The sequence below is a fragment of the Streptomyces sp. NPDC088387 genome (assembly GCF_044753385.1).
Taxonomy (GTDB): Bacteria; Actinomycetota; Actinomycetes; order Streptomycetales; family Streptomycetaceae; genus Streptomyces.
Map to the genome: position 1 here is coordinate 57,187 of NZ_JBIVNC010000015.1, position 57,464 is coordinate 114,650.

Genomic DNA, 57,464 nt, shown 5'->3' on the forward strand with positions numbered 1-57,464 from the left:
GCCGGCTGTCCGCGGACGTCGAGGGACTCACCATCGTCGACGAGCGCCACGGCGACGGATATCTGCTCGCCTCGGGCCAGGGCGACAACATCTTCGTCGCCTACGACCGCGAGCGGGACGAGGACAACGAGTACGAGGCCTCGTTCCGGATCACCGCCGCCTCCGCCACGCTCGACGGCTCGGAGGTCTGCGACGGCGCCGCCGTCCTCAACGCGCCCCTGGGCAAGCGCTACCCGAAGGGCCTCCTCGTCGTCCAGGACGGACAGGAGACCCCCGGCGACGGCGACCGCGAGGCCACGGGCTTCAAGTTCGTGGACCTGCGTGACGTCATGGACGTACTGGACGACTGAGCGCACACCGGTGTGCCGGCGTCCGCACGGGACGCCGGCACAGCGCGGTTCCAGCCCTACGCGTCCGGGGTGAGGACGACCTTGCCGACGACCGTGCCGGACTCCGCGTGCCGCATCGCCGCGGCGGCCTCGTGCAGCGGGAACGTGCGGTCGATCCGTGCCTCGATCCTGCCGGAGCGCAGCAGGTCGAAGATCTGCGCGAGGTCCTCACGCAGTTCCGCGCGGTAGCGGGCGGGGCGCAGCGACTTGCCGGCCCACAGGTTGAAGAAGTGGGCGCCGCGCCGGTTCGGCAGCACGTTCCACGCGGCGAGCTTTCCGACCAGCTTGAGGACGGTGAGCGTGCCGTTGCCCGCGTCGTCGCGGGTGGAGGCGCTGCCGTACGACACGAGCGTGCCGCCGGGGGCGAGCATCCGCCAGGAGTCGTTGATGCCCTCGCCGCCGACGTGGTCGAAGACGGCGGCCACACCGCCGGGCGCGAGTGCGCGGACCCGGGCGGGGACGTCACCGCGGTAGTCGACGGGCTCGGCGCCCATCGCGGCCACGGCCTGCTGGTTGCGGGCCGAGGCGGTGCCGATGACCGAGACGCCGTGGATACGGGCGAACTGCACGAGGACGCTGCCCACACCGCCGTTGGCGCCGTGCACCACGATCGTGTCGCCCGCCTTGACGTGCGCCGTGCGGAACAGCATCCGCCAGGCGGTGGCACCGTTGGTCACCATCGTCTCGGCGTCGGCGGCCGAGACGCCGTCGGGCACCGGCACCAGGTCGCGGCTGTCGAGCAGGACCCGGTCGGCCCAGCCGCCGGTCTTGGTGAGCGCGGCGACCCGCATCCCCACGGCGACCTCCGGCTGGCCCGGCACACGCGGTCCCAGCTCCTCGACGACGCCGACCAGGTCGTAGCCGGGGACGAAGGGGAAGGCCGGCATGTCGTAGTACTTGCCGCGGCGCATCTGCTGCTCGGCGAAGGTGACCCCGCTGGCCTCCATCCGGACCACGGCCTGGCCGGGGCCGGGCTGCGGCAGCTCACGGACCCGCACCTCCAGCGACTCCGGCTCTCCGACGGCGGGAAGGACGATCTCGGTGGCCTGCATGACTACTCCTGAGGGGACGAGTGTGGCGAGGAGTGGTTGACCACTCACTCCGAAGGGCTGAAGCAGGGCGACCGTCGGTCCCGAGGGAGAGGGGAACCGGACGGGTCGCCCGGAGGTCGGTCGGTGGTGCGGGTCGTGCGGGTCGTGTGGGTCGTGCGGGTCGTGCGTGTCAGTAGTGCGTGATGCCCGCGGACAAGGTGCGGATCCAGGGGGCGTCGATGCCGTCGGCGTCGAGGGAGACGATGAGGTGGCAGAGCATTCCGGTGGCGAAGAACTGCTGGACCTGTTGCTCGCTGCCGCCGGACGCGCCCCGCACGTACTCCACGACGCGTGCGTAACCGGCCCGGACGGTCTCGCGGACGGCGGGCTCGGAGACCGCGGCGGCCTGGGCGTGCAGCTGGACCATCAGCAGGTCGTTGTCGCTGATCAGGCGGGCGTAGGTGTCGCCCATCGAGTCGAGGACGACCTCCGGGGTACTGCTCGTCGCCTTGGCGACGCCTTCCTCCAGCGCGGAGCGCACCCGGACGAAGCAGTGCTCGACGACCGCCGTGAACAGCGCCTCCTTGTTCGGGAAGAGGCGGTAGACGTACGCCTGCGAGATACCGGCCGCCTTCGCCACCTCCGTGGTCGTGGTGCCGAAGTAGCCGCGGGCCGCGAACGCGCCGATGGCGGTGCGCAGCACGGTCTCCCGGCGTTCCTCGGCGGTGGAGAGCCTCCGCTGTTCTGTCTTCATGTGAGTACTCAACCACTCACATGTGTGAGTTGTCAACCACACTCTTCACCGGGATGTGGCCCGGGCTCGGCGTTCCGCCTTCACCGGCCGCCCGCGCCGCGCCGCGAACCCGCACGGGAACCCCGTACCGCCCACGCCCGAGCCGTGAGGCGGACGGATCCACTCGTGTCCCTCGGCAGCGAGGCGTCCAGCGCCGTGCGCACCCGGTCGCGGGCCGCCGGACTCAGCGACGCCAGATAGCCGGGTGCGGGCCCCTGTCCCGCGAGGAACGGCTCCCACAGGTCGGCGAAGCCCGTGAAGACGGTCGGGACCTCGACGGGCATGGTGGCCACGTCGACCAGCCCCGCCCCGGCCCACAGCTCACGCAGCCGTTCGGGTCCCCACGCCGCGAACCTGCGCCGCTCGTCCAGCCCCGCCGCCGACGGATCCACCGCCACCGCCGCGTCCCAGAACCGCCCCAGGAAAGCCATGCCCCCCGCGTAGTCCCACACATACGCGGCGACCGTGCCGCCGGGGCGTACGACCCGCGCCATCTCGGCCACACCGGCGGCCGGTTGTGCCAGGAAGTTCAGGGTCAGCGCGCTGACGGACACGTCACAGGCGCCGTCCCGCACGGGAAGCGCGCCCGCGTCCGCCACCACGAAGTGCGCCCCGCCGCCGACCGTCGCCCGCGCCGTCGACACAAACCCCTCGGAACGGTCGACGCCCACCAGCGACCCCGGCGCGCACCTGTCCGCCACCACACCCGCGAGCACACCCGTGCCGCACCCCACATCCACCCAGCGCAGCCCCTCCGGGAGGCCGAGCCAAGTGGCCAACTCCCTTGCCGCCAACCGGCTCCAGCGCCCCATGAACCGCTCGTACGGGCCGGCGGTGGCCCACACGTCGTGTCGCGTCTCGTCCCCGGTCATGGCACCACGATCCCCGACAGGGCGGCGCCCCGGCGACCCGACCGGCCGCCGGACGAGTGGCGCGGCTTTGCCGGAACGGCAACAACCTTCGCCCACGATGTGCCGCCGCCGGATGATCGAGGAGACGGACCGCGCGGCCGACCGCACCGGTTCCGTCGTCACGTACGCCGCCCTGGGAGGACCCATGACGCAGACACCCGCCCCCGGCCCCAGGCACCGCCTGGTGCCCTCACCCGCAGGCCGCACACATCTGGTGGAACAGGGGAGCGGCCCGCTGGTGCTGCTTGTGCACGGCTTCCCGGAGAGCTGGTACGCCTGGCGCCACCAACTGCCCGCACTGGCCGCCGCCGGCTACCGCGCGGCGGCGCTCGACGTCCGCGGCTACGGCCGCTCCTCCCGTCCGGACGCGGTCGACGCGTACCGGCTGCGGGATCTCGTCGACGACAGCGTCGCCGTCGTCGAGGCCCTCGGCGAGCGCTCCGCCGTGATCGTCGGGCACGACTGGGGCGCGAACATCGCCGCCACCTCCGCGCTCCTGCGGCCGGACGTCTTCCGCGCGGTCGGACTGCTCAGCGTGCCGTACACCCCGCCCGGCGGCCCCCGGCCGAGCGAGATCTTCGCAGGCATGGGCGGCGGGGAGGAGTTCTACGTCTCCTACTTCCAGACCCCGGGCCGGGCCGAGGCGGAGATCGAACCCGACGTGCGCGGCTGGCTCGCCGGTTTCTACGCCGCCCTGTCCGCCGGCACCATGCCCGCGCCCGGCGCCCCCGACCCGCACTTCGTCACGCCGGGCGGGACCCTGCGCGACCGGTTCCCGGACGGACGGCTGCCGGACTGGCTCGGCGAGCGGGAACTCGACGTGTTCGCCGGGGAGTTCGAGCGGACCGGGCTGACCGGCGCGCTCAACCGGTACCGCAACATGGACCGCGACTGGGAGGACCTGGCCGACCACGCCGGTGCCCCGGTCATCCAGCCGTCGCTGTTCGTCGGCGGTGGCCTGGACGCCTCGCTCGCCTGGCTGTCCGACGCGGTGAAGGCGTTCCCCGTCACCCTGCCCGGCCTCTCCGGGTCGCACATCCTGGAGGACGCCGGTCACTTCGTGCAGCAGGAACGGCCGGACGAGGTCAGCCGGCTGCTCGTGGACTGGCTCGACTCACTGGACCAGGCCGGTCCGACCTAGGCGGAGTCGCGTACGACCAGGTGCGGCTCGAAGACGACCGACGTCGGCTCGGTGCGCAGCCCGTGGATGTGCTCGTCGAGCAGGCGGGCCATCTCCGTCGCCATCTCCTCGACCGGCTGGCGGACCGTGGTCAGCCGGGGCCGGCAGGTCACGGCGACGCTGGAGTCGTCGAAGCCGACGACCGCGACGTCCTCGGGCACCCGGCGCCCGCGGTCCCGCACGATCTGGCAGGCGCCCTGCGCCATGAGGTCGTTGGCGGCGAACACCCCGTCCGTGCCGGGGTGGCGGGCCAGCAGGTCCGACATGGCGGCGAGACCGCTGGCCAGGGTGAACCCGCCCTCGGCGACCGGCACGTGCGAGTGCCCGTGGCGGGCGAGCGTGTCACGGAACCCGGCGAGTCGTTCCCGGCTCGCCGGCACGTCCAGGGGGCCGCAGATCGTGGCGGGCCGGCGGCAGCCGCGGGCGAGGAGATGCTCGGCGGCGAGGCGTCCGCCGTCCCGGTGCGCCAGGTCGACGTGGCTGAGCGGGACCGGGCGGGAGGGGCGGGCGAAGAGGACGGCGGGCAGACGGGCCTCGGCGAGCAGGGCGGGCAGCGGGTCGTCGGAGTGGGTGGAGACCACCAGGGCGCCGTCCGCGCGACCTTGGCGCAGATACGTCAGCACCTCCTCCCGCGCCTCCGCGGACTCGGCGAACATCAGCACGGGGTGCATCGAACGGGGGCGCAGAAAGCCCACGATCCCGCCGACGACCCGCCCGAAGAAGGGGTCCGCGAACACCCGGGTGGCGAAGGCGTTCTGGGCTGCGTCCGTGACGTCCCCGGCGCCGGACACCACCAGGGCGACCGTCTCGGCCCGCCGGGTCACCAGGGAGCGGGCGGCCCTGTTGGGCGCGTAACCGGTCCGCTCGATGGCGCGCCGGACCACTTCCTGTATCTCCGGATCGACGTTGCGCACGCCGTTGACGACCCGGGACACGGTCGCCCGGGAGACGCCGGCCTCACGGGCGACGTCCTCCAGTGTCGGGGCCTGTCTGCTCATGCGGGCACCCTAACGGACCTGCGGGATCCGGCAGTAGAGCGCTCTCCCGGAGCGGGGCCGTACGCTCCGGGAGAGGCCCGTCCGTCAGGCGTAGACGCCGAACTCGTACAGCGAGTACCCCCAACCGGTGCCCCGTACCGTGCCGTTGACGCGGACGTAGCGGCCCGTGCCGGTGATGTCCAGGCTGTCGATCCCTCCGTTGCCGTCGGTCACCGTGCGTACGGTCTGCCAGTTCTGGCCGTCGTCCGAGGTCTGGACGGTGTACGCCCTGGCGTACGAGGCCTCCCAGGACAACTGGACGTGCCGGAACGTGGTGCGGGTGCCGAGATCGACCTGGAGCCACTGGGGGTCGCTCCAGTCGCTGGCCCACCGGGTGGCCTGGTCGCCGTCCACCGCGTTGGCGGCCGGGCACGGGCAGTCGCCGTAACTCGCCTGGTAGGACGAGGCGGTGACGGGTCTGCCGCGTGCCACGTTGGTGCCGGACGGCACCGGCGGGACGACCCGGATGGAGCGGGTCTCCACACCGACGTTGCCCCGGCCGTCCGTCGCCTTGACGTAGATCTTCCAGACGCCCGGCCGGTCGGGCGCGGTGACTCTGAGACGGCCACCGCCCAGGTCGGTGGCGGGCAGCGGGGCCAGGTACTTGCTCTGGTCGACGTAGTTGCTGTTGGCGAGGACCTCGTACGAGAGCCGGTCGCCGTCGGGGTCGGTGGCCCGCACGGACACCACGAGCTCGCGTCCGGCCTGCACCTGCCCGGCGCCGCCCTCCACGGTCAGGTCGGAGACGACGGGCGGGGTGTTGTCGCGGCCGGTGTCACCGCCGTAGGCCCGCTTCACCGCGTAGTACGACAGCCGCTTCTCGCCCGCGGGCAGCAGGTTGAACCAGATGCCGCCGAAGTCGTACTCGGTGCCGTAGTGGAACATCGTGGCCCCGAGTGCGACCCCCGTGTGCCCGGTGACGCAGTTCCAGGCGCGGGTGTAGCCGTCGGCCTTGGCCTGGTCGGAGGGTTCCAGCGGCACACCGTTGGCGTCGTCGGGGACCTCCCACTCGCCCGCCGGACCGGCCTCGGTGACGATGTAGGGCTTGGTGTAACCCCCTTGCTGCCAGGCGGACCTGATGTCGCAGACCGCGTTGTAGGCGTTTACGGCGTACAGGTCGAGGTCCGGCGCGTTCCTCTTGTAGTAGGGCCAGGCGCCGACCCAGGCGTCGGTCGACGTGACCGGGTGGTTGGGGTCGACGGCGTGGATCCTCCGGGTGATGTCGTTGACGAAGGTGGTGTAGGCGTTGCGCTGGCGCTCCAGCTCGTCGCCGCTGTAGCAGTTCTGGAGCCCGAGGACCGACTCGTTGCCGACGTCCCACATGAGTACACCGGGATGGTCCTTGTAGGTCTGGACCCACCTGGGGAACTCGTCGAGCATCTGGTTCTTGTAGGCGGTGTCGGTCAGGTAGTCGACGCAGCCGCCGCTGCCGGGCCCGCCGCCCGGCTGGAGCCACAAGCCCGCGACGACCTTGATGCCGTGGGCGGCCGCCGAGTCGAACAGCGGCCTGCTGCCGGCGTCGGTGCCCCAGGTGCGGATCGTGTTGACGCCCATGGACCTGAGGTCCGGCATGTACCGCCCGGCGTCCGCGGCACTCGGGCCCCAGGTCAGCCCTTTGACCTGGTACGGCTGCCCGTCGACCGTCAGCTGCCAGGCGCCCTGGCCGCCGGTGACCCGGACGACGCTGCCCGCGGCGTGCGCCCGGGCGGCGGGCAGGGCGGCGAGGAGGCCGGCCGCCAGGACTCCGGCGAGCAGCGGTGCGGCGATACGCCGGGTGCGGACGTGAGCGCCCGTGCGGGGTGTCACTGGTGAGCCCCTCACGGGAGTCGGTACTGCTCGTTGAGGGCGGCGCCCGCCTCCGGGTGGGTCTCGTCGTAGCCGCGCGCGTTGCACTGAAGCCCGCCGACGACACAGTGGTCGACCAGCGCCCTGAGCGTGCGGTCGTCCCAGGCGTTGAAGAAGTCGTAGTGGAAGCTGTGGCCCGTTCCGCTGGACAGGCGGACCTGCGACATGTCCCCGTTGACGGGGAACGCCATCTTGAACTCGATCATCGGCAGTGCCACGGGGTGACTGGCCGGGCACATGTTGTCGTTGGTGCCGGGCTCGACCACCGGGTAGGACATGTGGCTCTTGTGGTCGGGGGTGTCGAGGCTCCTGCCGTCCCAGCAACTGGGCGCCTGGAAGCGGATGTTGAGCTGGACGTCCGGGCGGCTCGGACAGGACGCCGGGATCTCGGTGTTGAAGAAGCTGTCACCGCACTCCCAGCCCTCGACGAAGCCGGGGTGGCGCCGGAACTCCTCGGCGCTCTGCGTGGGGCTGCCGACCACGAAGCGCAGGCCCTTGGGGAAGGGCCGGACACTCGTGTAGTCGGTGACGCCGGCCTTGTAGTAGATGACCTGCGGGCCGACGGGCAGGACCTGCCGGTCGCCGTTGTAGAGCGTGGGCATCCAGTAGCCGGAGAGGTCGCCGGGGGCCTTGCACCTGGTGGTACCGGCCGACAGCGAGGCGGTGGTGCTGTTCGCGTCGGTCGAGGTGTTGCCCATGAACGTGTGGTCGTGGGACTTGCCCGGCTGCTGCGGGTAGACGATGGGATCGTCCGGCCTGGTGTGGGTGACCGAGCAGTTGGCCTGGAACTCGTGGAAGTAGCGGTGCGGCGGGTTCTGCGCGGACGGCGTCACGCCGGTGACCGGCGGGTTGGCGGGGATGTAGCCGTCGCCGTCCGGGTCCTCCGGCGAGTCGGCCACGGACGCGGCCATCGCGTGGCCCGAGTGGGTCGCCGCGAAGGACTTCGCGGCGGCGCTGTGCGGTGCGGGTGGCCCGGCGCTGATCGCGATGCCGCCGAGGCCGAACGAGGTCAGCAGGAGCGCGCCGCTGATCAGCGTTGCTGACAGGCCTTTCGATCTCCGTGACATGGAGACCTCCTCCTGAAGGGGGCTGCGGGAGACGGTGGGAGAGCGCTCTCCCGATGGGGAGTGTTGAGGCGATGTCATGTAGGTGTCAAGGGAACTCGCAGAAGTTAAATCAAGGCGTGAACTAAGCCCCACGTCAGGGGCGTCGGGTGGTTGGCGGGGTGCGAGGGCTCGGCGTGGGTCCGCCCGTGGGGTGGGCACAGCGGCTCGGCGTGGGCCCGCCCGCGGTGGAACGTGACGGCTCGGGCGCAGGCCCGCCCAGGGTGGAGCGTGGCGCTCGGGCGTGGGCCCGCCCAGCGGGTCTCTGGGGGAAAACCCCCAGGCAGGACGGAGGGAAGCCGCGTTCCGGGTGGTGCCGGGCCTCCGTAGCGTCGGGGACATGAGGTCAACCACCTGGAGCAGGCCATGATCGAAGCCCGCGGACTGACCAAACGCTACGGGCCCACCGTCGCCGTCGAAGGCCTCGGATTCGAGGTCCGGCCCGGCGCCGTCACCGGGTTCCTCGGCCCCAACGGCTCCGGGAAGTCCACCACCATGCGCATGATCATGGGCCTCGACCGCCCGGACGCCGGCACCGCCCGCATCGACGGCCGGCCCTACGCCGAACTCGACTGGCCGCTGCGGCACGTCGGCGCACTCCTGGAGGCCCGCACCCACCACCCCGGCCGCACCGCCGGGAACCACCTGGCCGCCCTCGCCGCCGCGAACGACATCCCGCGCTCGCGTGTACGGTCCGTGCTGGACACCGTTGGTCTCACCGACGTGGCGCACAAGCGGGCCGGTGGCTTCTCGCTCGGTATGTCCCAACGGCTCGGCATCGCCGCCGCGTTGCTCGGCGACCCGGCCGTCCTCCTCTTCGACGAGCCCGTCAACGGCCTCGACCCCGAGGGTGTGCGCTGGATTCGCACGCTGATGAAGTCCCTCGCCGCCGAGGGCCGCACGGTTCTGCTGTCGAGCCACCTCATCGGCGAAATGGCCCTCACCGCCGACCACTTGATCGTCATCGGCAGGGGCCGGCTGCTCGCCGACACCAGCGTCGCCGAACTGACCGCGGACGGACGGTCGTTGGAGGAGGCGTTCTTCGACCTCACCGGCGACAGTGCGCAGTACCGGGGGACGGCTCCCGATCGACGTACGGGGCCCGACGGACGTACGGCCTCCGAGGGACGTACCGCCGCTGAGGGACGTACCGCTTCTGAGGGGCGTACGGCCTCTGATGGACGTATGGCCCCCGAGGGGCTCGCCACACCCGACCGCACCCGGCCCCGGAGGAATCCATGACCACCGCGCCCACCCTTCCCCGCCTCCCAGCCGGTCGTCACGGTCTTCCGAACGCGGCGCGTATGGAGTGGATCAAGCTGCGCAGCCTGCGTTCGACGTGGTGGGCGATGGCCGCCGCCGTTGTCGCCATGCCGGCCATCGGGATCCTCACCATGGCCAACACCAGGCCGCCCAGCGCGGAGAAGGCGGCCACCTTCGACCCGCTGAACAACGTCCTCGCGGGTGTCGCCCTCGGCCAGCTCCTGATCGGTGTCCTCGGCGTCCTCGTCGTCACCGGCGAGTACTCCTCCGGCGCCATCCGCTCCACCCTCGCCGCCGTCCCGAACCGCCGGACGCTCCTGGCGGCCAAGGCCGGGGTCTTCGGCCTGCTCACCCTGGCCGTTGGTGAACTCGTCGCCTTCGCCACCTTCTTCGCCGGCCGGCTCGCCCTCGACCCGGCGGTGCCCAGTCCCTCCCTCACCGGCCCCGGCGTGCTGCGCGGGGTGCTCCTGGCGGGCGCCTACCTCGCCATGGTCGGACTGCTCGGCGTCGCGGTCGGCGCCGTGCTGCGGCACACGGCGGCGGCCATCGGCACCCTGGTCGGCGCGCTCTACGTCCTGCCCGCCGTGCTCTCCGGACTGACCGGTACCGCCGTCGCCAAGTTCTTCCCCACGATGATCGCGGCCAACTCGCTGGCCGTCTCCAAGCCGGTGGAGGGCTGTCTGTCCCCGTGGACGGGTTTCGCCGTGCTCTGTCTGTACGTGCTCGCCGCCCTCGGGGCGGGTGGATGGCTGCTGGTGCGGCGTGACGCGTAAGGACCCCTTCCGCAGGGCGCCGCGGGGTGCGCCCTGCGTCCCGCGGTGCGCCCCGGCTTTCGGGCCGGCCGCGAGCCGGGACACTGGAACCATGCGGGACACACCGGCGACACCGATGACGCCGACGGTGGCGGCCACCGGGGCTGGGCGGCACCACGCACGTACGACCGTCCGGGAGGTCGTACGGGCGGTGCTGCGGGCGCCGTTCACCGTCCGCGCCTGGGCCGAGGCCGCCTACTGCCTGGCGGCCTTCCCGGTCGCGCTGGTGGGCCTGGTCCTGGTGGTGGTGCTCCTGGCCCTCGGTGGCGGGCTGACGGTCTCGCTCGTGGGTGCCGCGCTCGGTCTGCTGCTGGTCGTCGCCGCGATCCGGCTGGCCCGCGGGTTTGCCTCGGCGCACCGCCGGCTGGCCGCCGGGCTGCTGGGGGAGCGGGTGCGGGCGCCGGAGCCGGTGCGGCCGACGGGTGGGGCGTTCGCGCGGCTCGACGCCCGGCTGCGGGACGCGGCCGGCTGGCGCGCTGTCGTATACGTGCTGGTCAAGCTGCCCGTGGCCGCCTTCGGTCTGTACGCCGTCGCCTGGTGGCTGACCGCGCTGGTCAATCTCTCCGCACCACTGCGCTGGGCCGTCTTCCACCAGCGCCCGGGGGCCGGCGAGTCCGGCGCGCCCACGCTCAGTCCGATCCCGGTCGGTGGCGGCGCCCCGCACAGCACCTCCCTGGCGGACACGTTCGTGGCGGCGGCGATCGGGGCCGCCACCCTGCTGGTCGCACCGTGGTTCACCCGCGGGGTCGTCGCCGTGGACCGCTGGCTGATGCGCGCCCTGCTCGGACCCGGGGAACTCGCCGAGCGCGTACGGGACCTGGAGGAGACCCGTGCCCTCGCCGTCGACGACTCGGCCGCCCGGCTGCGCCGCCTGGAACGCGACCTGCACGACGGCGCACAGGTGCGGCTCGTCGCCCTCGCCATGAGCCTCGACATGGCGAAGGAACGCCTCGGCCCCGACGGAACACCGGTCGACGACCCGGCCGGACTGCGCCGGCTGGTCGACTCCGCGCACCGCAACGCCACCGAGGCGCTGTCCGAACTGCGCGACCTGGCCCGGGGCATCCATCCCCCCGTACTCGACGACGGTCTGCCCACGGCCCTGGCCACGTTGGCGGCCCGCAGTTCCGTGCCCGTCGAGACGGCCGTGGACGTGCCCGAGCGGCCCACGCCGGCCATCGAGTCCCTCGCCTACTTCTGCGCCGCCGAACTCCTCACCAACGTCATCAAGCACAGCGGCGCCCGCCGGGTCGTGCTGTGCGTGACGCAGGAGGACGGGGCGCTGCGGCTGCGCATCACCGACGACGGCCACGGCGGTGCGCGGCCCGGGCCGGGCAGTGGTCTCACCGGTCTGCTGCAACGGGTGCGCACGGTCGACGGCACCCTGGACATCAGCAGCCCCGAGGGCGGTCCGACGGCGGTGACCGTGTCCCTGCCGCCCAGCGCCTGAGAACCCACCCGGGCACAGCGGCCCGGCCCGACCTCTCCGAGGACCGTGAGAGCATGCCACCCATGCGGGTCGTGATCGCCGAGGACGCCGCCGTGCTGCGGGAGCTGCTCGCCCGGATGCTGGCCGAACGCGGGCACGAGGTGTGCGCCGCCGTGGGAGACGCCGAGGCGTTGCGGGCGGCCGTCGCCGAGCACCGGCCGGACGTCACCGTGGTCGACATCCGGATGCCGCCGACCCACACCGACGAGGGCCTGCGGGCCGCGATCGACATCCGTGAGCGCCATCCCGGGACCGGCGTCCTGCTGTTCTCGCAGTACATCGAGACCAAGTACGCCACCCGGCTGCTCGCGGCCGGCTCGGCGGGCGTCGGCTATCTGCTGAAGGACCGGGTCGCCAACGTCGCCGAGTTCACCGACTCCCTCGCCCGCGTCGCGGCCGGCGGCACCGCGCTCGACCCGGAGGTGGTGACCCAGCTCGCCGGTGCGAGCCGCCATCGCGAGGACCTCGCCGCGCTGACGGCACGCGAACGGGACGTACTGGCGCTGATGGCGGAGGGCCGCTCGAACGCGGCCATCGCGCAGACCCTGGTCGTCTCCGCAGGCACGGTCGAGAAGCACGTGGCGTCGATCTTCGCCAAGCTGGGACTGCCGCCGTCGGAGGACGCCAACCGGCGCGTGCTCGCGGTACTGCGCCACCTCGGCGCCTGAGCGGCGACGGCCCTCGGCCCGCGAGGGCCCTCACCGCGCGACCCGGTCCGCCCGTGCCGCGATCGCCTCCAGCATGAGGTCCAGCGCGAAGCGGAAGTTGGCCTCCTCCTCCACCGACGCCAGGTGCGGGGCCGCCGCCGCGAGGTGCGGATGGGTGTCGGCCGGGACGGCCGCGTAGACGCCCGACCAGGCGGACTCGTCCTTGGTGCGGGTCTGGACGTCGAGCGAGGCGTACGTGGCGTCCATGCAGGACCAGGCCAGCATGAAGTCCACGAGGGCCCGGTAGTGCAGGACCGCCTGCTCGGGCGGGAAACCCGCCTCGGCGAGGGCACCGAGGAACATGTCGATCGCCCGCATCTCGGCCGGCCGGCGGGTGATGCGCACGGTGGTGAGCACCGCGACCTGCGGATGCGCCAGATACACCTGGTGCGCCCGCACACACAGGCCCCGCAGCGTCTCACGCCAGTCGTCCGACGGGTCGTAGCCGTCCAGGCTCTCCTCCAGGAGCTTGTCGGCGACGGCCAGCAGCAGCTCGTCCTTGTTGCGGAAGTGCCGGTACAGGGCCGTCGGGTCCGCGCCCAGGTGCGCGCCGATCCGGCGGAAGGTGAGCGCCTCGGCGCCCTCGGTGTCCAGCAGTTCCAGACAGGCCTCGACGATGCGCTCGGGGCTGAGGGAGGCCCGGGGCCGCCCCGAGACCGTTCTGCCGCCCCCGGCCGCGCCGGCCCGTCCGTTCGCCCGTGCCGCCACCGTTTCGCTCCCCTCGTCGGACGCGTCCATTGTGCCGTGCCGCGTCGATGCGGCGCCCACCTGCGGGGAGCCCTCTGTAAATGACGTTGTCAACGCTGTTGACTCCGTGGTCGGGGAACTGCCACGCTGCCGCCACCGCCCGCGCCGGCCGTTTGTGTCCGCACTTCCGCGAGCAGAGGAGAAGCCCGTGCCCGGTCAGTCCCCAGGACCAGCCCAGCCGCCGCCCGTCGTACCCCGCACCGCATCCCGCACCGCACCGCCCGGCTCCCCGCCGGAGCCGCGCGCGATGCCCAAGGTGCTCGGGGTGCGGGACGGCGTGGTGCTCTCGCTGTCCAACATCAGCCCGACCTTCAGCATCGGCATCGGCCTGGGCGTCATCGGCGCGGCCGTCGGCGTGGGGATCCCCGCCGCGTTCCTGGTCGCCCTGCTGCCGATCCTGGGCATCGCCCTGGCCTACGCCAGGCTGAACCGGCGCGAGCCGAACTGCGGCACCGCCTACGTGTGGGTCGGCAGGGCGGTCGGACCGCTGCCCGGCTGTCTGATCGGCTGGGGCGCGGTGGTCACCCAGGTGCTGTTCCTGTCGTACGCCGTCCCGCTGGCCGGCCAGTACACGCTGCTGTCACTGGACTCCCTCGGTGTGCACCGGCTTGCGGGGCTGAACCCCGGCGACCCGCCGGTCGCGGCCACACTGGCCGTAGGTCTTCTCGTCCTGGCGGGTCTCACCGCGATGGCGATCGTCGGTGTCGAGGTGGCCGCCCGCTTCCAACTCATCCTGCTCGTCGCCGAGTTCGCCGTGCTGCTGGCGGTGTGCGGCTGGGCCGTCGTGGCGGGGGACGCGGCCGCGTTCGACCCGGACTGGTTCTCACCGGCCGTGTTCTCCTCGCCGTCGGTGATGGCGACCGGAGTACTGCTCGCGGTGTTCATGTACTGGGGCTGGGAGGCCGCCTTCTCGGTGACCGAGGAGAACACCGACGCCCGTACGTCGGCCCGCGCCGGCCTGTGGTCCCTCGCCGCGGTGGCGGCGCTCTTCCTGTTCGCCTCCACGGCCTTCCAACGCGCCCTGACACCGGAGGAGTTGGCGGCCAACGGCGAACGCGGACTGCCCTACCTCGGTGAACTCGCAGCGGGCGGCTTCGGCCGCGGCGTCACCACCGTCGTACTGCTCTGCTCGATCGTCGCCTGTGTGCAGTCCGTACTGATCGGCACCGCCCGCCAGACACTAGCCATGAGCCGCGACGGTGTGCTCGGCCCCGGCTGGGCGGCCCTGCACCCGCGCCGCCGCACCCCGCACCTGTCGACCCTGCGGATCGCCGCATGCGCCGCCGTCCTCGCGGTGCTCTCCGCCGGACTCGGCAGCCTCCAGGACATCGTCGTCGGCGCCGTCACCTCGGTCGGCATCCTGATCTCGCAGTACTACGCGTTCGCCGCGCTGGCCTGCGCCCTCACCTTCGCCCCGGAGGCGCGCGACAGTGTGCGCGCGCTGCTGGTGACCGTCGTGGGCCCGCTGCTCAGCGGTCTCGCGCTGCTCGGCCTCGGCTGCTACATGGTCTACACGCTGTGGACCTCGACCGACGAGTTCGCCTTCGCCGCGGACAACGGCCGCTTCCTGACCCTCGTGCCGCTCGTCATCCTGGCCACCGGGGTGCCGGCCGCGTACTGGGCGAAGTACCGGCGCCGAGCGGCCTACTTCGTACGGGACCGACCCGCACCGCACACCCTTTCCACGGCCGGACCCCGACCACCGGCAGCCCCCACCTCAGGAGGAAGCACCCCATGACCCAGGCAGACCTCGTCCTCACCTCCGGCCACGTGATCACGGCCGACCCGTCCCACCCGCGCGCCACCACCGTGGCCGTGACGGGGGACCGGATCGTCGCGGTCGGCGGCGACGAGGTCCGCGCACTCGCCGGGCCCCGGACACGCGTCGTGGACCTGGGCGGACGGGCCCTGCTGCCGGGCTTCCAGGACGCCCATGTGCACGCCGTGTTCGGCGGCCTCGAACTGGGCGCCTGCGATCTGACCGGGACGACCGACCTGGGCGAGTACCGCCGCCGGATCACCGCGTACGCCGCCGCGTTCGACGGCGGGTGGATCACCGGTGGCGGCTGGTCGATGGAGAGCTTCCCCGGCGGTGTGCCCACCCGGCAGCTGCTCGACGAACTGGTCCCCGACCGCCCGGCCCTGCTGCTGAACCGCGACCACCACGGCGCCTGGGTCAACACCCGCGCCCTGCACCTGGCCGGCGTGACCGCACGGACCCCCGACCCGGCCGACGGACGGATCGAGCGCGAACCCGACGGCACCCCGTCGGGCATGCTCCAGGAGGGCGCGATCGCAATCGTCGGCCGGCTCACCCCCGAACCCACGGCCGACGACCTGCTCACCGCACTGCTGCGCGCCCAACGGCTGCTGCACTCGTACGGCATCACCGCCTGGCAGGACGCACTGCTGGGGGAGTACGGCGGCCACCCCGACGTCTCCGGCGCCTACCGCACCGCCGCCGAACGCGGCCTGCTCACCGCCCGTGTCGACGGCGCCCTGTGGTGGGACCGCGAGGCGGGCGCCGAGCAGATCCCCGACCTGGTCCAGCGCCGCAAGAGCCTGGCCCACGGCCGCTTCCGCGCCGACACCGTCAAGATCATGCAGGACGGAATCGCCGAGAACCACACCGCCGCGATGACCGCCCCGTACAAGGACGCGTGCGGCTGCGCCACCACCAACTCCGGTGTCAGCTTCGTCGATCCGCGCGAACTGGCGGCATACGTCACCGAGCTCGACTCCCTCGGCTTCCAGGTCCACTTCCACGCCCTCGGCGACCGGGCGGTGCGTGAGGCACTGGACGCCCTGGCCGCCGCCCGCACCGCCAACGGCCCCCGCGGCAACCGGCACCACCTCGCCCATCTCCAGGTCGTCCACCCCGACGACGTACCGCGCTTCGCCGCGCTCGACGCGGTCGCCAACCTGCAACCCCTGTGGGCGGCCCACGAGCCGCAACTGGACGAACTCACCACGCCGTTCCTCGGCGACGGACTCGCCGCCCGCCAGTACCCGTTCGGGGACCTGCACCGCGCCGGCGCCCGGCTCGCCGCGGGCAGCGACTGGCCGGTCAGCTCCGCCGATCCGCTCCAGGGCATCCACGTGGCGGTCAACCGAGTCCTGCCCGGCGCCGGCGCACCGCCCTTCCTGCCGGACCAGCGCCTCGACCTGACGACCGCGCTCACCGCGTACACGGCGGGCTCCGCCCATGTGAACGGCCTCGACGACACCGGCGTGCTGCGCCCCGGCGCGCTGGCCGACCTGACCGTCCTCGACCGGATTCCCTACGACGTGGACCCGGCGGAACTCGGCGGGCTGCGGGTGGAGGCCACGTATGTGGGCGGGGAGATCGTCCACGGAGAGCTGGACTCGTGACAAATCCGGAAAAACCAACCCTCCGTCCGCTCAGAAACGGTCGCCGGTTAGCATATGAGCGCCTCCTAGCTCGAAAGATATGCCTGTGACTGTCAATGACGACTCGTTCACCAACTGGAAGAACCGTGAGGAGATCGCGGAGTCGATGATCCCGATCATCGGGAAGCTGCACCGCGAGCAGGACGTGACCGTCCTGCTGCACAGCCGCTCCCTGGTGAACAAGTCGGTGGTCAGCATCCTCAAGACCCACCGGTTCGCCCGCCAGATAGCCGGCGCGGAACTCTCGGTCACCGAGACCCTCCCGTTCCTCCAGGCGCTCACGACGCTCGACCTCGGTCCGTCCCAGATCGACCTTGGAATGCTCGCCGCGACCCACCGGGCCGACGACCGGGGCCTGTCGGTCGCCGAGTTCACCGCCGAGGCGGTCGCCGGTGCCACCGGCGCCAACAAGATCGAGAGCCGTGAGCCGCGCGATGTCGTGCTCTACGGCTTCGGCCGGATCGGCCGGCTCGTCGCCCGGCTGCTCATCGAGAAGACCGGCTCCGGCAACGGTCTGCGGCTGCGGGCCATCGTGGTGCGCGACAGCGGCGGCCAGGACATCGTCAAGCGGGCCTCGCTGCTGCGCCGCGACTCCATCCACGGACAGTTCAACGGCACGATCACCGTCGACGAGGCGAACAGCACGATCGTCGCCAACGGCAACGAGATCAAGGTCATCTACGCCGACGACCCGTCCGCCGTGGACTACACGGAGTACGGCATCAGGGACGCCATCCTCATCGACAACACCGGCAAGTGGCGCGACCGGGAGGGCCTCTCGCAGCACCTGCGCCCGGGGATCGACAAGGTCGTCCTCACCGCCCCCGGCAAGGGCGACGTCCCGAACATCGTGCACGGCGTCAACCACGACATGATCAAGCCGGACGAGCGGATCCTGTCCTGCGCGTCCTGCACCACCAACGCGATCGTGCCGCCGCTGAAGGCGATGGACGACGAGTACGGGGTGCTGCGCGGGCACGTGGAGACCGTCCACTCGTTCACCAACGACCAGAACCTGCTGGACAATTACCACAAGTCGGAGCGGCGTGGCCGCTCGGCGCCGCTCAACATGGTCATCACCGAGACGGGCGCGGCCTCGGCCGTCGCCAAGGCGCTGCCCGACCTCAAGGCGAGGATCACCGGCAGCTCGATCCGTGTTCCGGTCCCGGACGTGTCGATCGCCATCCTCAATCTCCAGCTGGCCACCGAGACCAGCCGCGAGGACGTCCTCGACCACCTGCGCGAGGTCTCGCTGACCTCGCCGCTCAAGCGCCAGATCGACTTCATCAGCGCCCCCGACGCGGTCTCCAGCGACTTCATCGGCTCACGGCACGCCTCGGTCGTGGACGCGGGCGCCCTCAAGGTCGAGGGCGACAACGCGATCCTCTACCTCTGGTACGACAACGAGTTCGGCTACTCCTGCCAGGTCGTCCGCGTCGTCCAGCACGTCTCGGGCGTCGAGTACCCGACCTATCCCGCGCCGGTGGCCGGCTGACGGCACCACCGAAGGGCCTCCCCCTGCCGACCGGCGGGGGAGGCCCTTTTCTGTGCCCCTGCGGGCCGACTCCTCTGTTCCGTGATCCGGCCCGGTAGTACTGTGTGCCGCGATCAGCTCGCTAAAGCGTCAACTCATATACCACGTACATCTGTTGCTCCAGATTTCCCTTTTTCCGCGGCGGTGTGAAACAGGTGAGGTGCTGATGGGTCAGTGGCGGAAATGAGGGCTTCGACCCCTGCACGCGATGTCGACGCCGTCATCCGATCCGACTCCGGACTGCTCTCGGCGGACCTCGAACAGCTCCTGCGGGTCGCCGCCGGCACGGTCGTCGACCCCGGGGTCCCGGGCTTCGATCCGGCGAACCCCGTGCTGGAGGACGCGCTGCGGCTGGCGCTCCAGGCTCCCAACGCCGACGCGTTCGCGATCGACCACGCCCGGTTCCTCGAACCTCGGCCCGGCAGCGCGGGGACCGCCGACGCCGCGGGGCCCGCCCGGTCCGGTCCGCCGGCCGACGGCGTGCGGCCCTCCACGGTGTACTGGGCGTACCGCAACTACCGCGGCTTCGACCCGAGCGACGAGACGGGCGCGGACTTCGCCACCGTCCGCCGGGTGGCCGCGTCGGCACGCCTGCTGATGAAGGCCGCCGTCATCATCGACGACGTCCAGGACGGCAGCGACATACGGTTCGGCAGGCCCGCACTGCACATCACCCACGGCGTTCCACTCGCCCTCAACACCGCCTGCTGGATGATGACGACCGCGTTCCAGCACGTAGAACACTCCGAAGCCGCCCACTACATGATCGGCGCGGCCCGCAACGGATTCACCGGCCAGGCACTCGACATGTCGACGCGACTGCCGGAGATCAAGCGGAACCTGGCGAAGGCGTCCGGCGAGTCGCGCATCGACTTCTGGAAGTCGGTGGCCGCGCTCAAGACCTCGACACTGCTCCAACTACCGGTGAACGCGGCGGCCTTGGCACTCGACGTGCCGGATAAGGAACGTGCCCTGCTCGACGAGAGCATGCATGTCATGGGAGTGGCCGGCCAACTCCTCAACGACCTGGTCGACTTCCTTCCCCGCTACGGCGGCGCGAACAGCTTCTCCGACTTCAAGGGGCTGAAGAACCGGGTCCTCCTGGAGCTGCTGGCCACACACCCCTCCGAGATCTCTCCCGCCGAGATGACGCCGGAGGAACTCAGAACCTTCGCGCTGAACCATCCACGGCTTCCGTCGGTGATGCTCCGGCTGGCCGACGACGCCGTCCGACTCAAGCAGACGGCGAAGGACCAGGTTTTCACGCTGTGCCGTACTCCGGAGAGCGCGACGTATTTCGACACGGCCATCGAACGGGTCGGCCACCACATCAACATGGTCGCCGAGCGGCTGCACTCCGCCCCGTCGTTCGACGCGCTCCTCAGGCCCCCGGCGAAGGCTGAGTGAGTCCGCCTGGAGGGAGCAGGACGTCGGGCTGCTCCACCGTCACGTCTCAGCACGTCATCGGCGCACGGGGGGAGCCTGCACCGACCGACCGGTGCGTCCCCGGCGCGCGTCCTCGCGTCCCGCGCGGCATTCTGAGGGGACCGGTACGAGCCTCCACATCCGGAGCCGGAGGGACTCGTGGACTTCGACACCGTGGCGGACGAGCTGTACGGGCTGCGGCCGGAGGAGTTCACCGCGGCCCGGGACGCGCACGCGGCGGCGGCCCGCAAGGCCGGTGACCGCGACCTGGCGCAGCGGATCGCCGGGCTGCGCCGGCCGAGCCGGTCGGCCTGGGCCGGCAATCTCCTGGTCCGCCGGTCGCCCGAGGAGGTCGAGGCGCTGCTCCGGCTGGGGGAGAGCCTGCGCCGGGCCTACCAGGACCTGGACCGCGAGCGGCTGCGCGAACTGACCGGTGGCCGGCGGGCCCTGGTCGGCGCCCTGTCCCGGCAGGCCGGACAGTTCGCCGCCGAGCAGGGCCACCCGATCAGTGAGACGGCCCGGCAGGAGGTCGAAGCCACCCTGCGGGCCGTCCTCGCCGACGCACGGGCCGCCGAGGAATGGTCGGTCGGTCGGCTCACCAAGCCCCTCGACGCGGCCGTCGGCTTCCCGGCCGTCGACGAGGGGGCCGTACGACGTACGGCGTCGGCGCCCCCTCAGGAACCTGCTCCGGCGCGCCCGGCCTCGGCGTCCGCTCCAGCACGTCCGGCATCGGCATCCGCTTCGGCCCGTACGGCCTCGGCGTCTGCTCCCGCGCGGTCCGGGCCGACTCCGCGCAAGGGCGGCTCGTCCGGGGACGGGGACGGGGACAGGGACAGGGACGGGCGTGGTGGCCGGCTGCTGCGGGCTGCCGAGGAGAAGCGGCGCGACCGACAGGCGCGGGCTCGGCAGGACGCCGAGGACGCCGGGCGCGAGCTGCGCGATGCCGAGACGGCGGCGAAGACGGCAGGTCAGGAGGCCGCCGATGCCAAGGAGCATGCCGAGGGGCTGCAACGGCGGATCAAGGCGCTGGCGGCCGAGCTGCTGAGTACCGAAGAGGCGCACCGTACGGCCCGTGCGGCCGAGCGCCGGGCCCGTGAGCGGGTGCGCGAGGCCGACCGGCAGGTCCGGGAGGCCGGACGGCGGGCACGGACGGCGACGGCGAGAGTCGAGGCGTTGAAGAAGCGGGACGGGTAACTCCTGAACCAGGAACACATTGGCTTTTGCCTAAAGCTATTAGGCATGTGCATAATGTTCATCGGTTTCCGGGAGGAGAAGCAGTGGCACGCGCAGGGCTCACCGTCGAGCGGCTGACACAGGCCGGGGCGGAGCTGGCCGACGAGGTGGGCTTCGACCAGGTGACGCTGTCGGCGCTGGCCAGACAGTTCGACGTCAAGGTCGCCAGCCTGTACTCGCACCTGAAGAACTCCCAGGACCTCAGAACGAAGATCGCCCTCTTCGCCCTGGAGGAGCTGGCCGACCGCGCTTCGGCGGCCCTCGCGGGCCGGGCCGGCAAGGACGCGCTCGCCGCCTTCGCCGACGTCTACCGCGACTACGCCCGCGCACACCCCGGCCGCTACGACGCGACCCGGCTGCGGCTCAGCCCCGAGGCGGCGGCCGTCAGCGCGGGCGGCCGGCACTCGCAGATGACCCGGGCGATCCTGCGCGGCTACGACCTCACCGGACCGGACCAGACACACGCCGTCCGGCTGCTGGGCAGCGTCTTCCACGGCTACGTCAGTCTGGAACTGGCGGGCGGCTTCAGCCACAGCGCCCCCGACTCACAGGTGAGCTGGGAACGGATCATCGACGCCCTCGACAGCCTCCTGCGGAACTGGCCCGAGTCCTAGCGGCAGCGCCGAAGCGCACTGTTGGCAGCCTGCCGTACCCCAACACCCCGTCCCGAGCGAGGCACCCACCCCATGGACGCACACCCCACCTGGACCACCACCCCCATCACCGCCGACATCCTGCGCGGCGCGCTCGAACTCGAGGAGACCGTGCACGGTGTGCTGCCGCACCGGCTGCCCGCCTCGGCCCGGGCGCAGAGCCCGGACGGACAGGTCGCCATGGCCGAGGCCCAACCCTCCGGCGTACGCCTGGTCTTCCGTACCGCGGCCACCGCCGTGGAACTGGACACACTGCCGACCAAGCGCGTCTACGTCGGCGCCCCGCCCCGCCCGGACGGCTTCTACGACCTCCTCGTCGACGGCCGGCTGACCGCGCAGGAGCACGCGACCGGAGGCAACGTCCTCACCATCGACATGACCAGCGGCTCGGCCCGGATCGAGCCCGGTCCGCCCGGCACCGTACGGTTCGGCGAACTGCCGGACGGTGAGAAGGACGTCGAGATCTGGCTGCCGCACCAGGAGCTCACCGAGCTGATCGCGCTGCGCACCAACGCCCCCGTGGCACCCGTGCCGGACCGTGGGCGCAAGGTGTGGCTGCATCACGGCAGTTCGATCAGCCACGGTTCCGACGCGGCGAGCCCCACCACGACCTGGCCCGCCCTCGCGGCCTCGCTGGGCGGTGTGGAACTCGTCAACCTCGGCTTCGGCGGCAGCGCCCTGCTCGACCCGTTCACCGCCCGCGTCATGCGGGACACCCCCGCCGACCTGATCAGCGTCAAGATCGGTATCAATCTGGTCAACGCCGATGCGATGCGGATACGGGCCTTCACCCCGGCCGTGCACGGTTTCCTGGACACCATCCGCGAGGGTCACCCCACGGCGCCCCTCCTGGTGATGTCGCCCATCCTGTGCCCCATGCACGAGACGACTCCCGGTCCCAGTGCTCCCGACTTCACCTCCGTCAGTGAGGGAAGGATGCGCTTTGTGGCGGCGGGGGACCCGGCCGAGGTGGTGATGGGAAAGCTGACCCTGAGTGTGATCCGGGACGAGCTGGCCCGGATCGTGGAACAGCGCTCGGCCGCCGATCCCCATCTGCACTACTTCGACGGCCGGGATCTCTACGGCGAGTCCGACACCGCCGGGTTCCCGCTGCCCGACGCGCTCCACCCGGACGCTCCCACCCACCGGCGGATGGGCGAACGCTTCGCCGCGCTGGCGTTCGCCGCGGACGGACCCTTCGCACAGGGCCCCTCCTCGAACGGATCGCATGCGTGAACGCATCGTGTAGGTACGCATCGCGTTCGTGATGTTGAGCAAACCTTTGCCCGTGGCTGGTTATCAACGCCGCAGACCCGGATTCCCGGGCCCGTCGGCTGTTCCGCACGCAAAACGCGGCTGAAATCGCCGGGGTGGACGCGCCGGCGATGTTACGTCCGTGTTGACCCGCCCGGCGGTGAGGAGCACGCTCGAAATATAGATGCCTGATACAACTGGTTCCTTGGGCTCACTCGGGCGTGTCTTTGAAGGCGCAGGTCAGTGCTGTGGTGCCGAGGAACCGCGAGCGGGAGGTTGCACATGTGCGGCATCACGGGCTGGGTCTCCTTCGACCGGGATCTGCGGACCGAGCGCGCGACATTGGATGCGATGACGGAGACCATGGCCTGCCGTGGCCCGGACGACCGCGGTGTCTGGTCCGAGGGTCCCGCCGCCCTCGGACACCGGCGGCTCGCCATCATCGACCTGCCCGGCGGCCGGCAGCCCATGACCGCCGAGACCCCCGACGGCACGGTTGCTCTTGTGTACTCGGGGGAGACGTACAACTTCACCGAACTCCGCCGCGAACTCGGCGACCGGGGGCACCGGTTCACCACCGACTCCGACACCGAGGTCGTGCTGCGCGGCTACCTCGAATGGGGTGACGCCCTGCCCGAGCGGCTCAACGGCATGTACGCGTTCGCCGTCTGGGACGGCCGACGCGACCGGCTGGTGATGGTCCGCGACCGGATGGGCATCAAGCCCTTCTACTACTACCAGACCGCCGACGGCGTCCTGTTCGGCTCCGAACCCAAGGCGATCCTCGCCAACCCGCTGGCCCGCGCCCGCGTTCAACTCGACGGACTGCGCGAGCTGTTCACCATGATCAAGACGCCGGGGCACGCCGTGTGGGACGGCATGCGCGAGGTCGAGCCCGGCACCGTCGTCACCGTCGACCGCACGGGCCTGCGCCGCCGCGCCTACTGGGAGCTGGAGACACGGCCGCACACCGACGACCGGGCCGCCACCATCGGCACCGTACGCGACCTGCTCGACGACATCGTCCGCCGCCAGCTCGTCGCCGACGTGCCCCGCTGCACCCTGCTCTCCGGTGGCCTCGACTCCTCCGCCATGACCGCGCTGGCCTCACGCCAACTCGGCGAACACGGCGAGAAGGTCCGCAGTTTCGCCGTCGACTTCGTCGGCCAGACCGACAACTTCGTCGCCGACGAACTCCGCTCCACCCCCGACATCCCCTATGTGCACGACGTCGCCCGCACCGCGCACACCCAGCACCAGGACATCGTGCTCGACGCCCAGGCGCTCGCCGACCCGGACGTCCGCGCGAAGGTGATCCGGGCCCGCGACCTGCCCGCCGGCTTCGGCGACATGGACGCCTCCCTCTACCTCCTCTTCCGTGCGATCCGGGACCACTCCACGGTCGCCCTGTCCGGGGAGTCCGCGGACGAGGTCTTCGGCGGCTACCTCCAGTTCTTCGACGCGGACGCGCGCAGCGCCGACACGTTCCCCTGGCTGGTCCGCTTCGACCGGCACTTCGGCCGCGACACCGACGTACTGCGCCCCGACCTCGCCACGGCCCTGAACCTGCGCGCCTACATCGCCGACGGCTACCACTCCGCCGTGTCCGCGATCCAACGGCTCGACGGCGAGAGCGACTTCGAGTACCGCATGCGGCAGATCTGCCATCTGCACCTGACCCGCTTCGTGCGTATCCTGCTCGACCGCAAGGACCGCGCGAGCATGGCCGTCGGCCTGGAGGTCCGCGTCCCGTTCTGCGACCACCGGCTCGTCGAGTACGTCTACAACGCGCCCTGGTCCCTCAAGTCCTTCGACGGGCGCGAGAAGAGCCTGCTGCGGGAGGCCACCGCGGACCTCCTCCCCAAGTCCGTCTACGACCGCGTCAAGAGCCCCTATCCCTCCACCCAGGACCCCAAGTACGCGGCCGCGCTGCAACTCCACGCCAAGGACCTGCTCAGCCGCCCCTCCCACCAGGTCTTCGACCTCGTCGACCGCGACCGGGTGCGCCGACTCGCCCATCGCGACGAGCCGATCAGCACGCAGGCGGAGCGACGCGGGCTGGAACGGACGCTCGATCTGGCGCTGTGGCTGGAGATGTACGAGCCGGAACTGGTGCTGGGCTGACGGCGACGACGGGGCGGTGTGCGGCGTTCTTCCGTCGTCGCCGCTGCCCCGTCAGCGAATCCGGAGACCGTCGAGGGCCTGGAGGGCTTCGGCCGCGGCGTTGCGGACGTAGTAGACCTCGTCCGAGCTCAGGGCGGCGAGCCGCTCACGCAGTCCGTCCTCGTCCGGCGGGAGCGTGCCCGTCACCTCCAGCCAGTGGGCGAGCCCCTTCGTGGCGGAATTGCGGATGCGTGAGTCCGGGTGGTCCATGGACCGGACGAAGCGGGCGAGATCGTGCGGGGTGTCGTCGTCGGTCACGTTGTGCGGGTCGAGGAGCCTCAACGCGACGAGCAGGACAAACACGTCGGGGTGCTCGTCCACCACCTGGCGTACGCCGGGCAGTGCCTCCACCAGGCTCCACAGCGCGGCGTGCGTCGACCAGCCGACGTCCTTGTCCGTCGCGAGGTTGGCCACCAGCGCCTGGGCCACAGCCCCGCGCTCCCAGGGCTGGAGTCCACTCTTCACCAGGGCCTCCAGACCCTGCACGGCGCCTTTGCGCACCTCGGCCTCGGTGTGGTCCAGGAGGGGGAGCAGCAGCCCCACGGCGTCCCGGCTCAGCGTTTCGCCGTAGGCCTTTGCCGCGGTCGAGCGCATGTGGTCGGACGCGGTGGGGTCGGTGACGATGGGGCGCAGGAGCGCTGCCGCTGCCGCGCCGCCCATGGACCCGAGCGCGTGGGCGGCCGCGGGCCCGGCATGGTCGTCGCTCAGCCAGTGCTCCGCCCGGCTCTTCAGTCGTTCGTCCCCCGTGGAACCAAGTGCCCACAGCAGTTGTGCCGCCACTTCCGGATGCTGCTCCGTCTCCAGAGCCGCGAACAGGGCGTCCCACGTCTCGGCGCGGTCCAGGCGCCTCAACCGGTGCGCCACGGCGATGCGCGTCTCGGGCAGCGGATTGCTCCGCAGGTCGACGAGGAGTGACGGCAACAGCTGGTCGGCGTCGTGGTCCGGCAGCATGGTCACTACCTGGGCTCGGACGGCGTCCGCGCCGAACTCGGCCGCGCGGACCGCCTCCGCCTTGATGTCGGGGTTGTCCGGGACCTCGTCGATGAGGGTCCGGGCCAGGCCCACGATCTGGTACACGGGGTCGCCGAGCAGTCGGACGAGCGCCGCCGCGTCACCGGGCGAACCCAGCGTCCGCAAGCCTTCCAGGGCATTGATCCGTATGTGGTGGTCCGGGTCGCCGAGCAGCCGCCCGTACGCGTCCGCGACCTCGTCGCCCCGTAGTTCGAGCCGGAGCGACGCCACGGAAGCCTGTCTGCGCACCCGCGGATCGTCGTCGTTCATCAGCGCGAGCAGCGCCTGCTCCCCGGCCTCGGAGACAGGGATCCACAGCCTCCCCAGGCCCTTCGCCGCGCCCTCCCGCACCTCGGGCGCGGGGTCGGCCGCCGCCCGCACGAGTGCCTCGGAGTGTTCGGCGGAGCCGAGTGTGCCCAGCCCCTTGGCCGCGGCCGCCCGGCGCCCGGTGTCGCCCGTGTCCAGCTCCTTCAGGAAGAAGGCAACCTGGTCTTCTGTCGTCATGTGCACCCCGGGAAGTAAGACCACCGAAGCGGCGGGAGGTTGTACCTGGGGACGCCTATAATATTCGTCTGTACGTTCGAATCGAGGGAGTGGTGCCATGTCGACGAACACCAACACGATCGAGACCTACCTGGACGGCTTCCGCCGCAGCGACCACACGCAGATCCTGTCCTGCCTGACCGACGACATCGAATGGACCGTCTTCGGGTTCTTCCGGCTGAAGGGCAAGGAGGCCTACGACGCGGCGATCGAGGGACCGGGGTTCGTCGGCCCGCCGCGCCTCGAAGTCGTCCGGATGGTCGAGCAGGGCGATGTCGTCATGGCGGAACTGACCGGGTCGGCGACCCGGGAGAGCGGTGAGGAGATGCGCATGTCGATGGCCGAGGTGTTCGTCATGCGCGACGGAAAGATCGCCGAACGGCGTGCGTGGGTCACCGAGTTGAAGGAGAACGACCACCGCTGACGGCCGTGGAGACCGCCGTGAAGGAGGACGGATGACCCCCGCAGGCCGTGATCAACTGCAACACCCGCGCTTCGCCCGCCAGTATCTGCGGATCGCCGCCGAGACCGACCGGCGTGGCGGCGCGGACCACCGTGAACGGCTGCTCGCCGGACTGAGCGGGCAGGTCCTGGAGGTCGGCGCCGGGCAGGGCCGCAACTTCGGGCACTATCCGGACGCCGTCGGCGAGGTGGTCGCCGTCGAACCCGACGACACCCTGCGCGCCGCCGCCGAACACACCGCCGCGACGGCCCCGGTACCCGTCACGGTCCTGCCGGGTGAGGCGGCCGAACTGCCCGTCGAGGACGGCGAGTTCGACGCCGCCGTGGTCTCGCTCGTGCTCTGCTCCGTCACCGACGTGCCCGCCGCACTCGCGGAGATCGCCCGCGTCCTGCGCCCCGGCGGCGAACTCCGCTTCTACGAGCACGTGCGCTCACCGCGACCCTGGCTGGGCCTGCTGGAGGACGCGATCACCCCGCTGTGGCGGCGGGCCGCCGGCGGGTGCCGGCCCAACCGCGACACCGAAGCCGCCCTGCGCGCCGCCGGTTACACCGTCACCCGGATCGAGCGGTTCGAATTCGCACCCTCGTCACTCGCGCCGAGAGTGCGGCACATCGTGGGGACCGCCGTACGACCCTGACGGCCGGCGGTGGTGCCGTCCGGCCGTCAGCGCCTTCAGCCGTCTGCCGGGCGGGCCCGCCGTGCCGACGACCGCACCGTTACGCCTTGCCGCCCGTGCAGGCCGCCCCGGGCTCCGGGGTCTGGCTGCCCTGGACGTACTTCTCGAAGAACTCGTCGACCCTCGGGTCGGACGCCTTCGTCACCTTCAGCTGATGACCCCAGGCGGACAGCGTGATCGGCGAGGACGCGTCGTTGTACGGGCTCATCAGCGAGTACGGCGTCTGCTCCACCTTCGCCGCGAGCGTCTCCACGTCCGCGTCGGCGGCCTTCTCGTTGTACGCGACCCAGACCGCCCCGTGCTCCAGGGAGTGCACCGCGTTCTCGTTCTGGATCGGCTCCGTGTAGACGTCGCCGTTGCAGTTCTGCCAGACGGCGGCGTGGTCACCGCCGACGGGCGGCGCCATCGGGTAGTCGACCTTGTTCTCGACGTGGTTCTGGCTCAGGTCCTTCCACGTCTTCTCGCCGGAGACCGGAGCGGCCTGCTGCTGCTCCTCCTCGTTGGCCGCGTCGAGCAGGTACCAGCCGCCGCCGGCGATGGCGACCAGGATCGCGGCCGACGCGGCGATGGTGATGATCCGGCCACGGCGTTCGCGCGCCTTCTCGGCGCGGCGCTGCTCCTCTATTCGGGCGCGCCGCGACTCGGCCTTGGCCTTGCCGCCCTGCTTGCCCTTGCCCGGCCCGGAACCCTTGGAACTGGTGGTGGCCATGATGAAGTCCTTTGTGTGCGGCGGAAATTGACGGATGCCGGTGAATCGGTGGGGAAAGGCATCCGGTCTAGGTCCGCAGCACCTGAAGGACATGCAGATCGGGGGCGCGGGGCGGCGCCGTGTACCGGGACACGTCGGTCAGTGCCGGGGCCGGCCGGGCGTCCACCCGGGCGGGCAGCCCCAGCGGATGGGGGTGCGGGGCGGGAGCCGTCGCCGGAGTGTCCACGGCCAGTTTCGCGCCGCACTGCTGGTGTCCGGGGGAGAGACAGGCGCGCTCGCTCCTGTGCCCGTCCGGCCGGTCGATGTCGACGTAGGTGACGGCGACGGACTCGGACTGCGGGGCAGTACCGTGGGCGCACAGACACGCCACACCCAGGAACGTGGCCAGCGCCACCAGCAGGCTCAGCACCACGGATCCGGTACGGCGCCGTGCCGCCCGGGCCGGTATCGGCGCGATGCCCGGCCCCTCGCTCCTGCGGACTGAGCCGCCCCGCCCCTTGAACACGCAAGCATCATAGGAGCACAGAGGCCCCACTCCCAGGCCCGGGTCGCGGAACGGACGAGTGAGCGGTGGCCAAGGCCCGGGGAGACCCCCGGGCGCCGCTCCGTACTCCGACGCAAGTACGCCCACTTACTCCCGCTGTCAGACGACCCGCACCCCCGCCGCCGGGCACGGTGGTGCACGTGAAACTCAGCCGCCCCGCACGCCGGGCCTCACTCGTCGTCCATGTAGCCGCCTCCGCGGGCTGGCTCGGGCTCACGCTCGGGCTGCTCGCACTGGCCGTCGCCGCGGCCACCACCGGGTCCGCGGTGACGGTGGAGGCCTCCGTCCGGGCCATGAAGCTCTTCGCGGACTGGCTCCTGCTCCCGGTCGCGTTCCTCACGCTCCTCAGCGGCCTGCTGCTCTCCCTGGGCACCCAGTGGGGACTGGCACGGCACCGCTGGGTCTACACGAAGTTCTGGCTGACCCTGGCCACCGCGGCCGCCACGGCCTTCGCCCTGCGCCCCGGGGTGAACGAGGCGGTCAGGACCGTCGCGGCCGGAGAGGGCCTGGCGGACACCACCGACCTCATGATGGGGCCGATCGTCTCGCTCTCGGCCTACCTGTTCATGACGGTGATCTCGATCCTCAAGCCGTGGGGACTGACCCGCCGGGGCCGCAGGCTGCGCACCGCGGCACGCCGGCCGGCGACCCGCGAGCGGGTGAGCGAGACGGTCTGAACCGGGGCGTCAGGGGGTTGGTGAGGGGCGCGACAATGCCCCTCACCAACCCCCTGTCCGATCTCCACCACCCGCTATCCGATCTCCACCACCCGGGCCCACGCCGGTGGCAGGTCCGGCACGTATTCGGGATCGTCCTCGTCGACGGAGGACCCGCCCCGGGGAAACAGCCCGACCACCGTCCGGCACGAAGGCCGGGCACTCGGCCAGGGCGTCTGTCCGTCGGTCAGCACCACAACGACGTCCGGGCGGGGCCGCGCCCTCAGCGCCCTCGCGAAGCCCGCGCGCAGATCCGTACCCCCGCCGCCGTACAGCGTGATCCCCTCCGCCCGGCACAGTGACTGCGCGATGTCGGCAGACGCGTCGCACGGCAGCACACTGACCAGGTCGCGGCGCCCGCCCACGGCACGGGAGATCTCGGTGACCTCACGCAGCGCGCTGCCGAGTTCCGCGTCACTGACCGACCCCGAGGTGTCGATGATGACGCACACCCGGGGCGGCATACGCCGAAGACTCGGCAGCACCACCCCCGGCAGCCCCGCCGAACGCCGGGCCGGCCGGCCGTACGAGTAGTCGTCCCCGGCGGCGCTGCCCGAAGTGGCCGCCCGGACCGCCGCACCGAGCAACTCGCGCCACGGCTGCGGCGGTTGGAACGCCTCCTCGGCCCATCGCTTCCACCCCCGAGGGGCGTCGCCCGGCCGCCCCTTGAGGCCCTGCGCGACCCGGAACCGCACCGCGTCCCGCTCCTGCGCACTGAGGCCGTGCGCCCCGTCGGGCCCGAGCTCCCACTCACGGTCGAGCCCGTCCGCACCGCTGCCGCAGTCGAGCCAGGCCATGCCCTGCGTCCGCGGACCGAGCCGGAACTGACGGAGGTAGTCCTCCATCAGCTCACCGGCGTTCAGCGCCAGCGTCTCCGGCACGACCACGTCCTCGGGATGGGTCAGCCCCTCACCGAAGATGTCGTCGTTGATCTCCAGATCCGCGGCGATGTTCATCCGCAGCCGCTCGGCCGGCCCGGTCAGCCCGTGCTGGCGGGCGTAGCGGTCACTGCGCCCGTGGTGGTCGCGCAGCAGGTGCGACACCTCGTGGACCCAGACGCCGGCCAGTTCCTCCACCGGCAACCGGTCGACGTACGCCGCAGAGACATAGCAACGCCAGTACCGGTCCACGCCCATCGTCGGCACCCGCTGCGACTCCACCACGTGCAGGGCGAACAGCGCGGTGGCCAGATACGGCCGCATACGGGCGGCGTGCAGCCGTGCCGCGTAGAGCTTCTCGAGATCCAGCGCGCCGGTGGGCCGAGTGCCGCCCGGGTCCGAGGGGTCCGGCCCGGGCGCGGCCTCCGCCGTGACCGTCGAAGACGTACCCCTCCGACCCCCGCCTCCCTCGCCGCTCATCGCTGCCCCTTCACGCCGGCCCCGACCCGCGCCGCCACCCGGTCCGCGCGCCGTGACATCGACACCGCTCCGGCCAGCCGCTCGATCGCCGCCGGTACGTCCCAGTCCTGCTGCCGCAGGGACGCGAGCGTGGTCGCCGGCACAACAACGAGATCCGGGGCGCCGGTGTCCAACGCACTGACCAGCAGCGCCCAGGCGGCGTCCCAGCGCGCCTTGTCGGGCCGGGTGCGTACGGCCTGGACAACGCCGTCGAGCACGGCCTGGCGGAGATCCCCGCGCTCGGGCAGCTCCGCCCCCGCCGGGTCGGCGAGCAGTGTCTCCGGGTCCGGCAGGTCCATACGGTCGACGCTCGCCAGCAACTCAAGGCCGGGACCGTCGCCGACCGTTCCCCTGACCAGCATGGACAGTACGTCCCGAGAGGAGCCGGCCGCGGTGGCGAAGGCGATCAGCCGCAACGTCATGTCCCAGCTGCGCGGCGACGGCCAGGCGCCGCCACGGCGCGTCTCACTGCTCGGCAGCCGGTGTACGAGTCCGGGCCGCGCCTGGAGCAGCCCGCACACCGCGCGGCGCGCGAAGTCGACGGCTTCCGCGAGCCGTTCGGGGTCGAGCCGGGGGAGTGTGGCCCGGGGCCAGGTGCCGCCGAGACCCCGGACCACCACCTCGTGGTCGTGGATCCACTGAAGGTGCACGAACCGGTTGGCCAGCGGCGGGCTCAGCTCCCAGCCGTCCGCCGCCGAGGCCCGCGGGTTGGCCGCGGCCACGATCCGCACACCGGGCGGCAGTTGCAGGGCGCCCACCCGCCGTTCGAGCACCAGGCGCAGCAGCGCGGCCTGCACCGCGGGCGGCGCGGTGGACAGTTCGTCGAGGAAGAGCAGTCCGCGGCCCGCCCTCACCAGTCGTACCGCCCAGTCCGGTGGCGCCATCGGCACGCCCTGCTGTGCGGGATCGTCACCGATGACGGGCAGCCCGGAGAAGTCGGACGGCTCGTGCACGCTGGCGATGACCGTGGTGAGCGGCAGGTCCAGGGAGGCAGCGAGCTGGGTGAGTGCCGCCGTTTTGCCGATGCCGGGCTCGCCCCACAGCAGAACGGGCAGATCGGCGGCCACCGCGAGGGTCAGCGCCTCCAGCTGCATGTCGGGCCGGGGCTCGGTGGTCGTGTCGCCGAGCAGGGTCAACAGCGAGTCGGCGACGTCGAGTTGGGACGTGGAAGAAGGGTTCACGGGGGCGGCGTACAGGGCGTGTGTGGGCATGTGTCATCACCATGGGAGCTCGTGCCGGGGCCGCACGGCGGCGCCGGGGGGGGGGAGTGGTCAGTGAGTGCGCGCGGGGCGACGCTGGTCGAGGGTGTGATGGCGTGGCGGCCCGCACCGCTCCGGCGGGCGGTCGCTCAGGCCGGCGCGGAACAGCCCGTAGGTGATCCGCCGCCGCGCCGCCGTCTCCAGTTCGTCCCGCAGGGCGCCGTCCCGAAGCCGCGCCTCGGGTCCCAGCAGGCCTTCGACCATGGCGAGCGCACCGGTGAAGTCCCCGTGCCGCAGCCGTTCCTGGACGTCGTCGAGGCAGTCGGGCCGACGGTGGGCCCGGTCGATGGCCTGGAGACAGGCGAGCGGAGTACCGGTCAGCTCGGCCAGCAGCTCCTCACGCCGGAGCTCGATCGGATCGTGGTCCAGCGGGGCGAGCACCCCGTCGACCAGAGCGATCCGATGTGTCTCGCCCCGGCACTCCACCAGCCGCGCCCCACCGGCCCGTTCAAGGTGGGTCGTCGTCCGGTCATCGGGCCGGTGTCCTGGTACGAGCGCGGCGGCGACCAGTGGATGCAGCCGGTCGGCGTCGAGCGCACCGGTCCGCAGCAACTCCAGATCGGGTGGTGTCCAGGTGGCCGCGTCCGGCAGCACGGGCAGCGCGGACACGGTGTCCGAGGAGTGCAGGACGGGCGGCGCCCCCGGCTCCAGCAGGAACCGGTGCCGGGAGCCCGGGCGGACGGTCACGGCACTCTCGCCGAGACCGTCGGCCCGTAGCAGCAACTCCGCCTCGTCCGCCCAGCGTTCGACGGCACAGCGGTGCGCGTCCGGCACCACGTCCAGCAGGTCGGCCCCTTCCGGAAGAGGGCCCACGGCAGGCGGCGAACCAGCTCCGGACCGCACCCGCAACTCGTCGGTTCTGCGGGCGTCCCACAGATGGCGATGGAGGTCGAGCCGGTAGCGCGGGTTCGGGTGCGGATGGGGATGCGGATACCGGCGCTCACCGGCCCCGGAAATCGAACCCGTACATCCGTCCCACAGCCCAAGACTGATCCGCTGACCGGCGTCGGCCCAGGCGGGCACGGTACGGGCCACGAGATACAGCGGGGACGTACCGTCCCGTGCCGCGGCGTCGTAGCGCGCGAGCGCGATCGTCAGACCGGGGCGCAGCAGCCCGTCGGGCGCGATTCGCGGCATGTGCCAGCGCAGCAGGTCGGGCGCCAAGTGCCGTAGATCCGCGCGGAGTCGGGCGGTGGTCCTTTGGCCGTGGGTACGTGCCGTGGCCCGGAGGTTGAGATCGGCGTCGACCCTGGCGGCGGCGCATGCCCCTGCCCAGTCCCCGGCAAGCCGACGGGCGGTCGCAGTCTCGATCATGGACGCTGGCACGGCGAACTCGCGCACGCGCAGCCAGAAGGAAAGGCGGGAATCCTCGTTCGCGGTCGAAGGGAGCATCAGCACTCACCTTGCGCGGACGGGGCCCCCATTCTGTTACCAGAGGGAGTAGTCATCGGCGAGAGCGTAACGCCTGGCGGGCGACTTCGCGAGCCTTTTTCCGATCACTCGTGGCGGAGCGGCGGACACCGCATGCTGCCGTACGATCCGGTCCGCCCGCCCCGTGAGGAGATCCGCCCATGTCCGTGCCGCCCGTGCCCAGTCTGCTCGGAGTCTTCGCCCACCCCGACGACGAGTCGCTCTCGGCGGGCGGAGTACTCGCCCGCCACGCGGCCGCCGGCGCACGCACCGGCGTGGTCACGGCCACGTGGGCACCGGGCACACCCCGAGCCGCCGAACTCGCGGACGCGCTCGGCCTGTTGGGCGCGGGCGAGCCAAGGCTGCTCGGCTACGCCGACGCGCGTGTGCCGCAGTCCGCGCCGGACGCGGTACGGCTCCTCGACGCGCCGCTCGACGAGTCCGTACGGCGGCTGGTGGCCCACCTCCGCGCGTTCCGACCCGACGTGGTGGTCACGCACGACGCCTACGGCGGACTGCCCGGCCACCCGGACCATGTGCACACCCACCGGCTGACGGTCCTCGCCGTCCAGGCGGCCGGACTTGAGCGGCTCTACCCGGACGCCGGGGAACCGTGGCAGCCCCGTGCCCTCTACTGCGCCACGCACCCGCACTCCGCGGTCGCGGGGCTGCGGGACGTCATCGGCGACGTCAAGACCCTGTACAGCGTGCCGGACGCACAGGTCACGGCCGCCGTCGACGTCCTGCCCTGGCTGGACCGGAAGATCGCCGCCGTGCTCGCCCACCGCAGCGAGGTCGAGCGCGGCGCCGTCCCCGGCGTCGTCGCCGGACTGCCGGGGGAGTCCCGCAGGCGGCTCTTCGGCACGGAGTGGTTCATCCGCCACCCGACAGCGGGCCCGGTCGGACGGACACAGTCGGAACTGACCGTCTGACGGCGGCCGTTGGGCCTGTGTGCGGGCATCCGGTCAGCGTTTCCACCGCCGTCCGGCCAGGCTTCTGTTGCCGTCCGGTCAGGCTGCCACCGCCGTCCGCTCAGCCGGTGTACGGGCACACGGTCAGTGCTTCGACTGCCGTCCCCTCAGCCGTCGTACAGCAGCACCAGCAGGGTCGTCCCCGCGCCGAACGCCAGCAGCGACGCGCCCCACCAGTGCATCGGGACGGCCCACATGGTGTGGTCGCGGCCGAACCGGTTGAGGTGGCGGCCCCAGAACCAGAGGACCACACACGCGACCGCGCCACCGATCGCCGGGCCCAGGGTCTGACTGCCCCCGACACTGCCGATCGCGATCCCCACGAAGAGGATCGGGAAGGTCAACCAGCCCAGGCCGCTCCAAGCGACGATCATTGGATCTCCCCGTTGTCCCACCCGATGCCGCACCCCGCGCGGCACGGCCCCGCAGCGGCCGCCCGGCCGCGTTCAGCGGGCGTCCACCAGGGAGTGTGCAGCGAACCTCCCGGCGGCGAAACCCCGCGACGTACAATCGCCGACGTGACCAGCAAAGCCGACCCGGGCCAGTACCTGCGTGACCTCGCGCGGCTGCGCCGCGTGAAGGACCGGATCGACCGGGAGTACGCCCAGCCGCTCGACGTCGAGGCACTCGCGCATGGTGCGCACATGTCGGCGGGACACCTCAGCCGCGAGTTCCGGCGCGCCTACGGGGAGTCGCCGTACAGCTATCTGATGACCCGGCGCATCGAGCGCGCGATGGCCATGCTGCGCCGCGGGGACCTGAGCGTCACCGAGGTCTGCTTCGCGGTCGGCTGTTCGTCGCTGGGCACCTTCAGCACACGGTTCACCGAGCTGGTCGGCGTACCGCCCAGCGTCTACCGGCGCGAGGCCGCGGAGGACACGGCGGGGCTGCCGTCCTGCACGGCAAAACAGGTCACCCGACCGGTCAGGAATCGAGAAGCGGCCGTACAGGGCCGGGGCTAGCGTGAAATCCATGGACCTCACCATTCACGCAAGTTTCCTGCCGCACGACAACCCCGACACCGCCCTGGCCTTCTACCGGGACGTACTCGGCTTCGAGATCCGCAACGACGTCGGCTTCGAGGGCATGCGGTGGATCACCGTCGGCGCCCCCGACCAGCCCGGCATGAACATCGTGCTCTACCCGCCGTCCGCCGACCCCGGCATCACCGAGGCGGAGAACCGGACCATCTCCGAGATGATGGCGAAGGGCACGTACGCCAGCCTCGTGCTGACCACCAAGGACGTGGACGGCGTCTTCGAGCGGCTTCAGGCCGACGCCGAGGTCGTCCAGGAGCCGACCGACCAGCCCTACGGGGTGCGCGACTGCGCCTTCCGCGACCCCGCGGGCAACATGATCCGTATCCAGGAGAAGCGCTGACCCGTCCGGCGGCCGCCGCTCCGACCTGCGCGGACGGGAACCGACGGTTCCCCGGCGGGGCAGCGGCGGCCATCGCCCTCCGGCAAGCGGAACCTCGCGGACCGGTGTCGCGCCCGCACCACGAGGGTTAGCCTGACGTGCTGCTCCGGGCCGATCAGCGGGAGCCGGGCCGCGGGGGACACGCCCAGCCGCACAAACCCCACGGCCGGCGCCCGGACGACACGCGGAAAGCCGGAACAGCGCACGATGACCGGACGAGGACCGCTCGAATACCGCTCCAGGACCGCTTGAGCACACGACGAGTACCGGACGACCGACGGACGAGTACCGGACGAGCACCGGGCATTGTCAGAGGGACTGCCTAGGCTGTCCGCGCAAGAGGACGACGACGGCGACGGCGCCCCGCGGGACCGACGGAGACCGCGGGCGGCGCGCGTGGAAGATGGAGACACGAAGATCATGGCCAAGACGACGAAACCGCAGTCGCCGGAGCCCCACGCTGCCGACAGCCACGACCTGATCAGGGTGCACGGCGCACGGGAGAACAACCTCAAGGACATCACCATCGAGATCCCGAAGCGCCGCCTGACGGTGTTCACGGGCGTCTCCGGCTCGGGCAAGAGCTCCCTGGTGTTCGACACCATCGCCGTGGAGTCGCAGCGGCTGATCAACGAGACCTACAGCGCCTTCCTCCAGGGCTTCATGCCCAACCTGGCCCGGCCCGAGGTCGACGTCCTCGACGGACTGACCACCGCGATCACCGTCGACCAGCAGCGGATGGGCGGCGACCCGCGCTCCACCGTCGGCACCGCCACCGACGCCAACGCCATGCTGCGCATCCTCTTCAGCCGGCTCGGCAAGCCGCACATCGGCGGCCCCGGCGCCTTCGCGTTCAACGTCCCCTCCGTCAAGGCGACCGGCGCGATCACCGTCGAGCGCGGCAACCAGAAGAAGGAGCGTGCGTCCTTCTCCCGCACCGGCGGTATGTGCCCCAACTGCGAGGGCCGCGGCAAGGTCTCCGACATCGACCTGACCCAGCTCTACGACGACTCCAAGTCGCTCGCCGAGGGCGCGTTCACCATCCCGGGCTGGAAGTCGGACAGCCAGTGGACGGTCGGGCTCTACGCCCAGTCGGGCTTCCTCGACCCGAACAAGCCGATCCGCCGGTTCACCAAGAAGGAGATGCAGGACTTCCTCTACGGCGAGCCGACCAAGGTCAAGGTCAACGGCGTCAACCTCACCTACGAGGGCCTGATCCCCAAGATCCAGAAGTCGTTCCTGTCCAAGGACAAGGAAGCGATGCAGCCGCACATCCGGGCGTTCGTGGAGCGGGCGGTCACCTTCACCGACTGTCCCGACTGCGGCGGCACCCGGCTCGCCGCGGGGGCCCGCTCCTCCAAGATCAAGGGCATCAACATCGCCGACGCCTGCGCGATGGAGATCCGGGACCTCGCCAAGTGGATCCGCGGCCTCGACGAACCGTCGGTCGCGCCGCTGCTCGCCAAGCTCCAGCACACCCTCGACTCGTTCGAGGAGATCGGCCTCGGCTATCTCTCCCTGGAGCGGCCCTCCGGCTCGCTGTCCGGCGGCGAGGCACAGCGCGTGAAGATGATCCGCCACCTCGGCTCGGCCCTGACCGATGTCACCTATGTCTTCGACGAGCCCACCATCGGTCTGCACCCGCACGACATCCAGCGGATGAACGACCTGCTGGTCCGGTTGCGCGACAAGGGCAACACCGTGCTCGTCGTCGAGCACAAGCCGGAGGCGATCGCCATCGCCGACCACGTGGTGGACCTCGGTCCCGGCGCCGGTACGGCGGGCGGCACGGTCTGCTTCCAGGGCACCGTCGAGGGGCTGCGGAAGAGCGGCACGGTCACCGGCCGGCACCTCGACGACCGCGCGAAGCTCAAGGAGTCGGTCCGCACCCCCAAGGGCGCCCTGGAGATCCGCGGGGCCGACGCGAACAACCTCCAGAGCGTCGACGTCGACCTCCCGCTCGGTGTGCTGTGTGTGGTCACCGGCGTCGCCGGCTCCGGCAAGAGCTCGCTCGTGCACGGCTCCATCCCCGCCGACGAGGGGGTGGTGCACGTCGACCAGAGCGCGATCCGCGGCTCCAGGCGCAGCAACCCGGCGACGTACACCGGACTCCTCGAACCGATCCGCAAGGCATTCGCGAAGGCCAACGGGGTCAAGCCCGCGCTCTTCAGCGCCAACTCCGAGGGCGCCTGCCCGACCTGCAACGGCGCCGGCGTCATCTACACCGACCTGGCCATCATGCAGAGCGTCGCCTCCACCTGCGAGGACTGCGAGGGGAAGCGATTCCAACAGGCGGTGCTGGAGTACGAGTTGGGCGGCCGCAACATCAGCGAGGTGCTGGAGATGTCGGTGACCGACGCCGAGGCCTACTTCAGCGAAGGTGAGGCGCACACCCCGGCCGCGCACAAGATCCTGGAGCGGCTCGTCGACGTCGGGCTCGGCTATCTCACCCTCGGCCAGCCCCTCACCACGCTCTCCGGCGGTGAGCGGCAGCGGCTCAAGCTGGCCGTCCACATGTCCGAGAAGGGCGGTGTGTTCGTCCTCGACGAGCCGACGACGGGTCTGCATCTCGCCGACGTCGACCACCTGCTCGGCCTGCTCGACCGGTTGGTCGACTCCGGCAAGTCCGTCATCGTCATCGAGCACCACCAGGCCGTGATGGCCCACGCCGACTGGATCATCGACCTCGGACCCGGCGCCGGCCACGACGGCGGAAAGGTCGTCTTCGAGGGCACGCCGGCCGACCTGGTCGACGGCCGGTCGACGCTCACGGGCGAGCACCTGGCCGCGTACGTCGGCGCCTGACCGGTGTCCGGGGCGAGTACCGAGTGCCCGCCCCGGCCTCATCTCACCTGGTCGAACCGGCCCAGGAAGCCGAACCGGCCGCTCTCGACCCGGTACAGGAAACCCGACTGCTCCAGCCGGATCATGTGTGTGCCGTCGTCCATGAACGACAGCGGTTTGGCCAGGCCCTCGTAGGACGTGCGGAACAGACGCTCGGCGACCTGCGCGGGGGTGACGGCGGTGCGGGAGCCGAACGCGTCGAGGGCGCGGCCGAGCAGCCCCACCGCGTCGTACGCCTCCGCGGCCCAACGGCCCGGTGCCGTGCGGTACTTGGCGCGGTACGCCGAGGTGAAGGCCCGCGCCTCCTTGGTGTCCGTCGACTGCGCTTCGGTGTAGGGCGCCTCGAACACCCAGCCCTCGGCCGTGTCGCCCGCGGCGTCGAGGAACGCGGGCCGCATCACGGGTTCCAGGCCTGCCCGCTCTCCGGTGAAGCCCGCCGCGGCCAGCGCGCGGGCACAGGCCGCGGCACGGGCCGGTGAGGTCCCGGCGAAGACCACGGCCTCCGCCCCGGCGTCGAGCGCCTCCGCCACGGCCGCCGTCGGATCGTCCTGGTCCGCGGCGAGCGCGTGCACGGTGACCTCGCCGCCGTCGTCCTCGTTGGGCGGCGCCTCCCTGATGTCCCGGGCCACCTCGCGGGACGCGGCACCCGCCGCCGCGTCCTCGATGACGGCCGTACGGCGGCTCGGGCGGGTGTGGGTCAGGTAGTGGATCAGCGGCAGCGCGCGGGAGGAGTTCCCCGCCCTGGTCACGCAGAGCGTACGGGCGTCGGCCGTGGACAGGCCGATGGTGTCGGGTTCCGCCGAGACGAGAAGGAACGGCATCGACGCCTCGCCGTACACGGGGGCGGCGGCTCGTACGGCGGCCGGGCTCGTGGGGCCGATCGTCGCGCACATCGCCGGGTCGGCGACCAGCCGCCGGGCGATCGTCGCGGCCCGGTCCGCCTCGCCCCGGTCGTCATGGGCCACGAGGGCGAGACGGAAAGCGATGTCCTTGCGGGCATTGTGGTCGGCGACCGCGAGACGCGCGGCGCGTTCCTGTGCCGTGCCGGTGTCCTTGTCGGCGCCCGACATGTCCGCCTGGAATCCGACGGTGCGGGTGGGGAGTCGGGGTGAGCCACCGCCCTGAGTCGGCGGGGGCCGCCGGATCAGCAGTACGGCCGCCGCACCACCCGAGGCGGCCAGTGCCGTGACCGCCGAGCCGCCGATCACCAACGCCCGCCGCCGACTGGGCCGTTCGTCGTTGATGCCCGGGGACAGGGTCTCCGGGGCGGTGTAGGGCGGGCGCGGTGGCGGATCCAGTGCGCGGGTGGACCGCTCGGCCACCAGTCGCAGCACCTCGGGCGGCAGCCAACTGCCGCGAACACGGGCGGAGTCGGGGTCCGGCCCCGCCGCCTCGAAGGTGGCCCGCAGCTCGGACGCGGTCGGCCTGGCCGCGGGCTCTTTCTCCAGACAGGCGGTGACCGCCGCCGCCACCTCCGCCGGCACCACACCGTGGAGTGCGGCGAGGTCCGGCTCCTCGTGCACCGTGCGGTACAGCACCGCGCTCGGGTCACCGGTGCCGAACGGCCGCCGCCCGGTCGCCGCGTACGCGAGCACACAGCCGAGGGCGAACACATCGCTGGGCGCCGCCACCTCGCCGGCCGAGGCACGGGCCTGCTCGGGGGAGAGATAACCGGGTGTGCCGATCACCGCGTCCGGGGCGGTGAGCGCGGTCAGCGCGGCTCCACCCGCACCGAGGGCGATGCCGAAGTCGATGAGGCGTGGTCCGTCGAGGGCGAGCAGGATGTTCCCCGGCTTGACGTCCCGGTGCACCAGACCGGTCGTGTGCATCTCGGCCAGCGCCTGCCCCAGCCGGGCGCCGAGGCCAACGACGGTCGCGCCCGGCAGCGGCCCGAGCGCCGTCACCGCCTCGGCCAGCGACGGACCCGCGACGAACGCGGTGGCCAGCCACGGCGAGTCGGCCTCGGCGTCGGCCGCCGTCACCGGCACCACCCAGCGCCCCGAGATCCCACCGGCCAGCCGCACCTCACGGCGGAACCGGGCCCGGAACGCCGGATCGGCGGCGTACTCGGCCCGGATCACCTTCAGGGCGACCGGCGTCCCGTCGGCGGCACGCGCCAGGTACACCGTGCCCATGCCACCCGCCCCGAGCCGGGCGAGCAGCCGGTGACCGCCCAGCGTCTCGGGGTCCTCGGGTCTCAGTGCGCGCATGTGCGGTTCTCCGGCGAGGTCAGACGGTCGTCATGTCCAGCGGACCGACATAGGCGAACCGGTCGCCCTCGACGAGGTAGTGGTGGACCTGGGTGACCGTCATGAAGTGGTTGTCGTCGAAGGTGTACGTACCCGCGAGGCCCTTGAAGTTCGCCTTGGCGAGGGCGTCGGCCAGCTGCTGTCTCCCGGGGGCCTTCTTGCCGCGGCTGAGCGCGGAGACCCGGTCGGCGACCAGGCGGGCCGCGTCGTACGCCTCGACCGCACCAGGTTCCGGCGCGGCCCCGTACCGCTTGCGGTAGGCGGTGGTGAAGCTTCGTACGGGATCCGAGTCCGGTCCGATGTACGGGCTCAGGGCCTGCCAGCCCGTGGCCGCCGGGCCTGCCGCCGCCGTGAACGACGCGGTCGCCGACGCCGTGTCCAGGAACCGCGGCCCGGTGAAGCCCCGTTCGGCCAGGGCACGGGCCACCGCGGCGGCGCGCTCCGGAGTGCCGGAGTAGTACAGACCGTCGATGTCGTTCTCGATCATGTCGGCGACGACCGACTGCGCGTCGGCCGAGTCGGGGACGACCCGCGGGTACAGCTCCAACGGGAAGTTGCGTGCCGCGCCCCTGGCCAGGATGACGTTCTCGAAGCCGGTGACACCGCCCGCGCGGTCGATCAGCAGCCCCGGGCGCGCCGACTTCTGCGCGGCGAGCGCCACGACGGTTCCGAACGCGGTGTGCGAGGCCATCGGGGCGGCCCGGAAGTACCGGCTCGGCTGGAACACCAGCGCACTCTGCACGGCGGAGACCGACAGCTCGGACACCGTGACCAGCGGCATCTTCGCCGCCTCGTAGAGCTCCACGGCCGCCCTGGCCGAGTCGTACCCGGTCGGGCCCAGCACGGCGAGTACCTGCGACGCGTCCGTCAGTCGCCGTGCCGCCGCCTCCGCACGGGCCGGGTCACCCCCGTCGTCGACCACTTCGAGGGCGAGCGTGAACGGCTTGTCCTTACGGGAGTTGAACTGGTCGACGGCCAGCCGGGCCGCCCGCTCCTGCGCCGTACCGATCGCCTTCTGCGGGCCGGTGAGGTCCGCGTGGACGCCGAGCACCCGGCGCGGACCGGCCGTGGCCGCGGGCGCCTCCTCGTCGTCGTTGCGCAGGGCTGCCCACACCGCCATGCCACCGCCGGCCAGCACAACCGCCGCGCCGCCGGCCGCCAGTGCCAGCAGGCGGCGCCGCCCCGGACCGGACTTCTCGGGTGCGGTGCCCGGCGACACCTCCGTCGGTTCGATGCCGGGCAGGGCGAGGAGTTCGTCGGACCGCTCGGCGACCATCCGGACGACCGGGTCCGGCAGCCAGTCGATCGACCCCTCCGGCGCGTCCTCCACCAGCGCCGCGTCCACCTCGGCGGCATCGGGCCGCTCCGCCGGATCCTTGGCCAGACAGCGCCCGAGCAGCGCACGCAGCTCCTCGTCCGCGACGCCCTCCAGGTCGGGCGCGTCATGCACCGTGCGGTAGAGCAGCGCGTCCACCGCGCCGGTGCCGAACGGCGGGCGGCCCGTGGCGGCGTGCGCCAGCACACAGGCCAGGGAGAAGACGTCGCTCGGCGCGCCGACCTCGCGGGCCCGCGCCTGTTCGGGGGAGAGGAATCCAGGGGTGCCCACAACGACGCCGGCCGACGTCAGTTCCGTCGCCTCGGCCGAGGTGGGCCGTGCGATGCCGAAGTCGATCAGCCGGGGCCCGTCGGGGGCGAGCAGGACGTTGCCCGGCTTGACGTCCCGGTGCACCAGACCGGCCGCGTGCACCGCGGCCAGCGCCCGGGCCAGCACCTTCCCCAGCACCCGTACCGCGCGCGCCGGCAGCGGCCCGCACGCCACGACGGCCTCGGCCAGCGACGGCCCCGGCACGAACGCGGTCGCCAGCCACGGCGATTCCGCGTCCGCGTCCGCACCCAGCACCGGCACCACCCACGGACTGTCCACCTGCCGCGCGGAGGCCACCTCGCGCCGGAAGCGGGCCCGGAACTCCTGCTCCTCGGCGTACTCCGGCTGGATAACCTTCACCGCGGCCAGTTCGCCGGACTCGGCCCGCGCGAGATACACCACACCCATGCCGCCCGCGCCCAGGCGGCCGAGCAGACGGTACGCGCCGAGACGCGAGGGGTCGGAAGTGATCAGTGGCTCCATCACGCACCCTCCTTCGACGCGGACGCGGACGCGGACGTGGACGCGGACGTGGACGCGGACGTGGACGCGGACGCGGATGCGGACGTGGAATTGGACGCGGAGGGGGACGGGGACACGGAGTCCGACGGGGACGCAGTCGCGTCCGGGGCGGACTTGCCCTCGGCCGGACGCCCGAGCTCCTCCTCGGCCCTCAGCAGCATCCTGGGCAGCGCCTCCTCGACGAGCTTGGACAGCTCGTCCTCGGTGTACCCGCGCGCGCCGCACACCGACGTCGACGTCACCACCGGGCCGAACTTCGCCTGCGACCACCAGTAGGGATAGGGCCCGCCGTGCGTCTCGCTGACGCAGTTGCCCGTCTCCAGCAGGGTGTCCTCACTCGACTCGTTGGTGCCCTCCCCGCGCTTCAGCGCCAGCGACGTCAGCTCGGTCAGCCGTTCGCCCGGCTGGAGCAGCTGCTCCTCGCAGCCGATGGCCTCCTCCAGCATTCCGGCCTGCTCCCAGGCGGCGTCGTCCGCCGTACGGTGCACGGTGACGGTCGTGGAGATCCGCACCAGCCCCTTCTCTCCACCTGCGGGAACCTCGAAGTGCCGGGTGCGGGTGGCCAGTACGTCCTTGGGCAGCGGCTGCCGGTGCCAGGAGCAGTCGCCCTCCAGCACCGCCCAGCGGCTCGGATCGCTCTCGTACGGTGTTGCGGCCCGCACTTCGGCCGGGAACAGGTCGGGGTCCGGGATCAGTTTCCCGATCAGCTCGGTGGCCTCGGCCGCGGTCGTGGGCTGCCGTGCCGGGTCGGCCTCGACGATCGGTGTCGCCGAGGGCGTAGCCTCGGCCGACGCGGCGCCCGTCCCGCTCCCGGACGGTGAACCGCTTCTGGCCCGCTCGGCGGTGTCGCCGTCCCCTCCGTCGGTGCAGCCGGTCAGCAGTACCCCGCACAGTGCGAGGGTTCCGCAGCCCAGCCGGGCTCTGCCATACGCCACGATCCCGCCCCCTGCATCGTGTTGGACCCGTGATCGGCCTGTGTGCGATCCGTGCGCGCCTATGCCAAAGGTATGTGCCCACGCTCGCCTGTGACGAAGCGCACCGGGTGCCGCGCGGTTCCCGAATCGTATCTCTGTGCGGGCCAACTCTCACGGGAGAAGCGGTAGTTGACGCGGGAGAAGCGGCAGACGAGGGGAAGTGGCGAACGGGCACCAACAGCGGGTGAACACCGGCCACTTCAGTTGCCGAAAACTTTTGACTTCCTGTGGACGAAGTATGGACCGGGCAAAGAAAAGTTCCTAGTGTCGGCGAACGCACCAGCCCCCGCACGCACTTCGAGACGAACCCCCCTCGTCCGTACCAGCAGCGCCTGGAGGAAGTGTGAGATCACGGCCGTACCGCCGATTTCCCCGACGCGCGGCGAGTCTGCTGCTCGCCCTGCTCGTCGCCGGAAGTTGGTCCCCCGCCCTCGCCGACGAACCGGCCCGCACCACCGCCGACATCCCCCCGCAGGAACCCGGGGTGACGCTCCGGGTCTTCGACCTCCAGGCCCCGCTGAAGAAGCTCTGCGAACTGAAGGAGGGCCAGACCCCCAACGTCGACAAGCTGATGCCGACCGTCGACTGGTCCGCCGAGAGCGACTTCGGGATCGCGGACAACTTCATGACCCACGTCCTCGGCTACGTCGACGCCCCCGAGGACGGGGCGTACTCCTTCCGCCTGATCACCGATGACGGCTCGCGCCTGCTGATCGACGGGCAGCGCGTCATCGACCACGACGGTCTCCACGGCGCCGAACCCAAGGACGGCACGGTCCAGCTGACGGAGGGTCTGCACCCGCTGCGCATCGAGCACTTCGAGGCGGGCGGCGGCCAGCAGATCACCCTTCAGTGGAAGCCGCCGGGCGCCACCGACTTCACCCTGGTGCCCAACTCGGTCCTGAGCACCGACGCCGACGTCGTGCGCGTCACCGCGCCCGGCCGCAAGGAGTGCGTCGGCAGCCAGGACAGCCCCGGCGACGGACTGCCCCTCGACGGCGTCCACCCGAACTACACCCTCACCGACCTGCGCCCGGCCGGCTTCGAACCCAAGGTCTCCGCGATGGACTGGCTGCCCGACGGCCGCCTCGCGGTGGCCACCTGGGGCGAGAGCCAGACCACCGAGGGTGAGGTGTACGTCCTCGACCACGTCACCGGCGACACCGGCCCCGAACAGGTCACCGCCAAGAAGATCGCCTCCGGGCTCCGCGAGCCCATGGGCATCAAGTACGTCGACGGCAAGCTGTACGTGTCCGAGAAACACCAGCTGACCGAACTCGACGACACCAACGGCGACGAGGTCACCGACACCTACCGCAAGCTCGCGTCCTGGCCCCACGGCGGCAACTTCCACGAGTTCGCCTTCGGTCTGCTCTATGACGAGGGCAGCTTCTACCTCAACCTCTCGGTGGCCATCAACTACGGCGGTGCCACCACCGATCCGCAGCCCGCGAAGGACCGCGGCACCACCGTCAAGGTCGACAAGGACACCGGCGAGATCTCCTACGTCGCCGGCGGGCTCCGCACTCCGAACGGCATCGGCTGGGGCCCCGACAAGGAACTCTTCGTCACCGACAACCAGGGCGGCTGGCTGCCGTCCTCGAAGCTGCTGCACATCAAGCAGGACCGCTTCTTCAACCACTACACCCGCGCCCAGGACGGGACGGCGACCGTCCCCGGCCGGTTCGACGACCGCCCGGTCACCAAGCCCGTGCTCTGGCTGCCGCAGAACGAGATCGCCAACTCGCCCAGCACCCCGCTGGTCCTCGGGACCGGCCCGTTCGCCGGCCAGCTGGTCTTCGGCGACGTCACCTACGGCGGACTCCAGCGAGCCAGTCTGGAGAAGGTCCGGGGCGAGTACCAGGGCGCGGTGTTCCGGCACACACAGGGCCTGGAAGCCGGCGTCAACCGGATCAGCGTCGGACCGGACGGCGCGCTCTACACGGGCGGCCTCGGCGCCGACGGCAACTGGGGACAGGAGGGCAAACTCCGCTTCGGCCTCCAGAAGCTGACGCCGAACGGTGCCAACGCCTTCGACATCCACTCGATGCGCGCCACGAGCGACGGCTTCGCCCTCAAGTACACCCAGCCCCTGTCACGGGCCACCGCCGACCGGCTCGCCCAGAGCTACCAGGTCACGCAGTGGCGCTACTCGCCCACCCCCGAGTACGGCGGACCCAAGATCGACGAGGAGTCGCTGGCCGTGTCCCGGGCCGTCCTCTCCGACGACCGCACCGAGGTCCGCCTGGAGATCCCCGGCCTGAGCGCCGACCGTGTGGTGCACATCCGCTCCCCGCGCCCGTTCGCGGCGGAGAGCGGCGAGAGCCTGTGGAGCACCGAGGCCTGGTACACCCTCAACGCGATCCCCGGTGACACCACCCTCGCCACCTCCTACGAGGCCGAGGAGGCCCAACTCTCCGGCGGGGCGGGAGTCACCCAGGAACACCAGGGCTACTCCGGCGGCGGCTTCGTCGACCGCTTCGGCACCCAGGGCGCGGCCACCACGTTCACCGTCGAGACCGACCGGGCGGGCGCCCACGACGTCGGACTGCGCTACTCCAACGGCCCCAACCCCTTCAACGGCACCAAGCGGATCAGCGTCTACGTCAACGGCACCAAGGTCCGCCAGACCGCTCTGCCACCGACCGGGAACTGGACCACCTGGGCCACCCGCAACGAACGGCTGACCCTGCGCGAAGGCGTCAACACCGTCGCCTACCGCTACGACGGCGGCGACGACGGGCACGTCAACCTCGACATGCTCCACCTCAACCCGGCGGGCGCCCGCATCAACCTGTTCGACGGCGGCAGCCTGTCGCAGTGGCAGCACACCGACGGCCGCGCGGCCTCCTGGCCCAAGGTGGACGAGAACGCCGTCGAGGTGTGCTGCGGCGACATCCGCACCAAGCAGGGCTTCGGCGACTACAAGCTGCACGCCGAGTTCCGCGTCCCGCTGCTCCCGGACGACGTCACCGGTCAGGACCGCGGCAACAGCGGCGTCTACCTCCAGGAACGCTACGAGATCCAGATCCTGGACTCCTTCGGAGTACCGAACCTCGCGGCCAACGAGGCGGCCGCCATCTACAACCAGAAGGCGGCCGACAGCAACGCGTCCACCGCGCCGGAGACCTGGCAGTCCTACGACATCACCTTCCGCGCCGCCCGGTACGACAGCGCGGGGCAGAAGACGGAGAACGCCCGCGTCACCGTCGTATGGAACGGCGTCACCGTGCACAACGACGTCGCCATCACCGGAACCACCGGCGGCGGCCTCCCCGAGAGCGCGACGACCGGCGCGATCCGCCTCCAGGACCACGGCAACAAGGTCCGCTACCGCAACATCTGGATCGAGCCGCTGAACTGACCGGCAGAAGCAACTCGCAGGCGGCGCGCGGCGACGGTCTCCGGACAGGAGGCGACCGGTCGCCGTACGCCGTTTGATCCGGCGGAGTGGGGCGGCCCCCTCCCGGGGCGCCAGAATGCACGGGAGCCGACTCCGGAAGGAAACCCTCATGCCGCACTCCACGACCTTCGCCGTCCCGGTCGTCGACATCACCGCCTACACCAGCGGCGGCGGCACGGCGGACGAGCGGGCCGAGGTGGCCCGGCGGATGGACGAGGCCTGCGCGACCGTGGGCTTTGTGCAGGTCCTCGGGCACGGCATCCCGGACGCCACCCTGGACGGTCTGAAGGACGCGCTCGACGCCTTCTTCACCCTGCCGCTGGAGACGAAGAAGCGGTACCGCGTCGAGGGCGCCAACCGTGGATACAGCCCGCCCAAGAGCGAGTCGCTGAGCCTCAGCCTGGGAGTGGAGTCGGCGAGCCGTATGAACGACCTCTTCGAGGCGTTCAACATCGGCACCGAGGCCCGCTCCTTCACCGGCCTGGACCTGTCCGAGGACGACTACGGCATCAACCTCTGGCCGGACGTGGCGGACTTCCGGCCCAGGATCGAGGCGTACTTCGAGGAGGCGGGACGGGTCGCCCGTACCCTCACCACGATCTTCGCCGACGCCCTAGGCCTGCCCGGCGACTTCTACCCGTCCCTCACCGACCACTCGGTCGACGTGCTCCGCATGAACAACTACGCCATGCCGGAAGGCACCGCGACCCTGGAGGGCGATCCCACGGGCATGGGCGAGCACACCGACTACGGCCTGGTCACCGTGCTCTGGGCCGACCAGGTACCGGGCCTTCAGGTACTGGACACGCAGGGCGTCTGGCACGACGTCACCCCCGTGGACGGCGCGGTCCTCGTCAACCTCGGAGACCTCACGGCCCGCCTCACCAACGACCGTTGGATGTCCACCCTGCACCGCGTGATGCCCCCGCTGGTGGACGGCGTCATCCAGCGGCGCCGCTCGGTCGCCTTCTTCCACGACGGCAACATCGACGCCGTCATCGCCACCCTGCCCAGCCATCTGGACGCGGCCGACGGACTGGCCTACGAACCGATCCTGGTCCGCGACCACATCAGGGCCAAGCTCGCCGGCTCCCGGCAGGGCAAGGCGAACACGGCGGCCGTGCGGGAGGCGGCCCGGGTGCAGGCCGCGGCCGAGCGGAACCGGCCGTCGTCGGAGTAAGGCTGTGAGGCCGTAGGGCCGTAGGGCCGTAGGGCTGTAGGGCCGTCGGACCGGCTCAGGCCGGCACGGCCTCGATGACCGAGATCACCGCCGGCTGCGGCAGGCGTGTCACCCCCGTCACCGAGAACCCGGCGCGCTCGCACAGCGACCGGAACTCCCGCTCGGTCCGCTCACGGCCACCCAGGTTCACCAGCATGTTGAGGTCGCTCAGGTACATCAGCAGCGGCTGGGTCCCGTCGACCGTCTCCGGCAGCAGCGGTTCAAGGATCAGCAGCCGGCCCTTGGGTGGGACGACCTCCCGGACGTGACCGAGGATCGTGACCACCCGCTCGTCGTCCCAGTCGTGGGCGATGCTCTTCAGCAGATAGACGTCCGAGCCAGCGGGCACCGCGGTGAAGAAGTCACCGGTCGCGACCTCGCAGCGGTCGGTGACCCCGGCCGCGTCGAGGACCGAGTGCGACTCGGCCGAGCCCTGTTCGGAGTCGAACAGCACACCGTGCAGGTGCGGATTGGCCACGAGGAGGGCGGACAGGAGGGTCCCGTCGCCGCCGCCGACATCGGTGAGGGACGTGGCGTCGGACAGGTCGAGCACACCCGGCAGGATGGCCGCGGTCGTCCGGGTGCCCTGGCTCATGGAGGCGTTGAACGCACGGGACTTCTCCGGGTGGGCGGCGAGATGACCGAAGAAGTCGGTGCCGAACAGTCCGTCGAAGGAGGGCTCTCCGGTACGGACGCTCTCGTCGAGCCGGCCCCACGCGGCGACCATCGTCGGGTCCAGGAACATCCCCACGAACTCCGCGACGGAGTCCGGCCGGTCGGTGCGCAGCAGCAGGCCGCGGGCGGTGAGCGCGAACCGACCCGGCTGCGACTCGATGGTCAGGCCGGCCGCGGCCATGGCCCGCAGGAGCCGCAGCGTGGCGTCCGGATCCGTGCCGAGGTCGGCGGCGACCCCGGTGGCTTCGCGGCCGGTCTCGTCCAGACGGTCGGCGATCCCCAGCCGTACCGCTGCCGCGAGGGCCTGGGCCGCCATGTGCCCGAAGACCGTCTGCCTCAGCGCGGCCCGGTCCTCACCCGTCGGCTCGGCCATCACATCCTCCTCGATGGACCCCCCCGCTCTCCAGGAGACGGGACTCGTAGGACGAATCCCTGCCCGGCACGCCCGGGGTTCATGTGCCGTGCGGCCGGTGCACGGCGATGGGATTTCCGGACGGGGAACGGGATCTTCGAGAGGTGTATCCACGGTGATCCGGGTTGCGTTTATCAGCACATCTGTCGCGCTTTCAGTGGTAGTTTTGGCGTCATGAGCATGAGCCTGGAGGAGCGTGTGCGGTCCGCCGTCGTCGCGCTTCTGCATACGACGGGCGAGTCGCAGGCCGATCTCGCGGCCGTGCTCGGCGTGTCGCGGGCGCAGGTGAGTCGCCGTCAGTCGGGTGCCGCCGCCTGGAGCCTGGCCGACTGCGACGCGGTGGCCGCGCACTTCGGCATCGACGCGCTCGACTTCCTGGCCGGACCGACCCGGGCGGCGGAGTCGCTGCCCGCCGGGCGCCGGCGCGTGCTGGGCCGGTCCGTGTCCGCCGCGGAGCCGGTGCGGGAAGGGGGTGAGCGGTGACGGAGTTCGACGCGATCGACGCGCTGCTCGCGGCGGCCGGACCCGAGGTGGCGCTGCCGCCGGCCGGTGAACGCCGGGCGCTGCGCGAGGGGCTGCACCTGTCCCGCACCCAGGTCGCGCAGGCCCTGGGTGTCAGTCTGTCGACGGTGGGCGGCTGGGAGTCGGGCCGCGATCCGAGCGGCGAAGTGCGGGAGAAGTACGCGTACTTCCTCGCGGGAGCGCAGGCCAAGCTGTCCGATCCGGCCGACCGGGCCGACGATTCTCCAGCGGACGCGGACGCGGACGCGGACGCGGCGGACACGGACGCGGACGCGGACGCGGACACGGACACGGACGTACGGGTAGAGATGGAGGCCGGCGACTCGGGGGAGTCGTCGCTCTCGGTGCCGCCGAGCACGGGCGACGACGACGTGGACGTGCTGTCCGCCCCCGAACCGTGTGTGCTGTGCGGACAGCCCGCCCGCCATCAGGTCGCGGGTTTCCCGCAGCACCTGGACCCGGCCGAGTGCCACGCCGCCGAGCCCCGGCAGCCGGCGGAGCCCGCGCCCGACCGGGTGCCGTCGTCCGCCCCCGGTGGGCGCGCACGGAAGGACCCGGCACGGGGCGGAGCCGGGATCGTCCCCGTCGGGCGGCGGCTGCGGACCGCCGACGAGCCGAACCTCATCGACCGGGCTGTCGAGGCCGCCCTGGCTCAGCACGAGGGGGACACGGAGGCCGCCACGGCGACGCTCGTGAAGCGGGCGATCCCGGACGCGATGGCCCTGCTGGACCACTGCCGCAAGGGCGGCCGCTACGACATCGTCGCCCACCCCTGGCTGCCCGACATCCTCCGCAAGCAGACCGCACGCGGCGCGGACGCGATCTGGGAGGCCCGCCCGAAGTGGACCAGGCCCGAAGTGCCCCACGGCGAGCACCGGGTGACCGCGCTCGACATCAACGGCGCCTACCTGTCCGCGCTCAAGACCCATCTGCCGATCGGTCAGCTCGAACACTCCACGGGCGGCGCCCACGACCGCCGCCGCGCCGGTGTCCACCTGATCACCCCGTCCGACTGGGCGCACGACGCCCAGCTGCCGCACCCCATCGGCAACCGCGACGAGCCCGGCCCGGTCTGGGTGACCGAACCGACGCTTCGGCTGCTGCTGCGACTCGCCGGCCCCGGTTACGGACTCTGCGACCCCCCGGAGATCCACGAGTCCTGGACGTCCGGGGCGACCGAGAGCCTGCTGGAGAAGTTCCGGATCGAGCTGAAGGACGCACGGGACAGGGCCATCACCGAGGACGACGAGGTGACCCTGGAGTACGTCAAGGCCATGTACAGCAAGTTCGTCTCCACGCTGGGGGAGTCCAACTACAACCGGGAGCTGTACCGCGCCGACTGGATGCACATCATCCGCTCACAGGCCTTTGTGAACCTGTGGTGGAAGGCGCATCGGGCCTACGACCAGGGCCTGACCGTCGTCCGCGCCATGGGCACCGACGAACTGCACGTCATCGGCGACTGGCGTGCGGTGTTCCCCGAGGGGCGCGGTGTCACGGAGGTGAAGGTGAAGGACATGTACACACTCGACACCCGGGGCGAGGAGTAGGTGACGGCACGCGGAGGCGCCGCCGTCGACGGCGGAGTGGCCGCCCGTCGAGGCGCCCACTGCGATTTCAAGATCCGTTAGTCTGGGACGCGCCCAGCGGTGCGTGCGCGGGAGATCCGCCGGACAGGGGCAGGCTGAGGAGTCGAAGATGCCGGAGAGAAACCTCGAGTTCGGCAAGCACGGTGCCCGTGGCATCAAGGGGCACGAGGCGGTGGCCCGTCAGCTCGACGCTCTCGCCGGTTACATCGTCACCCCCGTCACGGCGCGCCGCGGTCTGCTGGCGCGGCTGCACTACCTGACCCGCACGGACCACGCCCGCCAGGCGGCCCGCGACGCCGGACTGACCGTCACCGACCGCACGCTCAAGGCGTGGCTGGACGGCAGGCGAACCCCCTCGAAGCGGAACCTCGACCGGATCGAGACCGCGTACCGCACCGTGCGTCGCCACAACGTCTCCCGCCACCTGCTGCTGCGTCTGAACCGTGAAGGACGTGGCACCCGGGTCGAGTTCCACCCGCTCAACCAGTCCCAGGTGGACCGTCCCCAGCAGCGTGTGGTCGAGTACCGCACCCTCAACGTCCGTCACTGGGACCGCATCGTCGAGGCCTGGGCCAACGACGACCCGAACGCCCTCGACGTCGCCTGGATCGACGACGCCGTGGTGGACCTCGGATCGCAGTGGGGTCAGTACGAGTACGTCACGAACATCGGCTTCGCCGCCTGACGGGCAATTTTGCCTGTAGGGCAAATGAAATCGCCTTACGGGTTGACCCGGTGGCTCTGCCTCGACCCTGGAGCCATCGGTCGACGGTGCCCCCGGTAGGCAGGATGAAGAGCGACATGGCGACTTTTGTGCTCACCCACGGTTCCTGGGGCGGAGTATGGACCTGGGACCGGCTGCGCCCCCTCCTCGAAGACGCCGGTCACCGTGTACTGACCCCCACGCTCACCCGATTCGCCGAGAAACACGACCTGACCGGACCCGAGGTCGGGCTCGGCACCAACGCCCGGGACATCGCCGACCTGCTGAGCGCCGAGGACCTCCACGACGTGATCCTCGTCGGGCACAGCTACGGAGGCATGGTGATCACCGGGGCCGCCGCACTGGTCCCCGACCGCGTCGGCCAGATCGTCGACGCCTTCGCGCCGACCACCGGCGAGTCGGCCGTCACGGTGCTGCCCTGGCTGGCGGACGCGTTCCTGCCCCCTGGGGGCGGCCCCGAGTGGGAGGTCGCCCCGCTGGACCCGCGGGCACTCGGCGCGGACGAGGACGGGGCCGGCTGGCTGGAGGGCCGGATGACACCGATGCCCCGCCTCACCCACGCCGAACCGCTGGGACCCGGCAGCGAGGAGGTGCTGGCGAACAGGCAGGTCACCTATATCCACTGCGCGGCCCAGGAGTTCTGCAACGACACCGCGGCCGCGGCGACGAAGCGGGGCTTCCGCCTGGTCACCCTCACCGAGGTCAGCCACGCCGAGGTGCTGATCCAGCCGCAGGTCCTCGCCCGCGAACTGCTCGCGCTGGTCTGAGCCTTCCCGCTCGTCCGGGTTCAGCGCCGGGGTTTCGCTGCCGGGACCGGGTGGTGCATCGGCGTCGTGGCCGCCGTGGAGGCGACCAGGACGGTGGCGGACCGCTCGGTCCTGTTGCTCAGCCGGTGCACCTTCGACGAGTCGAAGTGCAGGGAGTCCCCGGCGCTCATTGCGATGTCCTTGCCCGTGAGGCGGAGGACGACGTCCCCCGACACCACGTGCAGCCACTCCTGACCCGCGTGCTTGGCGTCCTTCGTCGACCTGCCGGGCTCCAGCTCGACGCGGATCACCGCGATCGTCGACCCCGGTCCACTGAGGACGGTGTACTGCCGGTCATGACCAGGCGGGAGAGATGGGTGACGGAGAGGCCGGTCTGCTCGGACAGGGTAATCAGCGTGATGCCCCGCTCACTGCGCAGGTCCTTCAGGTGATGGCCCACCCATGTGTCGACCTTGATGTCACGCGCCATGCCCGTACCATACGCGCCTCACAGGCAAATCATCTTGCTGAGTTGGCAAAGGCGGCGAGGCCGGCCCACGGCTCACAGGCTCCTCCGTAGCCCCGCACATCCGTGTTAACTCCGGTCGCGACCCCTTGCCAAGCGAGATCGTACGTGTTCGGATTATCTCCGTCGGGCGGCACCCCACCGTCCCGAATCCGTAGTCCGACGCCTGTGCGGCGGGGTGGATCCGCCCTGCCTCCACTCCCTCATCCCTCCCGGTACCAACGCGCCCCGAGCGCAGCCGCGGTGTGCCCGCGTGGAAGCGGAAGCCGGGTCCGGTACCCACGAGCGAGCCCCTGGAGGAACCCGTGTTCGATCTTTCGTCCGCCGATCTGCTCGACGCCTTCACCCGTGAGCTGCGGCTGTGCAAGCTGCGCGCCGGTGAGCACGTGGTAGTGCTCTCCGAGCCCGGCAGCCGTGGTGACTACGTCGAGGCCGCGTTCGGCGCGGCCAAGTCCTGCGGCGCACATGTCATCTCCGCGACCGTGCCCGGCGGAAGCCCCGCTCCGATGCCGAGCACCCACACCGGCGCGGGTCCGGGCCTGGTCTCCGTCCTGAACGACACCACCGCACAGGACCTGCTGAAGTCCGCGGACCTCGTCGTCGACCTGACCCGTGAAGGTTTTATCCACGCGCCGGTCCAGCAGGAGATCCTGCACGCGGGCACCCGCATCATCTTCGTCTGCGACGCCCCCGACGTGCTCATCCGCAATCTCCCCAAGGAGGGCGACAAGGCCGAGGTCCAGGAGGGGGTCGACCTGCTGAAGAGGTCCTCCGTCATGCGGGTCACCTCCGACGCCGGAACCGACCTCACGGTCCAACTCGCCGGATCGAAGCCGGAGTTCCAGTGCGGCTTCGCCGACGACCCGGGCCGCTGGGACCACTGGCCGAGCACGATGGTGATGTGCTGGCCGGAGATCTCCGACGGACGGATCGTGCTGGCCGAGGGTGACATCCTGCTGCCCTTCAAGGAGTACGTCCGCGACCCGGTCACGCTGGAGATCGCCGGCGGACACATCGAGAAGGTGTCGGGCGGCGCCGAGGCCACGCTGCTGTCGACGTTCTTCGAGGACGCCCGGGACCAGTGGGCGCGCAGCCTCTCCCACATGGGCTGGGGTCTGATGCGCACGGCCGACTGGTTCGCCACGGCGATGTACGGCAAGGACGACCTGATGGGCATGGACGCCCGCGCCTTCGCGGGCAACTTCCTGTGGTCGACCGGCCCCCATCCGGTACTGGGCCGCGAGTCGTACGCCCACCTCGACATCGCCATGCGCGGCTGCACCGTCTCGGTCGACGGCACCGAGGTCGTCACCGGCGGAAAGCTCACCGGCGGCTGAGGCCGGAGACCACATCGGTCGCCGGGGTCACAGACCGCCGCGTTCACCGCGTCGCGCGCGAACCACCCGTACACGCCCACGTGTTGGAGGAAGAGTGGCGTCCAGCCAGTCGTACGAAGTCACCGTCGTCGGGGGAGGTCTCGGCGGGCTGACCGCAGCCCTGGCGCTTCGGCAGCGCGGCCTGCGTGTCACCGTCCTCGAACAGGCCGCGCAGCTCGGCGAGGTCGGCGCGGGCATCCAGACCGCACCCAACGCCAGCCGCATCCTGATGGGCCTCGGACTGCGCCGGCGGATGGAGGCCATCCACACGGAGCCGCTCGACCAGGTGCGGCGCCGCTGGAAGGACGGCAGCATCGTCGCCCTGACCTCGCTGGGGCAGCGCTGCAAGGACGAGTTCAACGCCCCCTACTGGCACTACCACCGGGCCGACCTGCACCGCATCCTGCTGGACGCGTGCCTCGACCCCGCGGGCCCCGGCCCCGTCGTGGCGGTGCACACCGCCAGCAAGGTCGTCGGCCTGGACCGCACGGACCCGGAACGTCCCGTCGCCGTCACCGACGACGGACGGCGCCACCCCGGTGACGCGCTCATCGGCGCCGACGGGGTCCGCTCGCAGGTACGCGATCTCATGGGCGCGCCCGACACCCTCCTGTTCTCCGGCGAGATGGCCTACCGGGCGCTGATCCCCGGCGACCTGATCGCCGCCGACCCGGCCACCCGCTGGCTCGTGGACCGCTACCAGAGCACCATCTGGTACGGCCCCGACCGGCACCTCGTGCACTACATGATCCGCGGCGGCGAGTACCTCAACGTCGTGGCGTGCGTGCCGTGCACCGACGAGGTGCGTGACAAGTGGGCGGTCCCCGCCACCGCAGAGGATCTCGTCGACGCCTTCGCCGGCTGGGACGACCGCGTGCCGGCGATGCTGTCCAAGGCGAAGGAGGACGTCTCCGTCTTCGCCCTCTACCACCGGCGGCGCGACCCGGTGTGGACGGACGGCCGGGTCGCCCTGCTCGGCGACGCCTGCCACGCGATGCTGCCCTACCAGGCACAGGGCGCCTCGCAGGCCATGGAGGACGCCGCCGTCCTCGCGGAGGAACTCGGCGCCGTCACGGCCGGCGGCATCGAGGGCGCGCTGCGCCGCTACGTCGACCGGCGAGCCAAGCACGCCGGGATGGTCCAGGACGCCTCGCTGGAGAACAAGACCTTCTACCACCTCCCCGACGGCCCCGAACAGCGGGCCAGGGACGAGAGTCTGCGGCGCGGCTTCGACGGCGAGTCCGACCTGTCCTACGACTGGCTGTGGAGCGGCACCCCGCTCAACGATCCCGATCTCGGCGCGTTCTCCTACCCCTTCGCGCGCTGAGGCCACCCGGTGACGTCGGCGGTGCGCGGGCCCCGGTGCCTGCGCCCCGGCAGACGGCTGGCCGGGCGGCTCTCCGGCCGCCCGGCCCACCCCAGCACATCACGTACGACAGGAGGACCATGAAGCCCGCCCCGTTCCGGTACCACCGGGCGCCCGACGTCGAAGGAGCCGTCCGGCTGCTCGCCGAGCTCGGCGACGACGCGAAGGTCATCGCCGGCGGCCAGAGTCTCGTCGCGATGATGAACTTCCGGCTGGCCCGCCCGCGCCATCTCGTCGACATCGGCGGCCTGAGCGAGCTCGACCGGATACACCGGGCGGCCGACGGCGGTCTGCGCGTCGGGGCGCTCACCACGCATCACACGGTGGAGACCGACCGGGCGGGGACGCTGGGGGCGGGCTTCGAGGTCCTGCGGGACGCCATGAGCTGGATCGGGCATCTGCCGATCCGCACGCGGGGCACGGCCGGTGGCAGCATCGCGCACGCGGACGCCACCGCCGAATGGTGCCTGCTCGCGGTGGTCCTGGACGCCGAGCTGGTGGCACGCGGGCCACGCGGCGAGCGCCGGATCCCGGCCGCGGACTTCTTCCTCGGCCACTACACGACCGCGCTCGA

50 protein-coding genes (2 of these 50 only partly in view) are annotated in these 57,464 nt (G+C 71.6%); 30 read left to right on the forward strand and 20 right to left on the reverse strand.

The window, feature by feature from the left end; all coding sequences use genetic code 11:
* Nucleotides 1-350, forward strand: the end of a protein-coding gene (locus tag ACIQAC_RS32080; RefSeq protein WP_402197252.1) for a phytase. 940 nt of this gene lie to the left of the window's left edge; the window shows 350 of its 1,290 coding nt (coding positions 941-1,290); the start codon falls outside the window, past its left edge; it ends in the stop codon at nt 348-350.
* A 56-nt stretch (nt 351-406) separates the two neighbouring features.
* Here the strand turns inward: ACIQAC_RS32080 and ACIQAC_RS32085 are convergent, their stop codons facing one another.
* The 3 genes from ACIQAC_RS32085 to ACIQAC_RS32095 all read right to left on the reverse strand — a co-directional run bounded on the left by ACIQAC_RS32085 (nt 407) and on the right by ACIQAC_RS32095 (nt 3,085).
* Nucleotides 407-1,441 (reverse strand): medium chain dehydrogenase/reductase family protein, encoded by a 1,035-nt coding sequence (locus ACIQAC_RS32085; RefSeq protein WP_402197254.1) that lies wholly within the window; start codon nt 1,439-1,441, stop codon nt 407-409.
* 169 nt (nt 1,442-1,610) lie between these two features.
* A complete protein-coding gene (locus tag ACIQAC_RS32090) occupies nt 1,611-2,174 on the reverse strand; it encodes a TetR/AcrR family transcriptional regulator (RefSeq protein ID WP_402197257.1) in 564 nt (187 codons plus the stop codon).
* A gap of 80 nt (nt 2,175-2,254) precedes the next feature.
* Complete coding sequence (locus ACIQAC_RS32095; protein WP_402197259.1) at nt 2,255-3,085, reverse strand: class I SAM-dependent methyltransferase; 831 nt, start codon at nt 3,083-3,085, stop codon at nt 2,255-2,257.
* Between the two features lie 184 nt (nt 3,086-3,269).
* Here ACIQAC_RS32095 and ACIQAC_RS32100 point away from each other — a divergent pair, with 184 nt between their 5' ends.
* Nucleotides 3,270-4,265 (forward strand): alpha/beta fold hydrolase, encoded by a 996-nt coding sequence (locus tag ACIQAC_RS32100; RefSeq protein WP_402197579.1) that lies wholly within the window; start codon nt 3,270-3,272, stop codon nt 4,263-4,265.
* On the opposite strand, the gene ACIQAC_RS32105 is transcribed toward ACIQAC_RS32100, so the two are convergent.
* The 3 genes from ACIQAC_RS32105 to ACIQAC_RS32115 form a co-directional block, all read right to left on the reverse strand.
* Nucleotides 4,262-5,302, reverse strand: a complete 1,041-nt coding sequence (locus ACIQAC_RS32105) for a LacI family DNA-binding transcriptional regulator (RefSeq protein ID WP_402197260.1) — start codon at nt 5,300-5,302, stop codon at nt 4,262-4,264. The two genes, ACIQAC_RS32100 and ACIQAC_RS32105, sit on opposite strands and share 4 nt — an antisense overlap.
* Nucleotides 5,303-5,386: 84 nt before the next feature.
* Nucleotides 5,387-7,147: a discoidin domain-containing protein gene (locus ACIQAC_RS32110; RefSeq protein WP_402197262.1), complete on the reverse strand. Its 1,761-nt coding sequence runs from the start codon at nt 7,145-7,147 to the stop codon at nt 5,387-5,389.
* Between the two features lie 11 nt (nt 7,148-7,158).
* Entirely contained in the window at nt 7,159-8,253 is a 1,095-nt protein-coding gene (locus ACIQAC_RS32115) for a DUF1996 domain-containing protein (protein WP_402197264.1), read from the reverse strand.
* Nucleotides 8,254-8,655: 402 nt separating this feature from the next.
* Here ACIQAC_RS32115 and ACIQAC_RS32120 point away from each other — a divergent pair, with 402 nt between their 5' ends.
* The 4 genes from ACIQAC_RS32120 (at nt 8,656) to ACIQAC_RS32135 (ending at nt 12,521) form a co-directional block, all read left to right on the forward strand.
* Nucleotides 8,656-9,531 carry an ABC transporter ATP-binding protein gene (locus ACIQAC_RS32120; RefSeq protein ID WP_402197267.1) on the forward strand — a complete coding sequence of 292 codons (876 nt, stop codon included), beginning with the start codon at nt 8,656-8,658 and terminating at the stop codon, nt 9,529-9,531.
* 62 nt (nt 9,532-9,593) lie between these two features.
* Entirely contained in the window at nt 9,594-10,325 is a 732-nt protein-coding gene (locus tag ACIQAC_RS32125) for an ABC transporter permease (RefSeq protein WP_402197269.1), read from the forward strand.
* A 91-nt stretch (nt 10,326-10,416) separates the two neighbouring features.
* Complete coding sequence (locus ACIQAC_RS32130) at nt 10,417-11,814, forward strand: sensor histidine kinase (RefSeq protein ID WP_402197271.1); 1,398 nt, start codon at nt 10,417-10,419, stop codon at nt 11,812-11,814.
* A 62-nt stretch (nt 11,815-11,876) separates the two neighbouring features.
* A complete protein-coding gene (locus ACIQAC_RS32135; RefSeq protein WP_402197581.1) occupies nt 11,877-12,521 on the forward strand; it encodes a response regulator transcription factor in 645 nt (214 codons plus the stop codon).
* A gap of 30 nt (nt 12,522-12,551) precedes the next feature.
* On the opposite strand, the gene ACIQAC_RS32140 is transcribed toward ACIQAC_RS32135, so the two are convergent.
* On the reverse strand, nt 12,552-13,268 hold the full coding sequence (locus ACIQAC_RS32140; RefSeq protein WP_402197273.1) for a TetR/AcrR family transcriptional regulator: 717 nt from the start codon (nt 13,266-13,268) through the stop codon (nt 12,552-12,554).
* A 187-nt stretch (nt 13,269-13,455) separates the two neighbouring features.
* On the opposite strand from ACIQAC_RS32140, the gene ACIQAC_RS32145 reads away from it, so the two are divergent.
* From ACIQAC_RS32145 to asnB, 8 genes are all read left to right on the forward strand, one after another.
* Nucleotides 13,456-15,045 carry an APC family permease gene (locus ACIQAC_RS32145; protein WP_402197274.1) on the forward strand — a complete coding sequence of 530 codons (1,590 nt, stop codon included), beginning with the start codon at nt 13,456-13,458 and terminating at the stop codon, nt 15,043-15,045.
* Entirely contained in the window at nt 15,042-16,679 is a 1,638-nt protein-coding gene (locus ACIQAC_RS32150) for an amidohydrolase (RefSeq protein ID WP_402197275.1), read from the forward strand. The genes ACIQAC_RS32145 and ACIQAC_RS32150 overlap by 4 nt, the downstream gene beginning before the upstream one ends.
* 85 nt (nt 16,680-16,764) lie before the next feature.
* Nucleotides 16,765-18,213, forward strand: a complete 1,449-nt coding sequence (locus tag ACIQAC_RS32155) for a glyceraldehyde-3-phosphate dehydrogenase (RefSeq protein ID WP_402197277.1) — start codon at nt 16,765-16,767, stop codon at nt 18,211-18,213.
* 222 nt (nt 18,214-18,435) lie between these two features.
* The gene (locus ACIQAC_RS32160; RefSeq protein ID WP_402197279.1) at nt 18,436-19,659 is read left to right on the forward strand and encodes a polyprenyl synthetase family protein; all 1,224 of its coding nucleotides are present in this window, start codon (nt 18,436-18,438) and stop codon (nt 19,657-19,659) included.
* 177 nt (nt 19,660-19,836) lie between these two features.
* The gene (locus ACIQAC_RS32165; RefSeq protein ID WP_402197281.1) at nt 19,837-20,871 is read left to right on the forward strand and encodes a hypothetical protein; all 1,035 of its coding nucleotides are present in this window, start codon (nt 19,837-19,839) and stop codon (nt 20,869-20,871) included.
* Nucleotides 20,872-20,954: 83 nt separating this feature from the next.
* Complete coding sequence (locus ACIQAC_RS32170) at nt 20,955-21,524, forward strand: TetR/AcrR family transcriptional regulator (protein ID WP_402197282.1); 570 nt, start codon at nt 20,955-20,957, stop codon at nt 21,522-21,524.
* A gap of 72 nt (nt 21,525-21,596) precedes the next feature.
* Nucleotides 21,597-22,799, forward strand: coding sequence for a GDSL-type esterase/lipase family protein (locus ACIQAC_RS32175; protein WP_402197284.1), 1,203 nt, complete (start codon nt 21,597-21,599; stop codon nt 22,797-22,799).
* Between the two features lie 300 nt (nt 22,800-23,099).
* A complete protein-coding gene (asnB, locus tag ACIQAC_RS32180; RefSeq protein WP_402197286.1) occupies nt 23,100-24,941 on the forward strand; it encodes an asparagine synthase (glutamine-hydrolyzing) in 1,842 nt (613 codons plus the stop codon).
* 51 nt (nt 24,942-24,992) lie between these two features.
* Here asnB and ACIQAC_RS32185 read toward each other — a convergent pair whose 3' ends face one another.
* The gene (locus ACIQAC_RS32185) at nt 24,993-26,495 is read right to left on the reverse strand and encodes a HEAT repeat domain-containing protein (protein ID WP_402197288.1); all 1,503 of its coding nucleotides are present in this window, start codon (nt 26,493-26,495) and stop codon (nt 24,993-24,995) included.
* Nucleotides 26,496-26,592: 97 nt separating this feature from the next.
* Between ACIQAC_RS32185 and ACIQAC_RS32190 the strand changes: the two genes are divergently transcribed.
* Entirely contained in the window at nt 26,593-26,958 is a 366-nt protein-coding gene (locus tag ACIQAC_RS32190; RefSeq protein WP_402197291.1) for a nuclear transport factor 2 family protein, read from the forward strand.
* Between the two features lie 31 nt (nt 26,959-26,989).
* Nucleotides 26,990-27,634: a class I SAM-dependent methyltransferase gene (locus ACIQAC_RS32195; protein ID WP_402197293.1), complete on the forward strand. Its 645-nt coding sequence runs from the start codon at nt 26,990-26,992 to the stop codon at nt 27,632-27,634.
* 79 nt (nt 27,635-27,713) lie between these two features.
* Here the strand turns inward: ACIQAC_RS32195 and ACIQAC_RS32200 are convergent, their stop codons facing one another.
* Nucleotides 27,714-28,382: a DUF3105 domain-containing protein gene (locus ACIQAC_RS32200; RefSeq protein ID WP_402197295.1), complete on the reverse strand. Its 669-nt coding sequence runs from the start codon at nt 28,380-28,382 to the stop codon at nt 27,714-27,716.
* A 67-nt stretch (nt 28,383-28,449) separates the two neighbouring features.
* Complete coding sequence (locus ACIQAC_RS32205; protein WP_402197297.1) at nt 28,450-28,887, reverse strand: hypothetical protein; 438 nt, start codon at nt 28,885-28,887, stop codon at nt 28,450-28,452.
* Between the two features lie 179 nt (nt 28,888-29,066).
* On the opposite strand from ACIQAC_RS32205, the gene ACIQAC_RS32210 reads away from it, so the two are divergent.
* Nucleotides 29,067-29,603, forward strand: a complete 537-nt coding sequence (locus ACIQAC_RS32210; protein WP_402197299.1) for a DUF2269 domain-containing protein — start codon at nt 29,067-29,069, stop codon at nt 29,601-29,603.
* Between the two features lie 74 nt (nt 29,604-29,677).
* Here ACIQAC_RS32210 and ACIQAC_RS32215 read toward each other — a convergent pair whose 3' ends face one another.
* Genes ACIQAC_RS32215 through ACIQAC_RS32225 form a run of 3 tightly spaced genes read right to left on the reverse strand, consistent with a single transcriptional unit; the run spans nt 29,678 to nt 33,690 of the window.
* Nucleotides 29,678-31,000 (reverse strand): VWA-like domain-containing protein, encoded by a 1,323-nt coding sequence (locus tag ACIQAC_RS32215; protein WP_402197301.1) that lies wholly within the window; start codon nt 30,998-31,000, stop codon nt 29,678-29,680.
* Nucleotides 30,997-32,250, reverse strand: coding sequence for an AAA family ATPase (locus ACIQAC_RS32220; RefSeq protein ID WP_402197302.1), 1,254 nt, complete (start codon nt 32,248-32,250; stop codon nt 30,997-30,999). The genes ACIQAC_RS32215 and ACIQAC_RS32220 overlap by 4 nt, the downstream gene beginning before the upstream one ends.
* Before the next feature lie 60 nt (nt 32,251-32,310).
* Nucleotides 32,311-33,690, reverse strand: coding sequence for a hypothetical protein (locus ACIQAC_RS32225; protein ID WP_402197304.1), 1,380 nt, complete (start codon nt 33,688-33,690; stop codon nt 32,311-32,313).
* Nucleotides 33,691-33,869: 179 nt separating this feature from the next.
* Between ACIQAC_RS32225 and ACIQAC_RS32230 the strand changes: the two genes are divergently transcribed.
* The gene (locus tag ACIQAC_RS32230) at nt 33,870-34,640 is read left to right on the forward strand and encodes a PIG-L deacetylase family protein (RefSeq protein WP_402197306.1); all 771 of its coding nucleotides are present in this window, start codon (nt 33,870-33,872) and stop codon (nt 34,638-34,640) included.
* A gap of 146 nt (nt 34,641-34,786) precedes the next feature.
* Here the strand turns inward: ACIQAC_RS32230 and ACIQAC_RS32235 are convergent, their stop codons facing one another.
* A complete protein-coding gene (locus ACIQAC_RS32235; RefSeq protein WP_402197307.1) occupies nt 34,787-35,053 on the reverse strand; it encodes a hypothetical protein in 267 nt (88 codons plus the stop codon).
* Between the two features lie 144 nt (nt 35,054-35,197).
* Between ACIQAC_RS32235 and ACIQAC_RS32240 the strand changes: the two genes are divergently transcribed.
* The 3 genes from ACIQAC_RS32240 (at nt 35,198) to ACIQAC_RS32250 (ending at nt 38,903) form a co-directional block, all read left to right on the forward strand.
* The gene (locus ACIQAC_RS32240) at nt 35,198-35,641 is read left to right on the forward strand and encodes a helix-turn-helix transcriptional regulator (protein ID WP_402197310.1); all 444 of its coding nucleotides are present in this window, start codon (nt 35,198-35,200) and stop codon (nt 35,639-35,641) included.
* A gap of 10 nt (nt 35,642-35,651) precedes the next feature.
* Nucleotides 35,652-36,059, forward strand: a complete 408-nt coding sequence (locus ACIQAC_RS32245; protein ID WP_402197312.1) for a VOC family protein — start codon at nt 35,652-35,654, stop codon at nt 36,057-36,059.
* A gap of 459 nt (nt 36,060-36,518) precedes the next feature.
* A complete protein-coding gene (locus ACIQAC_RS32250; RefSeq protein WP_402197314.1) occupies nt 36,519-38,903 on the forward strand; it encodes an ATP-binding cassette domain-containing protein in 2,385 nt (794 codons plus the stop codon).
* Between the two features lie 38 nt (nt 38,904-38,941).
* Here the strand turns inward: ACIQAC_RS32250 and ACIQAC_RS32255 are convergent, their stop codons facing one another.
* Genes ACIQAC_RS32255 through ACIQAC_RS32265 form a run of 3 tightly spaced genes read right to left on the reverse strand, consistent with a single transcriptional unit; the run spans nt 38,942 to nt 44,293 of the window.
* A complete protein-coding gene (locus tag ACIQAC_RS32255; protein WP_402197315.1) occupies nt 38,942-41,152 on the reverse strand; it encodes a bifunctional serine/threonine-protein kinase/ABC transporter substrate-binding protein in 2,211 nt (736 codons plus the stop codon).
* Between the two features lie 19 nt (nt 41,153-41,171).
* Nucleotides 41,172-43,319 (reverse strand): ABC transporter substrate-binding protein, encoded by a 2,148-nt coding sequence (locus ACIQAC_RS32260; protein ID WP_402197317.1) that lies wholly within the window; start codon nt 43,317-43,319, stop codon nt 41,172-41,174.
* The gene (locus tag ACIQAC_RS32265; RefSeq protein ID WP_402197320.1) at nt 43,319-44,293 is read right to left on the reverse strand and encodes a hypothetical protein; all 975 of its coding nucleotides are present in this window, start codon (nt 44,291-44,293) and stop codon (nt 43,319-43,321) included. The genes ACIQAC_RS32260 and ACIQAC_RS32265 overlap by 1 nt, the downstream gene beginning before the upstream one ends.
* Nucleotides 44,294-44,675: 382 nt before the next feature.
* On the opposite strand from ACIQAC_RS32265, the gene ACIQAC_RS32270 reads away from it, so the two are divergent.
* Nucleotides 44,676-47,696 carry a family 16 glycoside hydrolase gene (locus tag ACIQAC_RS32270; protein ID WP_402197321.1) on the forward strand — a complete coding sequence of 1,007 codons (3,021 nt, stop codon included), beginning with the start codon at nt 44,676-44,678 and terminating at the stop codon, nt 47,694-47,696.
* A gap of 148 nt (nt 47,697-47,844) precedes the next feature.
* Entirely contained in the window at nt 47,845-48,915 is a 1,071-nt protein-coding gene (locus ACIQAC_RS32275; protein ID WP_402197323.1) for an isopenicillin N synthase family dioxygenase, read from the forward strand.
* 55 nt (nt 48,916-48,970) lie between these two features.
* On the opposite strand, the gene ACIQAC_RS32280 is transcribed toward ACIQAC_RS32275, so the two are convergent.
* A complete protein-coding gene (locus ACIQAC_RS32280; protein WP_402197326.1) occupies nt 48,971-50,002 on the reverse strand; it encodes a methyltransferase in 1,032 nt (343 codons plus the stop codon).
* A gap of 213 nt (nt 50,003-50,215) precedes the next feature.
* Between ACIQAC_RS32280 and ACIQAC_RS32285 the strand changes: the two genes are divergently transcribed.
* From ACIQAC_RS32285 to ACIQAC_RS32300, 4 genes are all read left to right on the forward strand, one after another.
* Complete coding sequence (locus tag ACIQAC_RS32285) at nt 50,216-50,524, forward strand: helix-turn-helix domain-containing protein (protein ID WP_402197329.1); 309 nt, start codon at nt 50,216-50,218, stop codon at nt 50,522-50,524.
* Entirely contained in the window at nt 50,521-52,113 is a 1,593-nt protein-coding gene (locus ACIQAC_RS32290; protein WP_402197331.1) for a helix-turn-helix domain-containing protein, read from the forward strand. Before ACIQAC_RS32285 ends, ACIQAC_RS32290 begins: the two co-directional genes overlap by 4 nt.
* A 148-nt stretch (nt 52,114-52,261) precedes the next feature.
* Nucleotides 52,262-52,837 (forward strand): transcriptional regulator, encoded by a 576-nt coding sequence (locus ACIQAC_RS32295; RefSeq protein ID WP_402197334.1) that lies wholly within the window; start codon nt 52,262-52,264, stop codon nt 52,835-52,837.
* 116 nt (nt 52,838-52,953) lie between these two features.
* Nucleotides 52,954-53,643, forward strand: coding sequence for an alpha/beta fold hydrolase (locus tag ACIQAC_RS32300; RefSeq protein ID WP_402197336.1), 690 nt, complete (start codon nt 52,954-52,956; stop codon nt 53,641-53,643).
* A 20-nt stretch (nt 53,644-53,663) separates the two neighbouring features.
* Here the strand turns inward: ACIQAC_RS32300 and ACIQAC_RS32305 are convergent, their stop codons facing one another.
* Both ACIQAC_RS32305 and ACIQAC_RS32310 read right to left on the reverse strand, forming a co-directional pair.
* Nucleotides 53,664-53,933, reverse strand: a complete 270-nt coding sequence (locus tag ACIQAC_RS32305; protein ID WP_402197338.1) for a cupin domain-containing protein — start codon at nt 53,931-53,933, stop codon at nt 53,664-53,666.
* A complete protein-coding gene (locus tag ACIQAC_RS32310; protein WP_402197340.1) occupies nt 53,930-54,112 on the reverse strand; it encodes a hypothetical protein in 183 nt (60 codons plus the stop codon). The genes ACIQAC_RS32305 and ACIQAC_RS32310 overlap by 4 nt, the downstream gene beginning before the upstream one ends.
* A gap of 341 nt (nt 54,113-54,453) precedes the next feature.
* Here ACIQAC_RS32310 and ACIQAC_RS32315 point away from each other — a divergent pair, with 341 nt between their 5' ends.
* The 3 genes from ACIQAC_RS32315 to ACIQAC_RS32325 form a co-directional block, all read left to right on the forward strand.
* Complete coding sequence (locus ACIQAC_RS32315) at nt 54,454-55,485, forward strand: hypothetical protein (RefSeq protein ID WP_402197341.1); 1,032 nt, start codon at nt 54,454-54,456, stop codon at nt 55,483-55,485.
* Between the two features lie 94 nt (nt 55,486-55,579).
* On the forward strand, nt 55,580-56,851 hold the full coding sequence (locus ACIQAC_RS32320) for an FAD-dependent monooxygenase (RefSeq protein WP_402197343.1): 1,272 nt from the start codon (nt 55,580-55,582) through the stop codon (nt 56,849-56,851).
* Nucleotides 56,852-56,970: 119 nt separating this feature from the next.
* Nucleotides 56,971-57,464 carry the 5' portion of an FAD binding domain-containing protein gene (locus ACIQAC_RS32325; RefSeq protein ID WP_402197345.1) on the forward strand. 355 nt of this gene lie beyond the right edge of the window, so 494 of the gene's 849 nt are visible here — the first part of the coding sequence; it begins with the start codon at nt 56,971-56,973; the stop codon falls past the right edge of the window.

Coding starts and splice junctions, on each gene's coding strand:
- ACIQAC_RS32220 (WP_402197302.1), bottom strand. CDS start 32,250: ATGCCCACACACGCCCTGTACGCCGCCCCCGTGAACCCTTCTTCCACG.
- ACIQAC_RS32120 (WP_402197267.1), top strand. CDS start 8,656: ATGATCGAAGCCCGCGGACTGACCAAACGCTACGGGCCCACCGTCGCC.
- ACIQAC_RS32310 (WP_402197340.1), bottom strand. CDS start 54,112: ATGGCGCGTGACATCAAGGTCGACACATGGGTGGGCCATCACCTGAAG.
- ACIQAC_RS32225 (WP_402197304.1), bottom strand. CDS start 33,690: ATGCTCCCTTCGACCGCGAACGAGGATTCCCGCCTTTCCTTCTGGCTG.
- ACIQAC_RS32280 (WP_402197326.1), bottom strand. CDS start 50,002: ATGGCCGAGCCGACGGGTGAGGACCGGGCCGCGCTGAGGCAGACGGTC.
- ACIQAC_RS32160 (WP_402197279.1), top strand. CDS start 18,436: ATGAGGGCTTCGACCCCTGCACGCGATGTCGACGCCGTCATCCGATCC.
- ACIQAC_RS32115 (WP_402197264.1), bottom strand. CDS start 8,253: ATGTCACGGAGATCGAAAGGCCTGTCAGCAACGCTGATCAGCGGCGCG.
- ACIQAC_RS32090 (WP_402197257.1), bottom strand. CDS start 2,174: ATGAAGACAGAACAGCGGAGGCTCTCCACCGCCGAGGAACGCCGGGAG.
- ACIQAC_RS32295 (WP_402197334.1), top strand. CDS start 52,262: ATGCCGGAGAGAAACCTCGAGTTCGGCAAGCACGGTGCCCGTGGCATC.
- ACIQAC_RS32285 (WP_402197329.1), top strand. CDS start 50,216: ATGAGCATGAGCCTGGAGGAGCGTGTGCGGTCCGCCGTCGTCGCGCTT.
- ACIQAC_RS32275 (WP_402197323.1), top strand. CDS start 47,845: ATGCCGCACTCCACGACCTTCGCCGTCCCGGTCGTCGACATCACCGCC.
- ACIQAC_RS32245 (WP_402197312.1), top strand. CDS start 35,652: ATGGACCTCACCATTCACGCAAGTTTCCTGCCGCACGACAACCCCGAC.
- ACIQAC_RS32260 (WP_402197317.1), bottom strand. CDS start 43,319: ATGGAGCCACTGATCACTTCCGACCCCTCGCGTCTCGGCGCGTACCGT.
- ACIQAC_RS32185 (WP_402197288.1), bottom strand. CDS start 26,495: ATGACGACAGAAGACCAGGTTGCCTTCTTCCTGAAGGAGCTGGACACG.
- ACIQAC_RS32195 (WP_402197293.1), top strand. CDS start 26,990: ATGACCCCCGCAGGCCGTGATCAACTGCAACACCCGCGCTTCGCCCGC.
- ACIQAC_RS32230 (WP_402197306.1), top strand. CDS start 33,870: ATGTCCGTGCCGCCCGTGCCCAGTCTGCTCGGAGTCTTCGCCCACCCC.
- ACIQAC_RS32200 (WP_402197295.1), bottom strand. CDS start 28,382: ATGGCCACCACCAGTTCCAAGGGTTCCGGGCCGGGCAAGGGCAAGCAG.
- ACIQAC_RS32250 (WP_402197314.1), top strand. CDS start 36,519: ATGGCCAAGACGACGAAACCGCAGTCGCCGGAGCCCCACGCTGCCGAC.
- ACIQAC_RS32130 (WP_402197271.1), top strand. CDS start 10,417: ATGCGGGACACACCGGCGACACCGATGACGCCGACGGTGGCGGCCACC.
- ACIQAC_RS32300 (WP_402197336.1), top strand. CDS start 52,954: ATGGCGACTTTTGTGCTCACCCACGGTTCCTGGGGCGGAGTATGGACC.
- asnB (WP_402197286.1), top strand. CDS start 23,100: ATGTGCGGCATCACGGGCTGGGTCTCCTTCGACCGGGATCTGCGGACC.
- ACIQAC_RS32255 (WP_402197315.1), bottom strand. CDS start 41,152: ATGCGCGCACTGAGACCCGAGGACCCCGAGACGCTGGGCGGTCACCGG.
- ACIQAC_RS32150 (WP_402197275.1), top strand. CDS start 15,042: ATGACCCAGGCAGACCTCGTCCTCACCTCCGGCCACGTGATCACGGCC.
- ACIQAC_RS32215 (WP_402197301.1), bottom strand. CDS start 31,000: ATGAGCGGCGAGGGAGGCGGGGGTCGGAGGGGTACGTCTTCGACGGTC.
- ACIQAC_RS32100 (WP_402197579.1), top strand. CDS start 3,270: ATGACGCAGACACCCGCCCCCGGCCCCAGGCACCGCCTGGTGCCCTCA.
- ACIQAC_RS32175 (WP_402197284.1), top strand. CDS start 21,597: ATGGACGCACACCCCACCTGGACCACCACCCCCATCACCGCCGACATC.
- ACIQAC_RS32190 (WP_402197291.1), top strand. CDS start 26,593: ATGTCGACGAACACCAACACGATCGAGACCTACCTGGACGGCTTCCGC.
- ACIQAC_RS32095 (WP_402197259.1), bottom strand. CDS start 3,085: ATGACCGGGGACGAGACGCGACACGACGTGTGGGCCACCGCCGGCCCG.
- ACIQAC_RS32135 (WP_402197581.1), top strand. CDS start 11,877: ATGCGGGTCGTGATCGCCGAGGACGCCGCCGTGCTGCGGGAGCTGCTC.
- ACIQAC_RS32085 (WP_402197254.1), bottom strand. CDS start 1,441: ATGCAGGCCACCGAGATCGTCCTTCCCGCCGTCGGAGAGCCGGAGTCG.
- ACIQAC_RS32235 (WP_402197307.1), bottom strand. CDS start 35,053: ATGATCGTCGCTTGGAGCGGCCTGGGCTGGTTGACCTTCCCGATCCTC.
- ACIQAC_RS32125 (WP_402197269.1), top strand. CDS start 9,594: ATGGAGTGGATCAAGCTGCGCAGCCTGCGTTCGACGTGGTGGGCGATG.
- ACIQAC_RS32105 (WP_402197260.1), bottom strand. CDS start 5,302: ATGAGCAGACAGGCCCCGACACTGGAGGACGTCGCCCGTGAGGCCGGC.